Origin of the sequence: Blautia sp. NSJ-175 (genome assembly GCF_022867815.1) — a bacterium.
Classification (GTDB): domain Bacteria; phylum Bacillota; class Clostridia; order Lachnospirales; family Lachnospiraceae; genus Blautia; species Blautia celeris.
Window position 1 is genome coordinate 1 of sequence record NZ_JALIFQ010000030.1, and the last position, 51,794, is coordinate 51,794.

A 51,794-nucleotide genomic window follows, 5' to 3' on the forward strand; every position below is an offset into this window, starting at 1 on the left:
TGTTCCTGCACGCTGAACATATCTACAAAGAGTCCGGCCAGGGAGAAAAGAAACTGAAATGGGTAGTACAGCAGGCAAGAGGATTGCTGCCTAAGTGGTTGCAGGTAATCATGTCCGAAGAGGTGCTGCTGAAAATTATTGACTGGTGGTTCAAGGAAGTTAAGGACCTTTTGGATGATGGAAAGGTAAATGGCTCTCAGAACTGATCGGAGAAGGGAGAGAGGAGCTATGGGCTTAAAAATCCTATTGGTGTACCTTTTGGGGATTTTGCTGTGTCAGCCGGTCTACATCTGGGGCATTCGGACATTGTGCCGGATGGAAGATGAAGACGAAGAGCTGTACTGCCAGGACAATGGCATGTACTATGAGCCGAGCAAGCCGAATTATCCGCTTGTGATAGTGCTGTTGCTGATGGCAGGAATCTTCTGGCCGTTGGTAATTTTGTTTGCGGTGTTCGTTCCGTTGACATTTTTGCTGATGGACAAGATGGGACAGTTGCATCCGAAAGATGATGATGAGATGGACCCAGAAGAGGACACATACTTATGACCGGGTGGGGAGAAATCCCTGCCCCTTTTTTGTGAATGAAGGAGAATTTACAAATGGCAATAGAACGGAATACATACACAGATATTTTGTTTGACGCTTTGATGGCTGCCGGTTGCACGATATATGGTGCATGTGCGGCTATGGGGAATATTTACGCAGAATCCAGAGCGAATCCCCGGAATCTGGAAAATCTCTGTGAGAAGAAATTGAACTATAAATACACGGACGATACCTACACGGAAGCAGTAGACTCCGGAAAGATAACGAGAGCGTTATTCCTGCATCCGTTGGGAGATTCCAGGCAGTACGGTTACGGATTCTGCCAGTGGACATCTGCCGGAAGAAAGGCCGGCCTTTACGATCTGGTTAAGTCCAGAGGAGTGTCTATCGGAGATGCGAAGACGCAGACAGAGTACATGCTGAGTGAATTGAAGACGAGCTATAAGAGTGTCTGGAAGGTATTGCAGACCGCAACCTCAGTGCAGGAAGCGTCCGATATCTTCTTAGTCAAGTTCGAGGCTCCGGCGAATGTAGGTTCGGCAGTGAAGAAAACAAGGGCTTCTTACGGGGAGCAGTATTTAAAGATTTACCAGAATCAGAAGAAGGAGGAAAACAAAGTGAGCAAAATTGAAAATGCAGTAGCAAGAGCAGAGGCAATCGCCCTGGACGATTCACACGGTTACGACCAGGTAGACCGTTGGGGCAAACCGAATTACGATTGTTCCGGGCTGGTAATCAGATGTTTGGAAGAGGCCGGAATCCCGGCAAAGTCAAGCGGAGCAACCTATACAGGCAACATGCCGGAGGTTCTGCCAAAAATCGGATTCAAGGATGTTGTAAAATCCGTGGATCTGGCAACCGGTAGCGGAATGATCCGTGGAGATGTCCTGCTCGGAAATGGACACACAGCATTCTACTGCGGAAATGGTAAACTGGTGCACGCAAGTATCAACGAGAAAGGAACGGTCACAGGAGGAAAGTCTGGAGATCAGACCGGTAGAGAAATCTGCATCCGCAGCTATTACAATAAGCCGTGGATTCATGTGTACCGTTACACCGGAGTGACAGCATCTGCATCCGGAACGGTTAATGTGAGAAATTATCTCCAGAAAGGCGATTCCGGGGACGCAGTAAAAGAAATGCAGAAAATGCTGATCGGTTGCGGATTCTCCTGCGGAAGTTCCGGAGTAGACGGTTCTTTTGGCGGAGACACAGAGAAAGCTCTGCTTGCGTTCCAGGCATTTTACGGTTTGGAGCAGGACGGCAAGTACGGACCGGTATCTAAGAGTAAGCTGGTTTCTGCTTACAACGGAAAGACAGCAGCCAGTGTTCCGGAAAAGAAGAACACTCCGTCTTACACTGCTGGACATGAGTACACTTTGCAGGTAGAACTGAAAGTTCGTACAGGTCCAGGAACAAACTACAGCGCAAAGAAACATTCGCAGTTGACGGCTGACGGCCAGAAACACGATAAGGACAATGATGGCTGCCTGGATGCAGGAACGGTCGTAACGTGCCAGGAAGTTCGGAATGTCGGAAACGATATCTGGATGAAAGCACCGAGCGGTTGGATGGCTGCTTATTACGATGGCAAGGTATACATCAAATAATGCCTTTAAGGCAAGGAACTAAGAAAATTAAGCACACCTCTTTTGGTCAAAAAGGAAAATATGTCACATTGCCCCGGTGTTCTGCCGGGGCTTCTTTTTTATTGCGGAGCAAGTCCGTAGAATAAATCAATATACAAAATTCACAAAAAATCCCCTTCAAATTTGACGAAATGTGCCTGAGTAACGATAGACGTTTTTAGATACTAACTTATGCCTAAGAGCTAAAAGCCGGTATAGAAGCGTGTACGATGTTATAGACCTATATGTTAAAAATGCAATTCTGCGAAGTTCAATCTGAGCTCCAAAGTTATCCACAGGAAGAATGTTGATAATGTGAATAAGTCGAAAAATCGAAGTAAAAACATTTCCTATATATAAAACCTTGTAAGATTTCTTACATGATTTCTACACCATAATTAGAGATAGAGTAAGAGATAGAGATAAAGATAGATAAAGAGATAAAAAAGAATAGCACTTTGCGTTGCAAAGATGCTACACACACTAATTCGACAGCTCGAAAAATAATTGATAAATAGAAGCAAAACACTTGACACGTTCGAGAAATCGAAGTATAATAAAGTTACAAAATAACAAAACAAATATACGATACAAAGTAATGCAGGCGGCAAGGTTGATGGAATAGTACATATGCTTGTCAGACGGTTCCAACCCCGTAGGAATGCAGAGGACAGAACAAATGAGAAAGGAGGAATTGCCCGTTGGGAAAAAGAAAACGCAGGATTGAAGAAAAAGAAGAAGAGCTGCTTTCAGAGCAGTTGAAGAAGACCAAAATTGAAATTTATGAATGCTGGACACATATCGTAATTTCCATAGTAACAATGCTGATAGCAGTTGTTACGGCAGTTTTGACCTGGTTCAAGTAATGTTCTGAAAAACAGCTCGGTAGCCGGGGAGACAAGTTCTCCTCGTGCTACCAAGTTTATCACAGAGGAGGCAGAAAGTAAATGAAGAAAAGCAGAAGAATGTTTTCACTGGCTATGCTGGTGTGTTTGATTGTCGGAGTTTCAACCGGAATCAGAGAATGTATCGGAGCCGCATGTGCGCTGGCATTCGTAAATGCAACACTCGGACTGGAAGATTTAGAGAAGAAAATGGAGGATAAGAAATAATGGATGCAAAGAATCAGCAGGACAGAGCAAAAATGGTAGAAGAAGCGGTTGGTCGTATGTGCCGCTTGGGAATGATGCCGCAGGTAATCACAAAATTCAGAAAGCAGGGAACGGTCCTTAAATCTGAGACGGCAGGTATTCTGTATGATTTGAACGATGAGGAGAAGAAAGCTGTTGCCAACTGGGAAGAAGAAAGTGGCGGTATTGTATACGCTGCAATATTGAGCAATATGGTGTTTGGAAGATGCCTGGCGTTGTTGTATGTTAGTGCAGAGGAAGAAGAGTGGGAACTGGATAGAGAAGACCTGGACGGGAGGATTTCACTTGCGTATGTGGCGAACCTGGATGCACCGGATTGTTCCGAACTGGGAAGTATCGGAATTGCACCTGCAAACGGTGGATTGGTAAGAACAGAGTAGGAGGTGGCGTGATGCTGGAATATAACGAACAGACGGAAAATCTGATGGAGATAGCTATGATGTTGGAACAGCTCAAAGGCGAGAGCGAGTATCTGTTTGAGACACTGACAGACATTGACAGCATAACCTGGAAACAGAAATTTGTTGACTGGGCGAATGAGTTCACAGAAACCTACGAGCCGAACAAGGATGTGTGGCCGGGAAACTACCTGGAAGTGATTGAGGGATTTGCCAGAGAGAAAATCCTGGAGTTTGCCGGAGTGGAGGAAAAGGAGTAATGAGACTGAGAAGAGCAGCGAAAGGCATTGTCAGAAAAGGCAAGAAGCCGAGCGTATACAGAATCGGATTCAACGATGGAGATGAAACAGAGCTGACCGCAAATGGTATAAACGAACTGGAGAAACTGTGGTTGTCTTTATACCCGGAATTTGAATGCGAGCCGGACAGCGTGGACTATGTAGAAAGAGTAGGATGTGAGGAGGAAGACTGATGGGAAAAGAGTATGAGGAAATCAAGGCTGAGATAAGCGTGCGAATCAGCACAGAGGACATTGACGATATTGTTACAACGGCACTGGAGGGCGGCATTTGCTACTGGTGCAAGCGAGCAGAAGTCAAAGGAAAGTATCTCGGAGAATTTGCATCGGAGCAGATCGGCAGAGGAGGAATTCTGGTCCTGCATGATTCAGTGGACGGCAAGAAGAGAGAACTGAACAAGGAAAAGTTGCTCAACGGAGTAAAACAGTATCTGGAGGATGAAGACAAGCCGTACAATATCTTGGTGGATGCGACAGATTCTGTGGGATGCAGCAAAGGCGTTTATGAACTGGATTGTTGCATGGTAGATGCGACAGTGGCAGACATGATTATCCAGTATGCGATATTCGATGATGTTATTTACGGATAGGGAGGATGCCAGGATGGACGGAAAGAAAATTGTGGTGTATGTCCTGCATGGGTTCTGGGAGAACGAATTTACAAATGGGTGTGCAGTGGTGGATGTGTCGATTGACCTGGAGACGGTCATGAAGAAACTGGATGAAATCGTTGAGAATAAGGCACGAGAGTATGTGAAGGTGCAGGAGGATAAAGCCGAGGAAGAACGGGGATTCCAGTATTTTGAAATATGGGATGAGAACGGGCAGAGCGCTAAATTCTATATCGTAGAGCAGTATCTGGAATTATCGCAGAGTATGATGGAGGCGATTGCTGAATCATTAGCGAAAGGAGCAGGAAAATGAGAAAAGTATATCGGTGTGAGCATACAGTACCGCCGGTTTGGTGGTTTACCTTCGCAGACAGAAATGCGTTGGGAGAGGAAATTGTAGTAGAGTTCCGAAAGAACGAAAACACGCATGGAAAGCATTCACTTCCGGCAATGTGGAAGAGAAAGGGATTCATAGATAAAGAACCGGAAACGTGGTGGGGCGTTCAGACCTATGTAACGGACCGGCAGGGCAGATGTTCCGGAAAGTACAATCCGACAACCAAGGATGGGAAACTGAATTTTGAGTGGCTGTTGGAGGCAACCGAGGAAAATCGACAGAAGATAATTGATGAGATTTACCGCAGGGCAAACGCTATCTGGCACAGGGAAGATTGGTATCTGGAAGACCTGGAAGAAGCAATCCGGAGTACAGGCCTGGAAGTAACCCAGGAAAGAGTAGACAAGCTGTTGGAGGAGTGTCACCGGATATTTGATGATAAATCCGGAAGAAATGAGATGCTGGCCCAGAAAGCAAGCAAGCTGTTTGAGGAGGAGTAGGAAATGTTTGGAAGACTGATTCTTGAAACCTATGTACAGGACAGATGCCGGGACGTCAGATTTAAGGATGAACACTTGACCTGGTTCGAGATTAAAAAGAACGATGCGAAGCGGATTGTGAAGAGAATGGGGTGGGAGAGCCTGGCAGATTTTCTGAACAATTACACCTGGGATGATACGGAGATTCTGTATCAGATAGCTGATAACTGTGGAATGATAGTTGCTGATTGGATTGAAAGAGAGGTAGAGGATGGAAGAAATTAGAGGAACTGACTGCAACGAGCTGATAAAAAAGGTTCTGGAAGTTGAGGAGTTGCGACCAGTGGACCTGGCAAAGAAAATCGGGGTGAGCAGACAGTATGCGAACCAGATTATTTCCAGAAGCAAATGCGGTATTCGCTGTGATACGTTGGAGAAAATCGTAAGTGCGTTGGGATATGAAATCGCCCTGGTAAAAATAATTGAAAAATAGAAGTAAAACACTTGACACGTTCGAGTTATCGAAGTATAATAAAGTTACAAAATAACAAAACAAATACACGATACAAACGGAGGTAGTCAAGATGAACGCATTAGTAATATACAGAAGCCTGTTAAGTGAAAGAGATAAAAATGAATTTGGTTATCCGGAATGGGATGCAGCACAGAAGATGCTGCGGGTGTTCATTGAAAAAGCCCTGGAAGCTGGAGAAGAAAGCATTGCTGATGAAATCGTAGATGAGCTGTATTCTTTGAGTGATTGTGGATGCACGCTGGAAGATGAGGCAGTGAAAGTAGATTTGGAGATGCTTGAAAAGTATGGATTTGGTAGCCGAGCAGACAAAGTAAGAGAGCTTTGTTGGAAGTAGGCTTATTTTTTTACCTGCAAGGTTCGCAAAATCGAAGTAATAATTCAAAGGAGCGAAGAATATGGCAAAGAGATCAAGAGCAAACAGAACTGAAAAGGCTACATACCAGAACATCCGGAATGAGCACAAATACATAGACGTTGTTCATCATGGAGATGGTCATTATTACATAATCCAGTACATAAAGCATGAGCTTCCAGAAAGAACGGTTGTCAATTATATGGGAACCAGATGCGGACACAAGCAGAAGTTCAGAATTGGAAAAGGGACGCTGCTGAGCATCCTGGAAGATTACAAGAAAGTTGAGGAGGCGTAGAAGGTATGACAAAACAGGAATTTCAAAAGAGAATTGGGGCTGAGATAAGCCAGAAAGATTATTCCATCGTAGAGCATGTGTATACATGGCATCCGTCCATCAGCGAGGTAGAGGGTAAGGAACAGATAGCAGAGTTGTATAAGTCCTTTGGAATGCCAATCATCAAGAATATGATGGAGGCTGCGAACTATGCAGAGACGCTTGACCGGGCAATGGCACAGGCACAGAGACAGGTGGAGGAGCTGAGAAAGCGAATCATCAGAGTTGCGAAAGGAGACCTGGTAGTGGAACAGTGCATTACAGAGGCTAAGAAATTATTTGAGACGGTCAACGATCCGCATGAGTGGGATGTGGCAGTTTCTTATCTGAAAAAAAGATATGGAGCAGATGCAGTAGACGAAGCCATTAAAATTGAGCATCTGGAAATGTAGGAGAGGAGTGAGAGTATGGCAGACAGAAGCAATGCCCGGCTGAATGAAGAGATTGAAAGCAAAATCAGACAGTGGGATGGCACAATATTTGGAGCATCATTGAAAAATATGTATGAGAACGGCACGAGCTATGAAGGTATCTGTGAGTATGCAGATATTGATTACGAAGATTACGAGGAGGAATAGAGATGGCGGACATGACGCTGAGAGAGTTTTGTGAGAGATACCGCAAGGGAGATTTCCTTGCAAAAGACAGAAATACCCAGATTGAGGCCGGTTGGTATGACTGGTTTTGCAGTGACAAAGCACTGGCAGGCCGGTTGGCGAAAATCTGGAGTATCTTGAAAGGGGTTACGAGCAATTACATCTTGGATAACTACAGAGTATGGTTCAAGAATAACTGCCCGATGGTCGGTCCGCTCTATGATGATGTAAGATTCGAGCCGCTTGACGAAGAGAAGAGGGATGAGTTGTATTTTGGAGTTGCTATTGATGATGAACGCAGAGACAACAAGTACATTATCTTCACTGCCAGAAATGATTACGAGGATGAGTGCGGATTTAATAATGTCCGAGAAGTACGGCAGTTCATCAATGGGTGGGAAGAAGAGCTGAAAAATGAGGAGTTTTACAAAGAAAGGGAGCGGAAGAAAGAAGAGCTGAAAAAGGAGAATGATAGATGTCTTGAGCTGTTAAGAAAAGCAGATGAGGTTCTGGGAAAGCATGAGGAATAATGTATGCAGGATATGAAAGTGGCACTGTTCACGATTGAGGATTTGAAAAAGAATCATCCGGATTATTACAGACGGTTAAACCCGAAATGCCAGGTTTGCCAGAATATTTTAAGCAGCAGTGAATGCGATATGTGCGAGGATTTTGATATGTTCGCCAGAGTAAAGGAGGAAATGAAGTGAGACAGGCAGAGTTTGCGGAACTGAGCAGGGAAGTAATGCCGGTACTGGATAAGCTGACGGAGATTGCAGGCCAGCATGGAACGGCAGAAAAGCTGGTAAGCATTACATTGAGTGCAGAAGGTTATATTCATTTTACGGTACATGACAGTGGAATGTGTCTGAGCAGATTAAAAAGAGAAGATGCACCGGAGTTGGAAATCAGAAAACAGTTATCCCAGGAAATGGGAAGAGAGGAGAACTGATATGGCAAGTTTGAATGTTAAGACAGAGTATTCAGAGTATAAGGACTGTAAGTTAAGAGTCGGTAAGTATGTGGAAGACAATAGCGTTGCTGTTGAAATTTATAACAGATGGGATGGACCTATTGCGAGAGTAACCACCTGCCTGTGCGACCATTCGTTGGCAGAAGATGAGGCGTATGTTGACACCAATAATTGCCCTTGGGCGGTAGCTCTTCTGGAAGAAAACGGATTTGCGGAGAGAACCGGGCGTACTCGGAGAAGCGGTTACTGCGAATATCCGGCAATGAAATTTGACAGAAGCAAGATGGCAGAGTTTGAGGAGGAAAGTTAAGATGGAGAGCTATAGAGAGTTAAGAGACAGACAGCAGAAAGAGTTCAATGAGCTGCCGTTGGGGTTTGCGTTCTCAGATAAGCAGTTTGATGAAATGATGGGAAAATGGGGACTTGACCCGGAGAAAGACCTGGATAAGATTTATCGGATTCCGGGCGGTGGATTCATCCAGAAGAAAGATCACAAGCATTTCCATGAGGTACTGGACCGGCACAACGCTGAGATGGAGGCGGCAAAGGCGGCCGATGAAGATGGAACAGGATTTCTTTACCAGATGTTCAAGTACGAACTGGATAATCACGAGTACGGATACACCGGAGATCTTGAGGATACGCTGGATTGCTTAGGATTGACTTGGGAAGAACTGAAAGCGTCACCGGTAATGCTGAAAGCTCTGGATAAGGCTTCGACAGAAATCAGAGAAAGAGAGGGATGCTAAGTATGGATGAGAATAAACGCATAGTAATATGCAGACGCTGTAAAAAGCCGGAATACTGGGGAGAAATGAGATGGCTTTCCGGATTTTGCGTATGCAGAGATTGCTACAAAGCGCAATGGGAAAGCGAAAATCATAAGCCGTATACCTGGGATGACCTGGATGGAAAAAGACCAACGATGGAAGAATTTGAAAAGGAGAATGAGTAATGGCAAGAGAAGAGCTAAAGACAATCGAAGGATGCACAAGAGCGGCTGCAACAGTTGGGATGAATATTGTAAGCCGGGAGATATGGTAGACCAGGGAGTAGCAGATTACTTCCTGGATATCCTGCCACCACGGACAATGACAAGTGATTACTTCCAGGTAGGAGAGCCGCACAGTCATGCAATCAACCCGAAGACAATGAAGAACTGCGGCACATATGCAACATTCGCCGTAAGAGGAAAAGAGATCTGGGAGTATTGCGGAAACTGTTTTCCTCACATGTGTGTAGATGTTGAGAAATTCAAGAAACGGGATAGCGTGCAGGCTTTTTTTGCATGAGACATACAAGCTGGTGTGCGGGATTGCACAGGCTCCGAGACCTCATATCTTCTGCAAAGACGGTTTTGAAATGAGTGTCCAGGCTGGAGATGGATTGTATTGTGAGCCACGGGCGAATTTGGAAAGCGGAGAATATGCAGCTTGCGAAGTCGGATATCCCAGCCAGAAAGAAGAGTTGTTGATGCCGTATATTGAAGATCCGACAGAACCGACAAAGGCAGTGTACCCGTATGTGCCGGTTGAAGTGATTGAACAAGTGATTGAGAAACACGGCGGCTGGTTTGACGCCAGGATTCCATTTGCATAAAGGAGGCGAAGCAGTATGAAGAAATTTATGAAGAGCATGAAGAAGTTCTTTAAGACTATGAAGAAGCTGGCAAAGTAGAGGAGAAGGAGCATGAACAAAGCAAAAAACATGACAACCGGGGCAGGTTATCTGCTCCGGAGAGAAGATTACAAGAGAGTCAAGAAAATGGATCGACAGCAATTTGAATCGTTCTGTAAGAATCTTTATATGACAGCATATGAAGAGGGCAGAAAGTCGGTTCCTGGGATTGACATTACGGAAGTGCAGAAAGCAATCAGCGAGACACCGGGAATCGGAGCGAAGAGACTGGAGGCAATCATGGAAAGCCTCAACAGCAGATTTGCAAAGGAGGGAGATGTGTGATGAAGAGAACGGAGCGGACGGTAAATGTCAAAGCCTGGGGCTGTCTGGGAGCAAAGAGAGTTGTTTTATACGAAGACAGAGATGAACTTAGATTTACGGATGGGTTCCACGATATGAGAATGACCCAGGCCAGAATGGAAGCCTTTGTTCCTGGCGGCGATGCAGTTCTGGCTGATGTGTACCGGAGAGTGAGAGGAACCAGAAGCTGGCATCCGGTTGTAAAAGAGCTGAAAAAATTATTGGATGAGAGAGGGGGAAAAGCGGTATGAAGATTGAACCGAGGAAAGAATCGGACAGAGGCGGTTGGCTGTGTATGCCGTTGTTAGCCAGTGTGCCGGAAGGAAAGGAAGGATGGGAAAAGGTGCGTTGCCCGGTATGTGGAGCACTTTGCTGGAAAAGACCGGAGGATGCAGGCGCGATTTGCCATAGCAAACTCGACGGAGCGTGTTGTACGTTATGTGCTTTGAAGAAAGGAGCTGGCAGGTTATGAAGAGAAGCGAGCAGATCGTAGAATTGATGGACGATGTAAAGAAGATTATCTCACAGATGGCAGTGGTGGATGTATGTGAGGAAGAGAAGCCGGTAGAGGTTGGAAAAACCATCATGACAAGCCGGGAGGTGGCGGATATGTTCCAGGAATATCACTCGGTTACATATCGCAGAATCGCACAGCTTATCGTGGAGCTGGAACCGATGGAGCAGACAGAGTTCAAAATGGCACAGTTCAAGGCAAGACACCAGGAGTACCCGATGTGGGAACTGACTGAAAAAGCCTGCAAGCTCTATCTGACGAGAATGAAAAGAGATAGATGCTACGGTAAAAAGAAGACCGGCATTGAGAAGATGGAAAAAGAGCTTCGTTGCCGGGTAAGCGGTCAGAAACTGGTGGAGGATGCGGAGAACGGATATAAGGACGTCCGGGAACTGTTCAATCAGTTTATTACTGGTCCGAAGGGCGAAAACCGGGAAATTCCGGAACTGACGCAGGCCTACGAACGGCTGAGAGCGGTTATGGAAGCACAGGTTCCGGGTGCGAAAGCTGATACGGCGATAACGTCTGCGGTATACGATGTGGCGATAGAGTCAGAAATGCAGGGGTTCATTTACGGATTTCAGTTGTTCGGAGCGGTTCTGCAGGGATGTGGCAGCACAAGAAGATGTGCCGGAGAAAATTAAGGGCAGACAGGAGGAGTCATGGAGAATAATTTGGTAAAGCTGGAACCATGCCCGTTCTGCGGTTGCAGAGATAGAAGAGTGGGAATCCGTAGGATGGGTAACAACGGATATAGAGTTTGTTGCTCGAAGTGCGGAAGTCTCGGACCTCATGTATCAGTGAAGGACTGGAACGGACACAAGAAGCTTGCGCAGAAAGAGGCAAGAGAAAAATGGAATGAAAGGGTGTGAGAAAATGGATAGAGAAGAACTTATGAGAGAGTTGGAAGATATGTTCCGGGATGAGCCGGATAACAATAAACTGAATGCGGTTCTGGACCTTGCGGATGCGTATGCAGAACATGAATACGAGAAAAGAAAAAAGTCTGAAAAAGTACAGTGGGGAAAAGATGTGTGTGCTGCGGCAGGAGAGAGTGTAGACGAACTTCCGGAGAAGGTGTTCATTTCTATTTCAGAGAAGTTAGAGGATAGAATGTTGGAGAATAACGGTGATCTGGAATATGCAGTAGTCCAGGAAGTTGTAAATGAGTTCTGGGAGCAGGAGGAAGAGGAAGATGCTGATTGTAAGCCAGAATAAAGAGAAGGTGTTGTGGTTCGGAAGAGCCTTTAACGCCTTGGAATATTCAGAACAGGTAGACCACAAGGGAAAGAAGGAAACCGTCAGACACACAATTTGCATATCTGATGGTTGCCTGGAAGAGATTGCAGAGTATCAGACAAAGGAACGGTGCTTGCAGGTGCTGAAAGATTTCTGCGGAGCATATGAAAATGAATGTTATACGGTTGAGTTCTTCGACACTGCGGCCCAGGCAACAAGACCGGCAATGTACAAGAAGAACATCGTGTATGAGTTCCCGGCGGAGTAATGTGAAGGAGGGCGATGATGGAACACAAGATCACAATCATGAAATATCAGACGATGTTTCCGGGGATGACAAAAAAGCTGTTCGATGAGAAAGAGAGATTCTATCAGATTGCAGTCATCAGCATCAGACTGGATGAACTCCAGACAAAAGGTGCGGTACTGCAGAAAATGGGAAAACCAACAAAGAGCGGCACTAGAATGACGTTTGCACCGGTGCGGAGTGCTGGAGAGTATGAGGCAGAGATGCAGAGGATTCTGGAAGACGGGAAAAAGCTGGGTCTGAAATTTGAAAAGAAAAAGGAGGAAAAGTAATGGAGAGCAGTGAAGTTGTAAAAATCAGAGTGGAGAATATATATCCGCATCCGGATAATCCGAGAAAAGACCTCGGAGATGTGACAGAGTTGGCAGAATCAATGAAGAAGCATGGAGTCATGCAGAACTTGACGGTTATTCCGGCGAGTGCATTGACGGCAGACCCGGAAGATCAGCCGGATGCCGATAAGGTTTCGGTAATCAGTGATTTCCATGCACTGATAGGACATAGAAGACTGGAGGCGGCAAAATTAGCAGGCCTGGTAGAAGTTCCATGCCAGATTAGAAGCAAGATTTCCCGTAAAGAGCAAGTAGGTATCATGCTGTTGGAGAATATTCAACGTGAAGACCTTACCATCCAGGAACAGGCCCAGGGATTCCAGATGATGCTCGATTTGGGAGATACGGAAGACCAGATTGCAGAAAAGACCGGATTCAGTAAATCAACCGTCCGGCATAGGCTGAATATTGCGAAGCTGGACCAGGAGAAATTGAAAGAGAAGCAGCAGGACGATGCTTTTCAGCTCACATTGAAAGACCTGTACGAACTGGAGAAAATCAAGGATGTAGAAATGCGAAATGAGATTCTGGATAAGGCCAGCAGCTCCAGAGATATTGTGAGCCGGGTTCAGAACGAGATTACAAATGCTAAGAAGAAAGAGAACGCAAAGAAGCTCAAAGCGAAGCTGAAAAAGATGGGAGTAGAGAAAGCACCGGAGCAGTATTCCCAGCAGATGTACAATGGAAAGTGGAAAACGGTGATAGAGATTAACTTGACAGACGATGTGCCGGATGAGATTGAACTGCCAGAGCAGAAAGGGCAGATGTACTGGTATGAGACATGGCGAGATTTGAGAATCGTTACGAAAGCTCCGAAGGAAAAGAAGAAGCTGACAAAAGAAGAGCTGGCGAAGAAAGAGCAGGATAGAAAGTCAAAAGAGGTAAAGGAAATTCTGAAAGGAAGTGCTGCCAGAAGAAAAGATTTTATCTCCGGAATTATTTTTGGAAAAATCCCGGCTCTTAAGGACGAAAACGCAGCGAGAGAAAAAATCTGGGAAGCCCTTGTGCTGATTGGTTACGGTCTGTACGGTTCGATTGCGAGAGGCTTTTTCCTGGAGGACGATGAGTGGAAGTACAGCGAAGAAGAGAGAAAGCAGGCAACTGAGACGTTCCAAGGATTGAGCATCACACATCAAATGCTTGTGTTTCTGCATGGGTCGATGAATACGGTAGGAGAAACCTATGATTATAGCGGACGCTACGCCAAAGAAAAGGCGGATAAACTGCTGAAAGGGTATGAAGCCCTCAAATTGTTTGGGTGGTTCTTTGAGATGGATGAGGAGAAGCGAGTTCTGGACGGAACAAGTGAGTTATTTGCACCTGCGGAAGAAAAGTAAACTACTGACTTGCCAACTGGCGTAAAGTCGGTTATTATAATAGGAAGAAGGAGCTACAAAGTAGCGGTACATAAGTAGTGAAATGAAGGCACGCCCTCTACATGGGGGATGCGATGTTTATAGAATGATACCCAAATCGTACATTTGTAACTAGAAAAGATGAAAGAAACCGGAGGTTTTATGCCTCCGGTTTTTCTGTGTCTTTGTAGAAGAAAGTATGTGCAAGTCCATTGCGGAAGACGATTTCCTTTACGTTGCTACCTTCCATGACGATAGAATCAATGATTTCCTGGAAGAAGTCTCTTAGGATTTCGGCATCCATATCCATTGCCAGTTTCTTGAAATAGATATAGTCTTTTCCTGCCAGCTCTTTACTCATGATGAAGTAGCTGGCTCTTTTTATGAAGTTCTCGTCTGAGATTGTCTCGATGCCACGTCCACGGTCTATCATGCCAAGATTCTCATTGATTTCCTTTAAGTAGTCATCGAGAGCCTGTTTGCGGATTACAAAGTCTTTTTCGCTGATCGGGTTATCGGCATACAGGTAAAGATTCATAAGCCGGTCTAAGGCACGCTCAGTCTTTCTCTTCTCAGCACGTAGCCGCTTCAGCTCCGGATCTATGGTAGTAGCTTTCTTTGGCTTCCGGAAGCGTTTGCCATCCAGCGGTGTAGAAGAGAACATATGGAAGCAGCTATCCAGTCCGTCCTTGCCGATGTGGTCCACATTTTGAAATGTTCCACCACTCAATAGAGCGTCTTGCAGCTCCGATGTGTCATGTATTGAAGAGAAAGCGGCTCTGGCATGCATCATGTTCAAGACATAGTTAAGCACGAATTCACCGATCACCGGATCAGAGATGGACTTTGTATTGCATGTCTTTTTCTTCCGAAGGTTCGGGCATGCATACTTGGAAGGTCTGTATCCGGATGCTAGCAGTCTGGAAGGAGTAGAAACGTACTGAGAGCCACACGTTCCGCAGTAGAGCAACCCACCGAAGATGTGAGTTCCCTTTGAGGTATGTTGCTGGCCAGGCAATCTCTTTGACCGGGAGTTTGACTGTAAGATGCGGTTCACGTTGTCAAACTGCTCGTCCGAAATGATTCGTGGGTGGTGATCTGGCACCTCAATCCATTCGGACGGGTCCTTTTCGATTTTAAGCCCCGGTATCTTGTAGTGATTGTATCTGTATATGCCGGTATAGAACGGATTGGTCAAGATGATAAATATGCTGACCGGTGACCAGTCGTTGCCAGCTCTCGAAGCATAGCCATCTTCATTCAAAGTCCTGGATACCATTACCAGTGAACGATGTTCTGAATAGAGGTCGTACATCTTGCGCACAAGAAAAGCCTCCTCCTGGTTGATGGAGAAAGTCTTTGAATCCTTGTCGTAGTCATACCCATAAGGTACACGACCACCATTCCAGAGTCCGTTCTGTGCCCTGGAAAGCATTGTGGCAGTTACACGTTCAGACGTCATGTTACGTTCCAGTTCAGCGAAGACCAGGATGATTTTCAGCATGGCTTCTCCGATAGCTGTACTGGTGTCAAATTGTTCATTTTTGCTGACGAAGGTTACGCCCAGGTCCTTCAGTTCCTGGTACATAGATGCAAAGTCCAGAAGATTTCTGGAGATACGGTCAATCTTCCAGCAGAGAAGATGTGTGAACTCTCCGGCACGGATCCGGCGCATCATGTTCTGAAATTCCGGACGATCAGTATTCTTTCCGCTGTAGCCAGCGTCCTCGAAGACAACATAGTCATTTATCCCAAACATGAGCTGTGCGTAAGTTATAAGCTCTTGCCTCTGCATAGGGAGAGAGTCCCTGTCTATCTGATAGTTTGTGGATACTCTCACGTAAAGAGCAGCCTTTTTGGGAGTCTCACTTGTATTATTTCTGTTTATGCTCATTATTCCACCTCAAAAAAGAAAAAGCCCCTTTATGGGGCAATTTCAGCTTATATAGGCGGCATATTTGTTCAGAACCGCCCAAACTACTTTCCGGTCATCGAAAGAAGCAATCTGATAGCAAGCGAGCAATCGCTCCAGCTCCTTCACGAAGTCCTCTTTTCCATTGCTGTTTTCACAGCGGATGTTTTCAGTTCCCATAAAACGTTACCTCCTGTTCTTGCGGACGTACTCGAAGTAAGCAGTAGAGATTATGCTTGCCTCTTATCTGCATATTTCTCAGGTATAACCATGTGGGTCCGCAGGAAGTCCTTGCACATAGACTGTCTGTCTTCCGGGATTCGATGAATGATGTTGAGCCATTCTTCATCTTCAAGACTGAGAGTCTTTGATTCCGCTTCTTCCCCGGTAAGAAGAAAGTCAGTAGATACATGGAAGAATTTCGCTATAGGCGAGATCAGATCTGCTGAAGGACTGCCCTTGCGGATTTTCCAGCCGTTCACGGTTGCTTTGGAAACATTGATGGCATCCGCCAATTCCTTCTGTTGAAGCCCGTATTTGTCGAGCAAAAAGAATACACGTTCTCCGATAGTCATAAAAAAATACCTCCAAAAGTATGCAAATGATTACTATTTTGCTTGACAAGTAAGCTATTGTTGATTATGATTGGTTTGTACAACACAAAACAACATACAAATCATTGCAATTTACATCACGCTTTGTAATCAAAACGGTAAAAAATCAAGGAGATATGCCAGTATCTCCAGTCAGTGTTTGTCAGTACACTTTTGTTTATTTTACAGCAGATTATCAGTGATGTAAAGCAAATTTCTGAGGAAGGAGGAAGACATGAGCCGTAAGTTATCGCCTTGGTGCAAAAAAGTTAAAAAGAAGCTCATCGACCTCGACATGACAACCACGGAACTTGCAGAAGTCATCGGTTTATCCAGAGGACATGTTTCCGCAGTCGTTAATGGACGGTCGTATTCAGCAAATACTGTAAAACTTATCAGCGATTACTTGAATGTTCCGTATGATTGTGGCTGTACCTTATAGGTTATGAGCTTATTTTAAGCCATAAGGAGGAAAGAAACAATGGATAGCAATTGTAGGAAACTGGGTGAAACCCCATATCGTGAATGTAGAAAGCAGGCTGCAATCTACAATGATGCTCTAGGCAGCATGGAAAGAGCTGCTGAGATGCTCGGTGTTTCAGTTAATACGCTGAGCAACTATGAGCTGGGAGTCACGGTACCTCCGGTAGACATTATCATCGTGATGGCTGACCTGTATCGTGCTCCACAACTGAAGACAATGTATTGCAAGAATGAGTGCTTGATCGGAAGGTGTATGCCAGTAGCTGTTGAAGCCGGAAGCATTGATAATATAGTGATCCGGATTATTAAGCAGTTCAAGGAAAGCCGGATCGAAGGCTTGAAAGATAAGCTCATCGGAATTGCAGAAGACGGGAAAGTCAGTGAAGAGGAAGAAAAAGAACTCAACGAGATATGCCAGGAATTGGATGAAATGGTAAAGACAGTATGGGAATTGAAGTTAGTCCAGGAGAGGGAGTGTAGCTGTGGAATTACCAGAAAGAATTGAAAAGCGAATGAAGCAGTATGGACTCAATACACTGGAAGAAATGGTCCAGGCTATTGACCAGCAGGAACCGATAGACATCGGAATCTTTGTATCACCGGTAAAAGGAAGTGGGATATATGAAAAACAAAGTGCTAAGTTGGCTTAGTTATGCATCAATCGGAATAATCATACAGTGCTTCGTGATTGTGCAGATGTGCAATGCCAGAGAAGCGGTAGAGATTGGAGGAGAGTATCTGATCCTGCCAGCAATGATTATGGTCAGAATTGCGCTTGCAGATGTTTTCGGAGAAGAAAAATGGAAATATGCAAAGAAGTAGTAGATCAGACAGTGAAAGAACTCAGAGCCGGAGGTTTTGATATCAGCGATGAAGAAGTAAGACAGGCAGAGCAACACTGTTTGAGAAAGATTAAGGTCGCAGGAAAGGACGAAGGATATTTCGAGATGCTATTCCCGGATGTTCTGAGAGAGTATCTATTCCGGAAGACATTGAATGCGATCAGTTTACTAAGCATGATGGAGGTAGAAGATGTGCAGCGTATGTTTACAGAATCCATGTGATAGCAGATGCCCAAATGCTCCAGAACCAAAGCCGGTATGTTTATGTTCTGAATGTAACGAAGGGATCTATGAAGGAGATAAGTATTTGGAAGGTGTGAACGGACCTGTTTGCACAACATGCTTATCAGATATGACAACAACAGAAATTATAGAGCTGTGTGGAGAAGAATTATCCACAGCAGAAAGGAGTGATTGGTAATATGGCAGGAACAGAAGTATCAGTGATGAAAGAGTTGAAGGGGATTCTTGCAACCGATAACGTAAAGAACCGGTTCAATGAAGTCCTGGGAAAGAAAGCACCGCAGTTCATGACATCTATTATCAATGTGGTAAGTCAGAATAACCAGCTGAAACAGTGCAGTGCGAATTCTATCATGAGTTCAGCATTGGTAGCGGCGAGCTATGATTTGCCGATCGACAGTAACCTGGGATTCAGTGCGTTGGTTCCATACAAACTGAAAGACGTAGGATACCAGGCACAGTTCCAGATCATGTACAAAGGATTTATTCAGCTTGCGATCAGAAGCGGATATTACAGAAGAATGAATTATGCAGTAGTGTATGCGGACGAGCTGGTTTCTTACAATCCCGTGTATGGAGACATTGAGTTCGCCAAAGATTTCAGCAATCTGAAAGATAGAAAGAGCGGGGACAGAGAAAAGATTGTGGGATATTTTGCATGGTTTGAATTGAATACCGGATACCGGCAGGAGTTGTACATGACGGTGGAGGATGTAGAGAATCATGCTGCGAAATATTCACAGGCATACAGATATGACAAGAACTACCACAAGAAGAACAGTAAGTGGACAACAGACTTTGATGCAATGGCACTGAAGACGGTGATTAAATTGCTGCTCAGCAAGTGGGGAATCTTATCTGTTGAGATGCAGAGAGCCCTGGAAGACGATCAGAAAATTTTTGATGAAAATGGTAATGCAGAGTATACGGACAATCCTTCGGGACCTGCACAGGACATTGACGAACCGATAGATGTCTTCTCAGAAGATGTCCAGGAAGCTCTGGAAGAGCAGGAAACCACGGAAGAAACAAGCGAGGAAGGAAAGTAAGAAAAGATGAATGAAATGAGTACAAAGTTCCAGCTGACAGCGGATAACTACTATTCCGATGAAGCTAACAGAGAATATCTTTCCGTATCTCAGTTCAAAGATTTCGTAGGGACGTATGGAAGAATGGGCTGTGAGGAAATGGCACTTGCTAAGATCAGAGGTGAGTATAAGACGGAACCGTCAAATGCAATGATGATCGGAAGTTACGTGGATTCCTATTATGAGGGCACATTGAATGAATTTAGAACAAAGAATCCTCATATATTCCGGAAAGATGGAAAGCTGTTATCTGGATTCCAGAAAGCAGAAGATATCATTGCCAGGACAGAGCGTGATGAACTTTTCCAGAAGTATATGTCCGGGCAGAAACAGGTAATCATGACAGCGGAGCTGTTTGGAGTTCCTTGGAAGATTAAGATGGACTCTTACCTGGAGGACAAAGCGATCGTAGATCTGAAAGTGATGGCAACGCTCACAAAGTTGAATTGGGTTCCAGATATCGGATATTTGGATTTTGTCAGATACTGGGGCTACGATATACAGGGAGCTGTTTACCAGGAAGTTGTGTATCAGAATACGGGCAAGAGACTCCCATTCTTCATTGCCGGAGCTTCCAAGGAAGAAGATATTGACATTGAAGTGATCCATGTGAATGACCATTACCTCAAAGAAGCACTTTCGATCGTTGAGCATAACATCGAACGCATAAAGCAGTTAAAAGAAGGAACAGTGAAGCCGGACAGATGCAATACATGCGGATGGTGCAGACAGACAAAAGTTCTGAAGAGACCGATAAGCATCATGGACCTTACTGCTTCGATTTAGGAGGTGTATGGTTTGGCGTGGATTAGTGTAGAGCAGACATTGATAGGAAAAAAGTTAAGAGTCTTAGCAAAAGATTTAGGGTGTTCTCAGAATGAGGCAATAGGGATTCTGATAAACCTGTGGCTCTGGGGAATGGACAATGCAAGCATGGACGGGCTTATGGACGGAGCTGAGATTGCGGATATTGCATTGGCAATCAAGCCGTGCCTGTCAGAGAGCCTGGATCCGGAAGAGGTTGTGAGTAAACTCTTGGATAATGGTTGGATAGATTGCAACGAAGAAGAGTTGTTTATCCATGATTGGGAAGAGTACAGATATTATTACAACAAATATGTCAGTGAGAAAAAACAGCACTCGAAGAGGCAGAGAGAGTATGTGGCAAGAAAGAGAGCTGCTGAGAAAGCCGCAACCAAGCTGAAGGAACAGAAAGAGCAAAAGTTGGAGAAGACGGTTCCAGAAGAAAAGCCAGTTAAGAAATCTCCGTATACTACAGCGTTTGAAACACTGTGGAGTGCGTACCCAAGGAAGAAAGATAAAGGAAATGCTTACAAGAAGTACAAAGCAAGACTCAATGACGGCTGGTCTGAAGAAGAACTGCTTGCAGCTGTTACCACATATGCAACGGAATGCAAGAGGAATCGGACAGATGAAAAATACATCAAACATGCAAGCACATTTTTTAGTGAAACCACGCCGTTTGTTGATTATCTGAAAAAGAAAGAAGAGACAGTGAAACCGGAAAGAACAAACGAAAGCAATCCATTCCGATAATGAGGAGGTGGCTATAGATGGATTTGACAGGAGTATTGCCAATATCTGAATCTGGAGCAGAGCGTTTGGCTGAAGGAGATCACATTGGGGAAGACGGACTTGTGTACTGTGGAAAGTGCGGAAGCAGAAAGCAGTTACGGGTTAAGTTCGGGGATAAAACCCATGTGGTCAGATGCGTGTGCAAGTGCGAATCGAAAGAGCTGGAAGAGAAGAAAAGGCAAGAAGAATATGAGGAGCAGATGCGCAGGATCAACCGGCTGAAAGAAGCGTCCATGATGGATAAAAAGTACCGTGAGGTCACGTTTGATAAGTACGAAGTCAGAGAAGAAAACAAGAAAGTGTTTGAGATGGCGAAGAAATATGCCGACAGATTCCAGAACATGTACAAGAAGAACCAGGGACTGTTACTGTACGGACCAGTAGGGACAGGGAAGAGCTTCACGGCAGCTTGCATAGGGAATTACCTTCTCGACAATGCGAAGCCTGTAATCATGACATCGTTCGTGAAAATTCTTCAGGACATCTGGGAGAATGACAGAGAGGCTGAGTACATAACTATTCTCAACAGCGCATCGTTGCTTATCGTTGATGACCTGGGAACAGAGAGAGAAACGGATTATGCACTGGAGAAAGTTTATAACATCATTGACAGCAGAGTAAGAGCCAATAAACCGATGATTATCACTTCCAACCTGGAATTAAATGACATGATGGAATGTGAGGACATCCGGAAGAAGAGGATATATGATCGGATCCTGGAGTGCTGCTATCCAATGTATGTAGGTGGTAAGTCTTTCCGGATGATGAAAGCTGCTCAGAGATTTGATGAAATGAAAGATTTTTTGGAGGAGTAGTGCATGGATAAGATGAAAGTGTCACAGAAGATTGCAGAACTGAGAGCTAGAAATGGTCTTACTGCAAAAGAGCTTGGTGACAAGATAGAAAAGAGTGAGACAACGATTCTGAACTATGAAGCTGGCAAGATTGATATTCCGTTATCTTCATTACTCGGTATTGCGGAAGCCCTTGAAGTAGAACCATCTGTCCTAGTCGGGGGCGAAGAAGACGAATTTGGAGCCGAGATCACGATCCGGGCATACAGAGAAGAAGACAGAAGGACACTTATTTCAATCCTGGGAATGAACGGGTACACAACCCGTCAGATCAAAGTTGCCAGGGAAGGAAAGAAGAGTAGCTGGTATTGTATCCAGGCGAAGATTGAAGATGGAAACTTAATGAGTCAGTAGGAGGCAGACATGCAAGTGAAGTTTACGATACTGGGAGAACCGAAGGGAAAAGGCAGACCGAGATTCAGCAGAAAGACCGGTACTGCAATTACTCCGAAGGACACAGTGAATTATGAAACGCTGGTGCATATGGAATATCTGGAGCAATGCAATGGATTCCGATTCGAGGATGATGCAATGCTGGATTTGAGAATAAAAGCATATTATTCCATTCCAAAGTCCGCAAGTAAGAAGAAAAAGGCTGCTATGCTGGCTGGAGAGATCAGACCGACCAAGAAGCCGGATATGGACAATGTTGTTAAAATTATAGCCGATTCACTGAACCAGGTAGCATACCGGGATGATACGCAGATTGTAGATCAGCAGTGCCGGAAGTTTTATTCCGAGAACCCAAGAGTGGAAGTGAGCATTAAGAATGTTTAAACGAATAGGCAGGAAGGAGCAGAGAAATGAACAATTACGAAGAAATGAAGATTGAAAGTGATGTATTTACCACGGCCAGAGAGAATTTTAATTTGCTGATGCAGAGATTGTTCGCGAGCATGGAGAAGAACAACTCGGATGAAGGTAGCATCACTTTGAAAGTAGATTTGCAGATGAAGCAGGACTGGGTGCCAAATGGAGAGGGAGGTTCCGTAGAAGTTAATAAGCCAGCGATTAAGCACAAAGTAACGATTTCTGTTCCGGTTAGTGATTCTATGAGCAGTAAGAAGGATACGGGTATGAATCTGGTATGGGATGAAGAACTGAACAGGTACGTGCTCAGATATATCAACGAAGGTGGTCAGCGAAGCGTGTTTGATCCGGACTACGAACAGAATCTGAAAGGCGAAGAGACAGAGCAGGATGAAAGCACAATGCTTCCTGGACCATCTAATGAGCTTCCAGATAATGGTGGAGTGATTGATGCTGACTACAAGGAAGTAGAAGAAGCTGAAGAGGACGAAAATCAGCTAGATACAGCTACAGACGAAGAAATTACCACTGAAGAGGATGGAGAAGCTCCTGGAGGCAATCCAGAGTTCGCAGATAGCGTAGAAGATGATGATTATGAGTACGATGATCCAGAGGAGGAAGAGTAATGAGATTGAAAGATTTAGTAGGAAAGATGGCAATTAGAACAGCGGAACCGTTTAGCACGGAACCGCCATCAGGAATAGTGACGGGCTTTGGTCTCTTTGGAAAACCGACGGTGTTTAGATTCAATCAAAAATATATGGACGAGCCGGTGAAGATTGTCAATGTAAAAGAAGACCAGGTTGTTATAGAGGACAATGGAGAGAGAAAGCTCTTGGAAAGGAAGTTCATTGATGAACACTGGACGGACTATGACAAGTTTCTGCATCCAGAGAAAGAAGAGCAGGAAAAGTTGGAGAATATGGTGAAAGAGATTAAAGCGGCGGCAGAACCACTGAGAAGGTTCCTGGAAAAGTATTATGATCCGATGGTTAAGGTGACTGTAGAGGCTGACCGGGTTATAGTGGAAAGAGGAGAGTTCCAGACACTCTTCCAGGAAGGAGAGCCGGATGAAACAGAAGACGCAGAATAATTTCTCACAGTGCTCAAAGTGTGGCGCAAGAATCCTGTGGGTACAGATGAAATCCGGAAAGAAAATGCCTGTGAATCCTCAGTTTGTGAATTTTGTAGCCGATGGTGGTAAGGACAGAATTGTCCTTGCCAACGGAGAAGTGATATCCGGTACAATTACAACGGATCCTGGGAAAGCCAGTGGATTCGGTTATATGTCGCATTTTGCTACCTGTGAATACGCTCAGAGATTTAGGAGGAAAAAGAAGTGATTTGGAAGATAACAATTATATTGTGGGTGTTGGCTTTAGTTGCAAGGCATATTGTGAAGATTACGGCATCACGAGAAGATAGGATTGCAGCTACGCTGTTTGGAAAAGCAAGAATCACTCCGTTTAGAGTTCTGACAGTTATGCTGATGTTTGCATCACTGATCATGACGGTAGTAACAGCAATCTGGTTCCTGTTCTTTTATTTGAAATAAGCATAAAAATAGCCTCCCGATAACAATGAAGTCCGAGAAGCCAAAAACCTATAAAGATTGTACGAAAGGATTTTGAATTTGTCAATATCGGGAGGAGGAAATACATATGCAGGAAGAATCCGGGAAAATGACTGCACAAGAGTATTTAGGACAGGTAGAGCAGAAGATAATAGCTGTCAAAAATATGAATTCTGGCATAAACAATTTGAGAGAGGTTCTGGTCTCTATCGGTGGGATGGATTCCGGAGAGAGAGTTCAGACATCAAGAAATAACGACAAGTTCGGGAGTATCTTTGCCAGGATTGATGAAAAAGAAAGGATTATGGATGAAAAGAGCAAGGAGCTGATTGAATTTACAGCAAAGGTTGAGAATGAGATATGTAGCATGGAGAATCCTCAGTATATGACATTATTGCATAAGAAATATGTGTTGCTGGAGCCTTTGAAGCAGATAGCATCGGAGATGAACTTCACATACAGGTATGTTGCTAAGATGCATGGATATGCCTTGCAAGAGTTTGAAAAACAGTTTTTAATGAGCGAAAGTTCATGCTGAGTTCCTAAAAGTTCCTATCGAGGTGTACAAAGTTCCTATCCGGGTGCACAGAGTTCTCTTGCAGTTCCTACCTCTATGCATTAAAGTGTAGGCTGTGAGAAGTCGAGAGACAGATCACTCAGTCTTACCGGAGGCTGGAACGTACTCAATTTTCATCTTGGTGGCAGTCCGGGAAACTGGACTGCCGAATGAAATAGGGTGCGGAGCATATGAAGTAAATTGTATATTTGCAAAATCCTCTCTTTATGGGAGCTGGCGTTGAGCTGGCTCCTTTTTTAATGCAGAGAAAGAAGGTGGAAGAATGAGTATGTTGGATGAAAAAAGAATTGAAACACTCACGATGAAAGTCAAGGACATCAAGACCGGATTCGGGAATCCGAGGAAGATCGGAAAGAAAGAAGCAGAGGAGCTGGAAGAATCGCTGGAGAAGTATGGCGATTTCGGATTGTTCCTCATTGACGAGCATGATAATGTGATTGCCGGAAACCAGAGGTTATCTATCTTGCAGAGAAAAGATGGCGATATCGAAGTTTTGTGCAAGAGACTAATCGGCTACACAAAGTCAGAGCTGAGAGCGATAAACATCAAGGACAATACCCACTCCGGTGAATGGGATTTGGAAGAGCTGGCAAAATGGACAGCAGATCTGAACATAGACCTTGGTGTGAAACTGGATAATAAAGACCAGATGCAAAAGAAGATTAAAGAAATGGAACTGATCCGGTTTGAGAAGTACGATTATGTTCTACTGGTATGCAGAAATGAGCTGGACTACAACGAACTGCAAAGAAAGCTCGGCATCCAGGGGGCGAAAGTCAGCATGGGAAGAAACCGGACGATTAAAGGTAGAGCGATATGGTATGACCAGATCAAAGCACAGATTGTGGAAGGAGGTGCCGAGGATGGAGAGAGCAGCACAGAAGATATGGCTCGCGAGACCGGAAATACTGGGGAATGAGATGCAATACGTCCAGGACTCGTTTGAGAGTGGTTGGATTACGACAGCGTTTAAGGAAGATTCCTACATCGGTAGATTCGAGCAGTCAGTGAGAAAGTATCTTGGTGGAGGCTATCCGGTAGCACTTCAGTCCGGAACGGCTGCAATTCACCTGGCACTGAGATTGTGTGGAGTTGGAAAAGGAGATTATGTATTCTGTTCAGACCTCACGTTTACAGCATCCGCAAACCCGATCAGATACCTGGGAGCAGAACCGGTATTTATTGATTCTGATCCGGTAACGTTCAATATGAACCCGAATGATCTGGAGATGGCTTTTGAATCCGGGCTGCATCCGAAAGCAGTGGTGGTCGTGCATGTGTACGGTATGCCGGCTGATATGAAGAGAATCCTAGATATTTGTAACAGGTATGGAGTTCCAGTCATCGAAGACAGCACTGAGTCGTTTGGCTCGGCAGTTTGGGGAAAGAAGACAGGAACGCTTGGAAGATTCGGCTGTATGAGCTTCAATGGAAACAAAATGATTACAGCCGGAGGGACAGGCGGCATGTTGATCTGCCAGAATGAAGAGGATGCAGAGAGAGCTTCCTTCCTGGCATCACAAGCAAAAGAGCCTGTTCCGTGGTATGAGCATAAAGAGATCGGGTACAATTACCGGTTGGCAAATTCAAACGCTGCATTCGGTGTAGGACAGATGGAGCACATCGAAGAAAGAATTTCAAAGAAAATGTCTATTTATGACATCTACCAGAAGAGATTTGCAGAGTATGCGGACTGGTTCAAACTGTACCGTAATGTTTGGAATGGCAACGTTGGCAATTCCTGGCTGTCATGTATAGAAATCAATCCGGAGCTGAAGAAGAAACCGGAATATCTCATGGAGAAGCTGAAGGAGTGCAATATAGAATCCAGAAGAATCTGGAAGCCGCTACACAGTCAGCCGCTGTATGAGAACTGTCTGATGTTCTCCAGATGGTTCATCGATTGTTGCATGTATATGTCAGACTACTGTTTCCTTACAGGCTTGTGCTTGCCGAGTGATACACGCATGACGCCGGAAGAAGTGAATTTCGTAGCTGATAGAGTAATAGAGATACTGGAGGTATAGCATGAAAGAAGAATTGAAAGGAAAGAAGTTTCTGATCACCGGAGGAACCGGGAGCTTTGGACATGCAGTTACAGATCGCCTGCTGAAAGAAGGAGCAGGCGAGATTGTTATATTCTCCAGGGATGAAAAGAAACAGTTTGATATGGCGAAAGAGCATGGGGAAGACGGCAGGATCCGCTTTGTGATCGGAGATGTGAGGGAATACCGAAGCATCCGAAAGGCAATGACCGGAATGGACTATGTTTTCCATGCGGCGGCTTTGAAGCAGGTTCCGACTTGTGAGTTTTATCCGGAAGAAGCGGTGAAGACGAATATTCTGGGAGGAACAAACGTTATTGATGCAGCGATTGAAGCCGGAGTCAAGAAAGTAATCGTTCTGAGTACAGATAAAGCAGCATACCCGATTAATGCAATGGGAATCACAAAAGCAATGATCGAAAGAATCTCTGTTGCGAAAGCAAAGGAGCAGAATGGGACGGTGATCTGCAGAACTAGATACGGTAACGTGATGGCTTCCAGGGGTTCTGTTATCCCACTTTTTGTAAAGCAGTTGGGGATGGGACAGAAGATTACGGTCACAGTGCCGGAAATGACCAGATTCATGATGACGCTGGAAGATGCAGTTGACCTGGTACTGTTTGCGTTTGAGAATGGAGAGTCTGGTGATCTGCTGGTTCAGAAAGCGCCGGCAGCCACGATTGATACGCTTGCGAAAGCTATCTGTGAGATGAAAGGGTTTGACCCGGAAAAGCAGATTGAGATCATCGGGGAAAGGCCAGGGGAAAAGATGAATGAAGTGCTTATCACAAAAGAAGAGATGGCAAATGCAGAGGAATATGAGCATTTCTACAGAATTTTGCCAGATAAGCACACATTACATTACCATGAATCGCCACAAAGCCATATAAAGAATATTACGGAGTCCTATTCGTCAGATAATACAGAACGATTGGATGTAGACGGAATGAAACGGTTGCTGAAGAAGCTGCCAATGTTCCAGTAGGAGGCGTACATGAAAGAGAAAACAGTGGGCGTATACTGTCCGAGCTATAGAAGATCAGATTGTATCATGACTCAGAATATCCTTAATGATGTAACGTATGTGGTAAGAGCTTCGGAAGAGGAAGCGTACAGGAACGCTGGAGTCAGGAAGCTGATTTCAGCACCGGATGAGGAAATCAACACCATGTCGAAGGTGAGACAGTGGATTCTGGACAATTCGCCGGAAGATATCATCATCCAGGTTGACGATGATATTAAGCAGATCCTTTACCGGACGGATATCGTTATGGAGATTAAGGACCCGGATGTGATTGACATGGAATTTCTCCGGATAGCCCAGCTACTCAGTGATTTGAAGTTGGGATATGCCACAATCACAGTTACGCCGAGACCATATCTGTACCAGGAAGAGTTCAAATTCAACAGCATGGGTGGAGGAATCTACTGGTACAACAAAGAATGTTACAAAGCAAAGAATGATGATAAGGCAGACTGCAAGGAAGATGTAGATAAAATCTTGCAGGAGCTTATGTATAACCGAATCATCCTCATGCCAAAGTATCTTGCCATGTATGTGAAGACAGATACGAATGAGGGTGGAGACAATATCAACAAGAACAGTAAAGTCATCCGGGAATGTAATGAGTACATGAAGCTGAAATGGGGCAAGTATTATACGTTCGATGACAAGAAGAATACTGTAACAATTAAAGTGCCGAGGTGAGAAGAGATGAAAGCAGTTGAAAGTTTGAACAAAAAAATGCACGATGTAATCAAGAAGTGTAGCGGAAAGCAGGTTATCCTGTACGGATACGGAAAGAGTGGTCTGTTCATGGAGTGGTTATGCAGCCATGTATATGGGAAGCAGTTTGCGCTTGTGATTGATGATAAGAAAGTGATTCCAGGAGCGAACATACACAGAAAGATTATTCTGGATTACGTAGACCCGGAAGAGACAGTGATTCTGGTTTCCTTCCGAAAAGAGCGAATGACGGAAAATGATATGTCACAAATGACGGCATACGGTTACGAAGAGGGTAAGAACCTGTTCTATCTGAAAGATATGATTATTCCGGACACCCTTGGACTCTACAGTTTCCTGGAGCATGAGTGCGGAACAGATTTCTTAAAGCGTGTGGATCAATCAGAGTTCGACTATGAAAGCCCGGACGCAACAGCATGTGGCGCAAGCAGAGAAAGAAGTCTATTGGATATGTGCCAGATGCCGGGAATTTTCAATGGTAAGGTCCTGGATTTTGGGTGTGGCAAGGGAGCCGCAATCGCTATTATGAAAATGGCAGGAATTAAAGAGGTGGACGGAGTAGAGCAGAGCCATATGCTGGCAGAGATCGCCAGGGACAATATGAAGAAGCTGGGAGAGGACATGGTAGCAATCTTCAATGAGGATGCTACAGAGTTCACAGATCTGCTGGACATGTATGACACGTTCTACCTGTACGATCCGTTCAGAGGAGAAACCTTCAAGAAGGTTATTAAGAATATCGAGGAGAGCGTCCGTAGGAAAGACAGGAAGGTAACGATTGTCTATGCAAACCCGTGGCTGCACCGGGAGGTGGAAGCCGGAGGCGTGTTCAAGCTGGTGAAGCAGATCAGCACGGAATTCTTCTTAAATATCGTGAATGTCTACGAAAATGAATAAAAAATGAAAATATCTGTTTGACTGCCTGCGAACATGCTTGCTACGATGACGATACGAAAAATATTCATACGAAAGGAAGTATCAAAAAATGGGAAGACCACAGTTATACACCAAGAACGGGCATAGCATGTACGATATGGTAAGCTTGCTCCAGAAAGCAATCAGAAGAGGGGATGTAGAAGTTGCCGGGTACGCAGCGAATGAGCTGAGAGGTCGGTACAACGCATACCTCTGGAGAAGATTGCTGGCAATATCAGCAGAAGACTGTTACGGAATCATGACAAAAGAAATTGAAGCCTTGCGACAAGCAGACGATGTTTACAACCAGAAGAGAAAAGGTTATGAACGGGAGCCGCTGTTTATTAGCAAGGCTATTACTTTGCTCTTATATGCAAGAAAGAACAGAGATGCTGATTACTTCAGCTGTAACTGTATGCAGAGTGAAAGAGTAAAGAATTTTGATGAATACCTCAGAATTGAAGATTGTGAATTCTCCGGGATGCCCGGATACGCATATGATTGTCATACGCTGGAAGGGAAAAGAAGGGGAAAGACAGTAGCAGACTTCATCGTAGAAGAGCAGAAAGATCTGAAACCGTACCAGCCGGGAATGTTTGATGAAGAATCCTGGGATAGATTCCTGGGAGCCAACAGCAGAGGCGGTTGGGATAATACGGATAAGAAATATCCGCAGCCAACGGAAGCGCAGCTGAAGGAGCTGGAAAACGAAGATTTTCAAGATGGAGCACCGGTGAGGTATGAACAGATGGATCTGTTTGGAGGAAGCAAGTGGTAACGAAAACGGATATTGTAAAAGGACTGGTAAAACAGAAGAGTTACCGGAAAGCGTTAGCGATTGCGAAGAAGTTCGTCATTGGAATAGACAAGGAAGAGCATGACGCAATGGTAAGGGCGCACGAATGCATGACCAACCCTAGATTTTATGAGCAGTTGGGTATTGATACCGGACAGGCGATAGCTGATGGAGTGGAAGTGCTGGAGAGATTATACGGGTGAAACCCGGAGGGTAACAGAATAAACATGAGAGAGCAGTGATTTCGTCAAGAGATACACTGCTTTTTTCATGCAGAAGAGAGGTGGTTTGGTGGCAAATGAGCAGAACCTCATTCCTCTTGGGTCAGGGAAGCGAAGTGAGAAGGAAGAAAGAGAAATGCGTTCCCGTGGTGGTAAGAAGTCCGGAGAGACGAGGCGTAAGAAAACAGCCATGAAAAAGGTGGCAAATTTACTGCTCAACATGCCTGTATCTGAAGAGGCTTATCCGACAATTATCAATACATTGCAGAAGATGGGCTTTGAAGATGACATGATAACCAACCAGACAGCAATGCTTGTAAGTATGTGGAGAGAAGCTATGGATGGAAATGTCAGAGCTGCTGAGTTCATGCGAGACACCGCCGGACAGAAGCAAGAAAACATCCAGGCTCAGAAAGAGTTCGAGTATAAGAAAGAACGAGATGCAGGTATCAGCCAGGAGATTGAGGATTTGGATGATATAGAGGAAGAGATTTATGGCAAAGCAAAAGACGGTCAAGAAAGTAAAGAAAAAGGATCTGAAGCGAAAGAAAACGATAATGTTTAATTTCGGGGAAGGGCATAAGGAATATATCAGAAGGTGCCGGTTCTGTACGTTCAACATCCTGGAAGGAGCAGTACGTTCCGGAAAGACTGTTGATAATGTCTTTGCATTCGCACAGGAGCTGAAGACAACGCCGGATAAAATACATCTGGCAACCGGCTCTACGATGGGTAATGCTAAGCTGAATATCGGAGATGCTAACGGATTCGGTCTGGAATGGATTTTCAGAGGTCAGTGCCACTGGGGCAAGTACAAGGACATGGAAGCGTTGATTATCAATGGACCATATACGAACTTTAAACAGAAAGTAGTGATCTTTGCCGGGGCTTCATCATCGGACAGCTTCAAGAAGATACGTGGTAACTCTTATGGCATGTGGATTGCGACTGAGATCAATCTGCATCACGACACAGCAATCAAAGAGGCGTTCAACAGACAGCTTGCAGCTAAGAACCGTAAGATATTCTGGGACATGAACCCGGAGCATCCGAAAGCACCGATCTATGAAAACTATCTTGATGTGTACGACCAGAAAGCGAAGGACGGGACTTTGAAGGGTGGATACAACTATGCACACTTCACGATCTTTGAGAATGTGAATATCACGAAGGAACGTCTGGAAGAGATTGTCAGTCAGTATGACGAAAACAGCATCTGGTACGTCCGGGATATCCTGGGGAAGAGAAGTATTGCAGAAGGTCTGGTGTATACTCAGTTCGCTTCACTGGCGGCTATGGCTAACAATCCGATGAAGATTACGGTAGCACAGGCGCAGGAAATGATTAAGAGGAACGAGCTGCAAGGAATTACGATTGGAGTTGACTTTGGCGGCAATGGATCCGGTCATTCGTTTGTTGCATCAGCACCGACTGTTGGATATGGAAAACTGGTAGCGCTGGTGTCGGAACTGCACAAAGAAGAGCTTGATCCGGATTCTCTTGGTAAAGTCTTCCTTGCCTTTGTAAAGAAGGTTATCAAGTTGTTTGGTGGTGTAAGTAAGGTCTACTGTGATTCAGCTGAGCAGGTGCTTATCAGAGGACTCAGAACGGCTATGGCAAGAGCAGCAATGGGGGATATCAAGGTTGGCAATGCCAGAAAAGACAGGATTAACGACCGGATATTCTGCTTCACATCCCTGGTTGCACAGGGGAGATTCGCATATACAGAGCTGTGCGATACTCTGGAAGACGCACTCAGCATGGCAGTGTGGAGACCGAATACAGTTGAGCTGGAACGATTGGATGACGGCACATCTGACATAGACACTCTGGATGGCTTTGAATACAGCTATGAAAGAGATATCAGAAACTACATAAAGACACAGGCAGGGTAGGTGAATACATTGAAATTCAGCATTAAAAATTTTATCAGAAAGTGGGTGGGAAAGTTGTTTCCTAGAAACAGTATAGAGAAAGAAATGAAAGTCCAAATAGCTGTATCTGGTTCGATGGATAACGCTATACAGCTGTGGAAGGACATGTATGAGAATCATCCACCCTGGACAGGTGAAGAAGGGACTCTATGCACGAATATACCAGCAACCATTGCAGAAGAAATGGCACGGCTTGTGCTTACGGAGTTTGAACTGAGTGTAACTGGTAGTCCGATGGCGGACTTCATTAACGATCAGCTGAAGAGAGAACTGTCTGATCTGGATATCCAGGTTGAGAGGTACTGTGCCGAAGGAGGTATTGTGCTGAAACCCTACGTCTCAGTAGGCATGGACGGGCAGCCAAACAAGATAGAAATAGATTTCGTAGAAGCAGACAAGTTTTACCCGACTGCATTCACCAGCAAGGGCGAGATCATGTCTGCTATTTTCTTACAGCATAAGAGGATGGGCGAATATCTGTATACCAGGCTTGAATACCATGAGTTCTCAGGAAACAGTGTAACGATTGTCAACAAGGCTTACAGATCGGAGAAGATAGCATCGTACACTGATGACGAAGAACCGACCATCAACCAACCATTTGATGAAGAAGTATCACTCTCTGAGGTCGATGAATGGGCTGGACTCTCAGAAGAGCCGGTAACGATCAATAACATAGAAAAGCCTCTGTTTGTTTATATCAAGGTTGCCAAGAGCAACAACATAGATAGAAGCTCACCTCTGGGAGTATCCATTTACTCTAAAGCTATTGAGCTGATACATGAAGCTGACCGGATGATGGGGCAGATTGTGTGGGAATACGATGCCAAGGAAGCGGCGGTGCATGTCTCGGAAGAATATCTGAAAGCGGATAAGCGCGGCAAGCCAGTTCTCCCAGAAGGAAAGGAAAAGCTCTACCGGGCATTTGATGAAGGATCTGGTGGAAACAAACTGTTTGATGTGTACAGCCCAGATATCAGAGATACGCCGATGTTCAACGGACTCAACAAGATTCTAAAGAGGATTGAGTGGACTGTTGGATTTGCTTATGGTACGATCTCCGACCCAGATGAACTGGAGAAAACAGCAGAGGAAATCAAATCTTCCAAGCAACGATCATACAGAACCGCAAGCAGATTACAGGGCGCATGGCAGAAAGGGCTTGAGCATCTGGTAGATTCCATGATCGTGCTTATCAACCTGTACAGAATGACTCCTTATGGTTCGGTCAATGTGAACTGTTCCTGGGGAGATAGTGTGCTGGAGGATACTGACAAAGAGTATCAGCGGAGATGGGCTATGGTTGTTGCCGGGAAACTGAAGCTGGAGAAGTTCATTGCCTGGTACTTTGGATGTACAGAGGAAGAGGCTGCGGATTATATACCAGATATGCAGGAAGATGACTTTCCAGAAGAAGAGTAGGAGGTATGGAGCATGTTGACACCAGAATATCTTGCATCGTTCTCCAGTGGATATCTGGGCATGGTTGACAATCTCAATGAGCAGATAGTCCGAGACATAGCCAGGAGAATGATAAAGACGGGCAAGGTTACGGATACTGCTAAGTGGCAGATAAAACAGGCACAGGAATCCGGGAAGCTCCTGGATGATATTGTAGCAGAAGTTGGGAGATTCACTGGATACTCAGACAAGCATGTCAAAGAGCTGTTCAAAGAAGCCGGAGTAACTGGGATAAGGAATGATGCAAAACCACTGATAGACGCTGGCATAATAAACGATGCCAAGCTATCAAAGAATATGTCTGATTTGCTTCTGGCAAACGCAAAGAAGACGTCCGGGGACATCAACAACCTTACGATGACAACGGCAGTGAAGAGCCAACAGCTATATATGCAGTCATTGAATGAGGCATTGCTCAAGATCCAGAGTGGTGCTTTTTCTTATCAAGAAGCTCTTAGGTATGCAATCAGAAAAGCTGCACAAGCCGGAGGAATGGTGTTGTACGACTCCGGAGCACAGATGTCACTTGATGCGGCGTTGCGAATGGCTCTACTGACAGGACTCAACCAGACGGTTGCCACGCTTACGGAGATGTATGCGGACGATATGGGCGTTGAGTATTATGAGACAACCGCACACCCTGGGGCAAGAATTGAGCATACTTACTGGCAAGGACAGGTCTTCAAGATTCATGGAGAAGGTGACGGATACCGGAATTTCTATGATGCGACAGGCTATGGAACAGTTACCGGGCTATGTGGAGCAAACTGTAGGCACAGTTTCTATCCTTACTGGCCAGGGATATCCAAACCGGCATATACGAAAGAAATGCTGGATGATTATTCTGTAGCAAAGTACAGCTATGACGGCAATATGCTTACGGAGTATGAATGTAGCCAAATCCAGAGAAGATTTGAACGAGCTATCCGGGAGAGTAAGAGAATCCTTTGTGGATATGATTCTGCCATACAATATGCTGAGGACTCAGAAACGGAACAATACTTGAAGAGTGAGTTTCAGAAAGAGTCGGTCAAGCTGAAAAAAAGAGAGAAGAAATTGAAGAATTTCTGCTCTGATACCGGAAGATCTGTTGATACTGCACGGACACAGGTTTATGCAGTGAAAGATCAGAATGGAAACATAGTGAATTATGGACGTTCCACCAGTATGAAAGCTGTGTGGGCTAATAGAAAAGCAAAGAAGTAGGAGGAAAAGGCATGTTATTTAGAGAAGCGTTTGAACTGATGAAACAGGGAAAGAAGTTGAAACTGCCATCATGGGCTGGATATTGGTATTGGTCTAAAGATAAGCAGACAATCATCATGCACACGAAAGATGGAGTTGACATGGATATCCGTGAGACACAGATTCCAGATTATACATTTTCCAATATTGCAAGTGATGAATGGGTATTGGCAGACGATCAGAATTGTCCGGAATTAGGTGGCGAGGCTACATTTGGATTTGGTGATGCATACAAGTTTCTGGAAAGAGGGCTCAGAGTTACAAAGAAGAGCTGGCATAAAGCCGGAATGTTTCTGACGATGCAACGCCCGGACGAACACAGCAAAATGACAGCTCCGTATGTCTACATCACGATTGACGGAGATTACCGTGTGCCGTGGCATCCGAGCCAGGCAGATATGTCTGAGAAGGATTGGGTTTTGTACGAAGAAGAGTAGGAAGGAGGTGATCCTGCTATCTCCCTTCCTTGAGGGTTAGAAAGGAACGCTTTATTTGGCTTTTATGCCAGTAAGCACATATTTCTCCACATAAGCATCTACAAGCTCTCCAAAGAGCTGTCAGAAGCTCACAATGTGGTAATTACGAATTAACAGACTGTATCGAAGAGGTCTGTTTTTATTTTGCCCTGTGATATGGCATATAAACTGTCTCCTTCTCTTGCGTGCGGAGATATAAATGCACGATAGCAGTGCCGGAGTGAACCGGAATCTAAACGAAATCAGCGAAAAGAAGAAAGGAAGGTAAGTAAAAATGGCTTACGAATTTTTAAAGAAACTTTTTGGCACACAGAAAGACGGAGAAGAGCCTAAGGCTATGACCTATGCAGAGCTGGAGGCTGCGATTGATGCAGATAAGAAGATCCAGGTGGTAGATGTGAAAGCTGGGGGCTATGTCTCAAAGGAAAAACTGGATGCCAAGATCACAGAGCTGGACGGTGTAAGACAGCAGCTCACAGATGCCAATGCAGAAATCAAATCCTACAAAGAGATGGATATTGATGGCATCAAAAAGTCTGCAAAAGACTGGGAAGACAAGTACAACCATGATACCCAGGAGCTTAATGACAAGCTGGCGAAACAGGAAAGAGATCACCAGATGGACAGATATCTGGATACTGTCGGACTGAAGCCAGGGGCTATGTACCGTGATTATGTCAGAAGAGCTTTCGAGGCGAAAGAACTGAAGCTTGAAAACGGAAAGTTTATCGGTGCGGATGACGTGATGAAAGAACTGAAGGAGAGTCCGGATTACAAAGAAGCATTCGTTGTGGATACACCGGATGACGAACCGGATACACCGGATGTTCCGGATGTACCAGGAAATCCACCGGCACCGAATATGCCGTACTTCTCAACAGGAACCAATTCACAGACACAGGAACCGAAGGGCAACATGTTTAACTTCGGATTTTCTGGAGTAAGAAAAAGAGATTAACAGGAGGTAACTTAACATGGCGAAAGCAATCAATTACGCAACAGAATATCAGAGAGCACTGGAGCAGGCGTTTCCGTATGCGTTATACTTCGGAGCGCTCTATAATACTCCGAACAATGGAAGATTCAGATGGCTTAACGGAAAGACCATCGAGATTCCAAGCATTTCCGTAACAGGTCGTGTGGACTCTACAAGAGATACCATTGCCACGGCCGCAAGAAACTATGACAACAGCTGGACTCCACTGACATTGGAGAATGAAAGAAAGTGGTCTACACTGGTCCATCCGAGAGATGTACAGCAGACAAACCAGGTAACAACGATCTCGAATATCACCAGAGTGTTCAATGAAGAGCAGAAGTTCCCGGAGATGGATGCATATACCGTTTCCAAGATTTATGCAGACTGGACAGCATCTGGAGAGAAGGCTAATACAGAACCTCTTACAGAAGAGAATATTCTGACTGTCTATGACAAGATGCTGGAAGAGATGTCGGAAGGTAGAGTTCCGAAGATGGGACTGATCCTGTATGTGAATCCGGCAACGAATACTCTGATTAAGAACGCCCAGGGAATCTACAGAACACTGGACGTTGGTAAGCAGAATAAGCTGTCCAGAGCTATCAAGTCCCTGGATGAAGTTCAGATCGAGGAAGTTCCATCTGAACTGATGAAGACTCTGTACGATTTCACACAGGGCTGGAAAGTAGCTGCTTCAGCTAAACAGATCAATATGATGCTGATTAACCCTCTTGCAGTAATCACACCGGTTTCTTATGAGTTCTCTAAGCTGGACGAGCCGTCTGCTCTTTCAGAAGGCAAGTATGTTTACTACGAAGAGTCCCATGAGGATGTATTTGTTCTGGCAAACAAGAAGAAAGCTATCCAGATGTCAGTAGAGGCGTAAGAGGATCAGATATGCCCTGCCGGGTTCTTCCTGGTGGGGCGATGAAAGGAGAATAGATATGAGTTATATCGTCAAGAAGAAAAACCGTGTACTCAGAATCCCGGAAGAGAAAGCTGAAGAGTATGCGAAGATGGGCTATGAAGTGACTGACGAAGACGGAGAAGTAGTTATGAAGGCGGTAGTTACTTCTGTTGCTGAAGCCCAGGAAACGGTCAATAAGCTCCAGAAAGAGAATGAGGATCTGAAAGCAGATCTGACAAGAGCGTCTGAAACAGTAGTCAATCACGAAGAGAAAATCTCTGAGCTGGAAGCTAAGCTGACGGAGGCTACTCTGTATGCGGAGAATGCCGATAAAAAGATTGCAGATCTCCAGAAAGAGAACGAAGAGCTGAAAGCAGCAATCCAGGCACAGGCTACAATGGGATCAGCTGCACCGGCTTCCGAAGATTCCGGAAAGAAAAAGACAACCAAGACTTCAAAGCAGTCAGAGTAGGAGGTAGCCTATGTATTTAGCAACGAAAGGTGGGAGTTCCTGCCGGATTCCCAAAAGAAAGGCAGGATACTACAAAAGAATGGGCTACTCCCTGGAGAACCTGGATGAAGAAGTCGGAGCGAGCACAAGTCCTGCAAAAGAAAAGAAGACCGGTAAAAAAGAATCAGCTTCGCAAGAGGACGTAAATCCGGCAAATAACTGATTTATCTTTCGATAGCTTACCATTTTACCAGAAGGGAGTGTTTGGATGAACCAGGAGGCTATAACGAGTCCATATGTGGACTTTACGTACTACAAGGAAGAGTATGGCGGTGTTCACATCAAAACTGAGAAAGATTTCAGGCGAGCCGAGAAGTTTGCTGAAGCTTTTGTGAATCAGATCACATTTGGACGGATACCGAAACTGCCAATGCTCACGGATTCGATTAGAGATGCAATCTGTAGTGCTGCTGATTCCATTGCGATACAGAGAGAGAAGAACGAAGCTGTTGTAAAGTCAGAATCTAACGATGGATATTCTGTCAGCTATGCAGATGCCGGAAGTTATTCGGCTGTACGCAGTGAGATGTACAGAACGGTTAGGACATACCTGGCAAACACCGGACTGCTGTATAGAGGGTGGGTGAAAGAGTATGACGACAAACAGTGATGTGACGATCTTCAATCTCAGAATCGGAGCTGATCGGAGAGAAAAGTTCTATGCAACAAGAATCTTGGGAGTTTCCTGGTACGGAAGCAAAGGACAGGTAGTGTCGGATACAGTCCGGAAGGGCACAGCACAGTGCGTGATCCGGATTCCATACACAGCAATCGTAGAAGGTGGAAAGCAATATATAAGTGAAGAAGAGTATAAGAAGCTGTCGGATGAAGATGCAGAAAGGTACTGGACTATCCAGAAGAACGCTTATATTGTGCGTGGACAGCTTGAAGTTGCTGACCAATGGGTATTCGACACGTTCAGTTTTCAGCACGGAGTTATCTTGAAGGAAGCAATAGAAGACCTTGCAAAGCTGAGACAGCATGATGAAGATTTTGTGACGATCACAGAATATGCAGACAACACGCTCAGAGGAACTGACCGGACAAAGCACTGGAGGGTAGGAGGAGCATAATGTCACTGAAGATGATTACAACACCAAGAGGCTCAATCGTTACTACCAAGAATGGAAAAGCAGAGCTGACATGGAACTCAGACTTTGCGGCAAGAAGAAATGCTCAATTTACCAAGAAGCAAATGTTCATAGACTCAGAGGTACTGAGACGATGTAGTCCGAGAGTCCCGATCAAAACAGGTATGCTGGAGAAATCTGGTAAGCTGGGAACGAGCATCGGCAGTGGCGAAGTGAATTATATAGCCAAGTATGCTGCTGTACAGTATTATGCAACGTCTGACACCAGACCGTATGATGCGAACCGTGGAGCGCATTGGTTTGAGAGAATGAAAGTGGCTGAAAAAGAAGATATTTTGCGTGGAGCGGATAAAATCTAGGAGGTCGCATGGCAACGAAAAGTATTATACAGGGCGTATCAGATTATTTTCTGAACTGCCCGTTACTGAAAGATGGTGTATTCCGGGTAGATGCCCTGGGAACAGAGCCGGTGGAATATACCATAGAAACGGGGATATCTGACCCGATTATTGAAAGATATGTGGACGGCAGTTCTGAGCGGCAGTTTCAGTTTCAGTTCGGATCCAGAGAATTTTACAGCATGGATCGGCTTCAGAATATTGACAACAGCACATTTTATGAAGAGCTTGCCGAGTGGGTGGAAGAGCAGAGCCTTATCGGTAACCTTCCGGAGCTTCCAGAAGGAATGAGTGCTGAGGAGATAGAAGTACTTTCGCCGGGACATATCTATGATGGAGCTATGAAGAATGCAAGGTATCAGATTTCCTTGCGATTATTGTATTTTAAGGAGGCATGAAACAATGGCAGAGAATACCAACAGCAAAAGAGATGTGGTGCAGAGACACCAGTTTGCGGACTTTCTGAATATTGGAACGTCTGAGAAAGCAAAGTGGGTGCTGATGGGAGTTGGATTCACAACTCTGGATGAAACATTCGGTGCAGAGAGTGAATCTGAGAAGTATGTAAGCGAAGCATCTTCGTCTTCATCTGTCGTGTCTTACACATCGGTATTTCCGTTTGAGGCACGACTTATCAAGGACCAGGATGCAGTCAACGCACTGTACCATGTCGGCAGAAACCATTTGACAGGAAGCGATGCAGAGTTTGAATACTGCCGTGTAGAACTCTGGGATCAGAAGATGAGTGCTTCTGCACCAGTTGAAAACACATTTGCGGCCAGAAAGTTCCTGGTATCCGCAGAGCTGAGCGGAGTATCCGGAGAAAAGAAACAGAGCATGAGTGGAAACCTCAATGCAATAGGAGATCCGGTTGACGGATATTTCAACACAAAGACACAGACATTTGAAGAAGCTACGGCTTAGAATTTGGAGGTAAAGTAATATGAGCATGTTAAAGATTCGTGGACAGGAATTAGAATTAGATCTGTTCGATGCAGACACGATGGAAGTATACGAGAAGTCTCTTGACAAGGTAGTGGAAAGATCAAAGGAAGCTAAGAAACATACGGAGTTGTCAAATGCAGAAGGCATCCGGGAAACGTGCGGAATCGTGAAAGACTTCTTCGATGAAATATTTGGAGAAGGAACATCCGAAAAGCTGTTCAAGGGCAAGGATAATCTGTTGGTTTGCATGGATGCATTTGGAATTGTTTCTTCTGAGGCTAACAAGATGAAAGGCCAGGCTACTGCACTCACTAACAAGTACAATATGAACCGGGCCCAGAGAAGACAGGACGATAAGAAAAATAAGCATGGCAAGAACAGAGCAACAGTGACACAGATCGGCAATGCGGATGGTCGTGATAATTCATGAACCACGACTGCAACATGCTTATAGACTATCTTCCGGAAACAGTAGAAATTGAAGGTGTGGAGTATGAGATAGAATCAAATTTCCGCACCTTTATTTTGTTTGAAATGCTGATGCAGGATTCGGAGCTTTCGGATTCGGAAAAAGCAATGCAAGGACTGAAACTGGCTTATCCAGTTATTCCGGATAATCTGGAAGCGGCGGTAGATGAACTGCTGTGGTTCTACGCCTGTGGCAAGAGGTGGAGAGAGAAGAGAGCTGGTTCAGTAGAAGGAGCTTCAGAAGTTCAGAGGATCTATTCTTTTGAGCATGATGATGACTATATCTACTCAGCATTTCTGACTCAGTATCACATTGATCTGCAGGATATTAAGTATCTGCATTGGTGGAAGTTCAAGGCCTTGCTGAGAACACTATCCTCTGACTTGGAGTTCTGTAAAATTATGGAATACCGGAGTGTGGATATCAATGCGAATATGACAAAAGAGCAGAGAGATTTCTACCGCAAGAAGAAAGAGCTGTATGCTCTTCCGTTACCTGCTGACGAGGAAGAAAAAGTAGATGCAATAGCAGAAGCCCTTATGAATGGTGGGGACCTTACGGGACTGCTGTAGGAGGTGACTGGCTATTGAAGATGTAAAGAAGAAAATGATACGGGTGGAGTGCCCGTTGTGTAAATATAAAATGCCGCTGTTTTTTGAAGAGACAGCGGAGTGTTCGGGTGTGATGGTATCCTGCAAAGGAAGAAACTGCCATGCTCGTTTTGAATTAAAGATTAAAGACGGAAAACAGATCAAGTAGTGCCATTACGAGCCGATGATTGAGCCGAAGAATTGAGGTGAGAGCATGGGCTATGATGGTACGCTGAAGTTTGATACCAGCATAGATAGTTCCGGATTCCAAGCCGGACTGAGTAAATTATCTGGACTTGCAAGTAGCGCAATCAAAGCTACTACAGCAGTCATCGGAGGTGCTGCATCAGCAGTTGCTGGTATTGGTGCGGCTGCAATCAAGGTCGGTTCTGACTTTGAAGCTGGAATGAGTAAGGTTCAATCCATCTCTGGGGCTTCTGCTACAGAAATTCAGCAACTAGCAGAAAAAGCAAAAGAGATGGGAGCCAAGACGAAGTTCTCAGCTACCGAAAGTGCTGAAGCGTTCCAGTATATGGCAATGGCTGGCTGGAAGACCGGAGATATGCTGAACAGTATCGAAGGTATCATGAACCTGGCTGCGGCATCTGGAGAAGACCTGGCATCTACCAGTGATATTGTCACCGATGCTATGACCGCCTTTGGATTGGCGGCTGACGGAACAACAACGATCATCAAGGACGGATACACGAAAGAGGTGTCCAACGCCACACACTTTGCAGACGTACTTGCAAAGGCAGCATCCAATTCCAACACGAACGTAGGAATGATGGGTGAGACGTTTAAGTATGTGGCACCTGTGGCTGGGGCTTTGGGATTCAGTGTTGAAGACTGTGCTACAGCAATCGGCTTGATGGCAAACTCCGGTATCAAAGCAAGCCAGGCTGGTACGTCTCTGAGGTCTATCTTTAGCCGAATGGCTAAGCCGACCGATGAAGTAAAGGCAGCTATGGATCAGCTTGGAGTATCTCTGACGAACAGTGATGGCTCCATGAAGTCTCTGAAAGAGGTTATGAAAGACCTTCGTTCCGGTTTTGCCGGACTGACAGAGGCGCAGAAAGCACAAATGGCATCAGCTCTTGGTGGACAAGAAGCCATGAGTGGATTGCTTGCCATTGTAAATGCATCAGATGAAGATTACCAGAAGCTGGAGGATTCTATCTACGATGCGGACGGTGCAGCTAAAGAAATGGCTGACACCATGAACGATAACCTGCAGGGAGCTATCACGCTCTGCAAGAGTGCATTAGAGTCTGTAGGTATCGCCCTGTATGAAGAAGTACAGGAACCAATGAAAGAGACGGTCAAAGCCATAACTAGCATGGTTGAGGATATGAACGAAGCCATGGCTGAAAAGGGATTTGACGGTCTGATTGAAGCGTTCGGAAATTCTATCGCTGAGTTGGCAAAGATGGCTGTAGATGCCGCACCGACACTGATCGGAGTAGCGGAAGATCTGGTAGGCACATTTATAAATGCCATCATGGAGCATCAGGAAGAATTTGCCGAAGCAGGAGCAACTTTAGTTGCTGAACTTGTAAAAGCAATCATGAATGTAGCTGGTGACATGTGGTCTGCCGGCATTTATTTATTTACGGAATTTCTACAGGCTCTGAGTGACCACTCTGAGGAAATCGGTCAGTCATTTGGAGAAATGCTTGGCAAAATTGGCGAGGCGGCGCAGGAAAATACACCGCTTATCATCCAGGCTGCAAAAGATTTCGTAGCTGGATTTTGTGAAGGACTGAGCGAAGAGTTTCCTGGCGTGTCTTCACTGATCGAAGGATTCCTTAACGGATTCATAGATTCGGCAAGCACTATAATCCAGGGAATTGTAGATGTGGTTTCTGACCTGTTCAGCGTGATTGACGGAGCTGATCCTGGAGCACTGGAGGCTGTTGGCTATGCAATCGGTGTGATTGCTGGCTCTATCGCAGCTTTAAACGTTGCTCAAAGTGTTATTCAGCCTTTAAGCACACTATTCTCCATACTGAAGACATTAAAGGGTGGAATTAGCGGAATTTCCGGAGTCATCGGAAAAGTCGTAGAAGGATTCGCACTCTGGAGTGGTGGAGCCGGTTCGCTCATGGAAGTCCTGGAGCTGGAGTTTCCTAAGATTGCTGGTATCTTCAGTTCTATTGGTGGAGCGGTACAGAAAGTAATCGGATTCTTTGCAGAGTTCGGTTCTACCATAGCCGGAATTGGTTCTATTATTGCCGGAGCGATTCTTGCAGTTACCAATTTCGTAGATATGTTCGTGAACGGCTTCAGTGCTGTAAAAGAAGCTCTTATGGTGGTCGGCATTGCGCTGGCGGCCGTTGGAGCGGTTATCCTGGGTGCACCTGCATTGGTGGCTGCTGCGATTGCCGGAATTGTAGCTGCGGTTGCAACGGCGGTTGTGGTCATCAAGGAACACTGGGATCAGATTGTAGAATTTTTCCAGAGCATACCGGATAAGCTAAGCGAACTTGGTTCGGCTATCGCTGAATGGGGCTCTGGTGTCCTGGATAACACAGGGGAATTTATTGACTCTGTGATTGAGTGGTTCTGCGAATTGCCAGGAAAAATCATAGATGCGATTAGCTCACTGGCAGAGAGTTTTGCTGAGTGGGGAGCTTCAATGCTGGAAACGGCATCGGAAGTTGTAACACAGATTATTGATTCAATCGTACAGTTTTTCTCCGAATTGCCTTATAAAATCGGGTATGCGATTGGATTTGTGATCGGTACGCTGATTGAATGGGGAGCAAATGTGATCAACTGGATCGCAACGAATGTTCCTCAGATGATTGACAATATCACCACGTTTTTCTCTGAATTGCCAGGAAAAATATGGGATTGGCTGGTAAATACCTACAACAAATTTGTTGAGTGGGGAAGCCAGATGCTCCAGAAAGCCGGAGAGGTGGCAAGCAACTGCATAGACAGTATTGTTACATTCTTCTCTGAGCTACCTGGCAAAATTTGGAACTGGCTGACGGACGCATTCAATAGATTTGTGACCTGGGGCTCTAATACCCTACAGAAAGCAAGAGAAGTTGGAGCTAATACGATAGACACAATCGTTAATTTCTTCTCACAGTTACCGGGAAAAATCTGGACGTGGTTGAGTAACACCATCCAGAAAGTGATCCAGTGGGGCTCCGACATGGTGGCGAGAGGAAGACAAGCAGCATCTGATCTGTGTAGTGCTGTTATAAATGGAGTGGCTTCCTTACCTTCACAGATGGCAAGCGTAGGCTACAACATCGTAATGGGTGTATGGAACGGAATTTGTAATGCCGCCGGTTGGTTCAGAAGACAGGTGTCATCGTTCTTCTCTGGAATCGTTGATGGTGTGAAGAGCGCACTGGGTATTCATTCTCCGTCAAAAGTATTTGCTGATGAAATCGGTAAGTGGATTCCACCTGGTATCGGAGTAGGTATTGAAGCTGAAATGCCAGATCTGTATAAGCAGATGGACGATGAAATGTCAGCTCTTGGAAAGCGGATGCAGACTGCTGTTAATGTGGAAACTGGAAAGATTGCGGTGGATAAAAAAGTCAGCACAGCATACAAAGTGGAAAAAGAAAAACAAGAAGTTTTTGAAAGCGGAGACACAACGGTAGAGATCAACGGAGAGACACATGTGCATGTAGACCTGGATAGCCGGGAAATTGGAGAAGCTACGACACCGATTGTGGATGAAAACATGGCAAGAATTGATACACACAAGAAGAGAGGAGGCTAATCATGTCGGGAGTGGGAATCACGTTTGATGAAACGCATTCGTTCCGGGACTGGGGCTTAAAGCTCAAGAAGATAGAAATCGGAATACCGAAAGCAAAAACTGAATATGTGAGCGTACCGGGCATGAATGGCGATCTCGACCTTACGGAAGCTCAGAACGGCGGTATCAAGTATGAAATGCGTGAATTGAAATTCACATTTGGAGTAAGGAACTGTAGTTATGAAAAATGGAGCGGTCTGATTAGCCAGATTGCTTCTGACATCCAGGGAGTAGAAAAGAGGATTATCCTGGATACGGATAAGGGATTCTATTATGTCGGAAGATGTGAGGTTGATACCAGCAAGTCAAATGATGTTACAGCTGAGATAGCGGTCACATGCACATGCGAGCCATATAAGATAAGCGTTGCATCGTCAGACGAACCGTGGAAGTGGGATACATTCAACTTCCTCAATGGAGTGATCCGGAATACGTCAGACATCACGATCAATGCTTCATCCAGCTGGCAGAAAGTCACTTTGGACGGCTGGGTTCACAATGAAACGCTCAGAATTGTATCAAATGCAGAAATGAAAGTGAGATACCGTAACTCGATATACTCAATATCTGTTGGTGAAAATATCATGTACGACCTAATTCTGTATAAGGGGTCGAATGACCTATATTTCCAGGGGAAAGGCAAAGTTACGCTGATTCACAGAGGAGGGATGCTGTAGATGTATACGATTAAAGCCTATGTGGACGGCACGGAATACACGCTGCATGATTCCAGGGTAAAGGCACTGACGGTTGGAGGGAAGCCATACTTTGAAGTGGGTGATAACATCAACGGTTCTGCATCTTTCAGCGTATACTCGAATCATCCGTATTACGATAAGGTTAAGAAGTTGACAACGGATATTATTTTTTACCGGGATGATGAGCCGGAGTTTTACGGAAGAGTGCTTTATGACGATGAAAACTTTTCCGGAACAAAGAAAGTGTTCGTAGAGGGGGAACTTGCCTTTTTATGTGACAGCATCCAGAGACCGAAGGTATACCACAACATCTCAGTGAAAGCATACGTGCAGGATCTGATAGATATTCACAATTCACAGGTAGAGGAAAGAAAACAGTTTACTGTCGGACGGGTTACTGTTAAGGATTCCAATGATTCGCTGTATCGATATTCCAATTACGAAGACACCAGGACAGCTTTTAAAGAGAAACTGATAAGCAGACTTGGAGGACATCTGGTTATCCGGCATGTAGATGGTCTAAGAGTCTTGGACTACTTAGCAGACGAAGATTATTACACAAAGAATACTCAGGGCATCCGTTTTGGAAAGAATCTGTTGGACTTCTCGAAGAACATGGATGCATCTGATTTGGTCACATGCGTAATTCCGCTGGGAGCGAAGCTGGACGAAGAAGACCAGGATCCGTCATTGGAAGCCATCTCAGATCAGCGAATAACAATCGCAAGCATCAATGGAGGCGTTGACTATGTAACAGATGATAATGCTGTAAGAGAATATGGAAAGATTTATAAGACAGTTACGTGGGATGATGTATCTCTTCCGGAAAATCTGTTGAAGAAAGGCGAAGAATATCTGAAGTCTGCTCAGTTTGAGAAGATGATTTTGGAATTGAAAGCAGTAGATCTGAATCTGAAAGATGATTCCTTCCAAAGATTTGAGGTAGGAAACAAGATTCAATGTACGTCAACGCCGAACGGTCTGGATAAAGAGTTTCCTCTGACGAAAAAGAAGACCTATATTACCAGCTTCAAAGATAATACGGTAACGCTTGGAGATGAAACAAGCTCTGTTTCCTACACATCGTCAAACCGCCAGAATACGGCTGAAATGGAAGAGACGATAAAATCCTTGCCGAGTAAGTCAGAAATCTTGCAGGAGGCTCTCAGAAGCGCACAAGACCTCATAAACAAACAGGTAGCCAGTGGATACGCAATACACACACCGAATGAGTTTGTTGTTGCTGATGATACAGAGTATAAGGAGAAAGCTAAGAACCTGTGGAGATGGGGGCTTGGTGGTCTGGCACATTACAGCCAGGGTTATGACGGACCAATAGACGGAGTAGCACTTACCATGGACGGGAAGATCAATGGTGAAATGCTTCTGGTAAATTCCGTCAAGACAGAATCGCTGGATGCCGGATACCGGACATCGGTAGAAACGAAGATAACAGAGAGTGAGACAGCGGCGAAGAATCATGCTGATAAAAAAGTCAGAGTAGCCAGAGAGGAGATTGAGAATTCCATTTCCAACCTGGAGAATAAGATTTCGCTATCTGTACGAAGTGTAAAGGAAACGGTTGCCCGGAAGAACTATATAGTTGGTGGTGAGCAAGAGACACTTGATAAAAGCAAGTTCACTGCATCCGGCATAACTGGTAGTTGCACGATTGAGCAAGCGGAGTTCCTAAATATGAATGCGATCAAGCTGACGTTCTCTGCAAATGGTTCTGTAACATTGTCGCAGAGCCTGGGAAGCTTGGAAGCTGGCAATTATAAGATTGCTGTTGAGGCTGCATATCCGGAAGGCTCAAAGTACCGCCCGTCTTATGTACGGTACGGATTCTCGGAGAACCAGTCTACAGAATATTTCAGTGGATATAGTGCGGATGAATTTCACACCTACAGTAAGCAAGTGAAGATTACCAAAGCGGCTAAGTCTGTAGCAATCACGGTTTACGGATATACCGGTTCAGTGGTGTATCTCACGAACATCCGATGTCTGAGAGACATGCAGGAACTACTGGATGATCTGAATGCCAGGATAGATGTAGAAGTTGGCAAAGTGTCGGCTTCGGTGTCAGATCTCTATGAAAATTCGCTGCATAACTATTGTAGCAATGGAAAGTTCTCAAATAACGATGATAAGTTTACTGGCTGGAAAAGAAGCGATACAACGCAGATAACACAGACGACTTTTGACAGTAAGAGTTGCGCAAAGATAGAAAATACCGCTTCGACATATAATATTTCGTGGTATCAAAAACCATGGGAGAAGCGAGGAGATATCACAGTTAGATTCAAAGCTGCGTGCGATACTGAAGATTCAGCTACTGCCAGAATACGGCTAAGCATAGATGGAAAGTCATTTTATACCAAAGCAGGTGAGTTGAGTGACGAGTGGACGCAATTTGAGTTCACTTCATATGCAACGCCATCGTATTTCAACACGTATTTTTACAATTATGTAGCAAATACCACGGTGTATATTACGGACGTGGAAATCCTGGGATATATGTCTGCATACTCAGAATCGCAGTTGACGATTTTGAAAGATTCTATTGAGTCAGAGGTGAAGAGGGCAACATCACAAGAAGGGACATTATCTTCTTCCATCAAGCAAAATGCTGAGAGTATCACTTCAAAAGTGAGCAAGGGTGAAATGGGCTCTTACATCACGCAGTATTACAACAACGTGATTATAGCTTTTAACAAAAACTCAAAATACGTGCAGATAAACCCAGGAGAGATCGCTATTTACAATTACGGAGTAGAGAACTCTAAGAAACGTGCTGTATTCGATGAAACGGGTAATCACTTTTACAGAGATGGATATTATGTCGGAGCGATTGGCACAAACCAGTGGTCAGGGAACAATGCTCATAAGGGATTAGTGTTTGATTTGGAACCGCAAGGAAAGTATATGGCATTTGCTCAAAAAGCAAGTTCCTCAGCAACTTCCTACACTACTATGTTGTGTTTTAGCCGAGCAAACAGTATTTACGATGAATACGGAGTGAATCTGGGGTGCAATTTGATTGGAAACTGGTATACGTTAAAAAATTTCAAAATTGGAAGCATATCGGCAGGAGGATATACGGCTTTTAGCGGAGCGATACCGATTGTGTGCGAGATAACAAACAATGGTAATAGTTGGACGTATTCTCATTTGAGAGTATACAACGGAATTATTGTCGGTTACTGGAATTAGGAGGTGAGAGCATGGAACTTATATTTCCGAAAGGCGAAGAACCTAAAAAAGCAGCAAAAAACAGTGTAGCTATAGGAACTATCAAAAGAGAGCAGGAGGTAGAAGATGGAAGAGAGAAAGAAACCAACCAGACCGTTTAGCGTGATTTATGCAGATGCAAAACAAGCTCTGACAAGGCAGGTTGGAAATACGATGGCGGCTTACGGGCTGCCTATTTTTATGGCAGAGGGAATTTTGAGTGGAATCCTGGCTGAGATCCGAACCAATGCCGGAAATGAGCTGGCAGACGATACTGCAAGGTACGAGGAAGAACTGAAGGAGTATTACGAAGCCCAGATCAAAGAAAAAGAGGAGACTTTTGAGAAAGAGAAAGCAGAACTGATCCGGACGTTCGAGGAGCCAGCTGTTCTGGAGGAAACAGAAGAACCGGAAATGACAGGAACAGAAGAGGCTCCATCTGAAGCCCCGGTGATTATTGAAACGAAGGAGATTGTCGAGGAAACGGAGGTGGACTAAATGGCAGATATTTCCCAGGAGATAGATCAGCTCAGAAATGCGGTCTATGGTGAAGAAGTAAGAGGTGCTTTTATCTCCTGCATGCAGAAAATCCATGAGGAGAACGAAAGCTACAATAGTATCAAAGAAAGTGTAGATGCTTCGGCGGCGGCAGTAAAGAAACAGGTCGATACGATTGATGCAAAATCTGTGGAAGTCCAGAAAGCGTTGCAGGATCTGGCTACTTCCATTTCCGATGGCAAGAAACAGCAGACAGCACTTGAAGATGCTACCAAGAATGGAAAAACACAGCAGACAGCCACAGAGAAAGCTACAGGGGATTCTAAAATTCAGCAAGCCGCTACCGAAAAAGCTACGTCAAATAGTAAAACTCAGCAGGCGGCATTACAGAAGGTAGTAGATTCTGCAAAACAGATTGACTCAGCGATCCAGCAATCTATAACGGCAGCGAATACAGCAGCCAACAATGCATCAGCAGCTACGAAATCTGCAACAGAAGCAACGTCTTTAGCAAATCAGTCGGCAGAAGCGGCTAAGACTGCGACAACAAATGCAAATGATGCTATAGAGAAAACAAATGCGGCAGTAAAAAATGCATCGGATGCTACAGAACAGGCTGCGCAGGCGACATCAGCAGCAAATACGGCGACTGAAAATGCAAATCAGGCAACAGTAGCCGCCAAAGCAGCAACGCAGGAAGCACTGACGCAGGCGGAAGAGGCGAAACAGGCGGCGGCATCCGTAAGGGATGATTGCTATCCAATGATGTTCCGTAATTACGATGGAAGAACGTATTCTGTGTTTTTTGAGGATGCAGATGAAACAATGGTCTGCACTGGCACAAAGGAAGACGACAATGCAGATGTTGCAACACCGGTTCCGTCCACAAATGCTGTAAGAAATGAGAATCCGTATGATGATATCCCGTTGTTTAAGCCGATTGAGTGCAATGGTTATGCCGATGAAGACGGAGAGCTTCATATTACGGCAGTCAAAGGAGAACCGGAGTTCCGGTCAGACGGAACAAAGGGAGATGTATGTATTGCCCTCAAAACCGGGTATATCCGGACGATTATTGATACGGTGGGAATTATGGGACCACTTGGAAAGAAAGGAACAAAAATCTCGGTTACGGATTCGTGGAGAGAATCTGAGTATCCGGGATTTCCTTTTATCCCGTACACGGCAGCGATTAGACCAGATGGATCGGTAAGACCATATGTGTTGATCCCGAAGCACCAGGCTGTCAATTTTAACGGTTCGTATTATTCGCTTCCTGGATTCGCCCCGGCATACAATGTGTCACATAATGGACAGATTGCAACCTTCCGGAAGCGTGGTGACCAGTATTGCGGAGAGACTTGCTCAGATGCAGAAATCTGGGAAACACTGTTCATGATTGTGTTCGCAAATATGAACTCACAGGCTGTCATGGTAGGATGTACAGGATTTTCCGATCAGTATATGGCGGCAGTTGCAGAAGAGAATGTTGAAAGAATCATCTTGACCAAAAAACAGGCGGAATATTTTCCAATCGGATGTTGTGTATCCATCGGAGAGATGGGAAGCAGTACGAATAAAGACCGAGGTCAGTCTCATATGCATAATCTAGCAAATCGTGTCAAAGTAACGAAGATTGAGCCGCTGGATGATGATTCCGGAAATTACGCATTATATGTTGATAATGGAGGAGTGACGTTTAACACGTCTGCAACTACATGTATTTCGACTATGCCGTGGCATACCGGTTCAACGGATAAGGTCAAGGGAACTTGCGGATCGCCATACAGCAATACGAATGGAAAAGAGCCGTTCAAGTTCCTTGGTATCGAGTTTGCACTTGGACAGTATGTGGTGCGTTCTGACGTGATACTGAACGGTGTTTATGATGCAGAGGCAGACACGTACCAGCAGGAAATTTACACCTGCTACGATTGCAAGTATTTTGCTACCGCAATCAATGAGCATTACAAGAAACTGGGGTATGTGATTCCGGATTCCGGAAATGCATGGAAGTATATCAAAAACCTTGGTTTTGATGTCAACTTCCCACACATTAGGATGGCTTCGGAGTACGGTGGAGACAGTAATAAGCGATTTGGGGATGCGGTACATACAGGAACTCGTGCCAACGGCACAAGGGAGTTCCTGTCGCTCGGCTCCCTGGGGTCCTGGTCGTTTGCCGGGGTGCGGGTTGCCTATCTGGGCGGTTGGCTCGGTGGCGGCCTCTGGTCCTTCTCGGCTCGTCCTTCTCTCACTGGAAGACGAGGATCAGTCGTAGACTGGGCATCGTCTATGGGGGTGAATT

The 51,794-nt window shown here is 44.9% G+C and carries 81 protein-coding genes and 1 pseudogene (1 of these 82 running past the window's edge); 79 read left to right on the top strand and 3 right to left on the bottom strand.

Going from position 1 to position 51,794, the window contains the following annotated elements:
- From MUB35_RS27215 to MUB35_RS27375, 33 genes and pseudogenes are all read left to right on the top strand, one after another.
- Positions 1-206: pseudogene (locus MUB35_RS27215) on the top strand (hypothetical protein); the annotation flags it as partial.
- Between the two features lie 22 nt (positions 207-228).
- Positions 229-549: a hypothetical protein gene (locus tag MUB35_RS27220; protein ID WP_117687952.1), complete on the top strand. Its 321-nt coding sequence runs from the start codon at positions 229-231 to the stop codon at positions 547-549.
- Positions 550-602: 53 nt separating this feature from the next.
- Positions 603-2,159 carry a phage tail tip lysozyme gene (locus tag MUB35_RS27225; protein ID WP_118005697.1) on the top strand — a complete coding sequence of 519 codons (1,557 nt, stop codon included), beginning with the start codon at positions 603-605 and terminating at the stop codon, positions 2,157-2,159.
- Between the two features lie 719 nt (positions 2,160-2,878).
- Positions 2,879-3,043, top strand: a complete 165-nt coding sequence (locus tag MUB35_RS27230; protein ID WP_158563047.1) for a hypothetical protein — start codon at positions 2,879-2,881, stop codon at positions 3,041-3,043.
- 81 nt (positions 3,044-3,124) lie between these two features.
- Positions 3,125-3,289: a hypothetical protein gene (locus MUB35_RS27235; protein ID WP_158563048.1), complete on the top strand. Its 165-nt coding sequence runs from the start codon at positions 3,125-3,127 to the stop codon at positions 3,287-3,289.
- Positions 3,289-3,708 (top strand): hypothetical protein, encoded by a 420-nt coding sequence (locus MUB35_RS27240; protein WP_244807158.1) that lies wholly within the window; start codon positions 3,289-3,291, stop codon positions 3,706-3,708. Before MUB35_RS27235 ends, MUB35_RS27240 begins: the two co-directional genes overlap by 1 nt.
- An 11-nt stretch (positions 3,709-3,719) precedes the next feature.
- The gene (locus MUB35_RS27245) at positions 3,720-3,986 is read left to right on the top strand and encodes a hypothetical protein (RefSeq protein ID WP_118111185.1); all 267 of its coding nucleotides are present in this window, start codon (positions 3,720-3,722) and stop codon (positions 3,984-3,986) included.
- Positions 3,986-4,198 (top strand): hypothetical protein, encoded by a 213-nt coding sequence (locus MUB35_RS27250; RefSeq protein ID WP_118111188.1) that lies wholly within the window; start codon positions 3,986-3,988, stop codon positions 4,196-4,198. Before MUB35_RS27245 ends, MUB35_RS27250 begins: the two co-directional genes overlap by 1 nt.
- The gene (locus tag MUB35_RS27255; protein WP_118005703.1) at positions 4,198-4,614 is read left to right on the top strand and encodes a hypothetical protein; all 417 of its coding nucleotides are present in this window, start codon (positions 4,198-4,200) and stop codon (positions 4,612-4,614) included. The genes MUB35_RS27250 and MUB35_RS27255 overlap by 1 nt, the downstream gene beginning before the upstream one ends.
- 13 nt (positions 4,615-4,627) lie before the next feature.
- Complete coding sequence (locus tag MUB35_RS27260; protein WP_118005705.1) at positions 4,628-4,948, top strand: hypothetical protein; 321 nt, start codon at positions 4,628-4,630, stop codon at positions 4,946-4,948.
- Positions 4,945-5,472, top strand: coding sequence for a hypothetical protein (locus MUB35_RS27265; protein WP_117963899.1), 528 nt, complete (start codon positions 4,945-4,947; stop codon positions 5,470-5,472). Before MUB35_RS27260 ends, MUB35_RS27265 begins: the two co-directional genes overlap by 4 nt.
- 3 nt (positions 5,473-5,475) lie before the next feature.
- Positions 5,476-5,736, top strand: coding sequence for a hypothetical protein (locus MUB35_RS27270; protein ID WP_117687957.1), 261 nt, complete (start codon positions 5,476-5,478; stop codon positions 5,734-5,736).
- Complete coding sequence (locus MUB35_RS27275; RefSeq protein WP_064786078.1) at positions 5,723-5,944, top strand: helix-turn-helix domain-containing protein; 222 nt, start codon at positions 5,723-5,725, stop codon at positions 5,942-5,944. Before MUB35_RS27270 ends, MUB35_RS27275 begins: the two co-directional genes overlap by 14 nt.
- Before the next feature lie 91 nt (positions 5,945-6,035).
- On the top strand, positions 6,036-6,320 hold the full coding sequence (locus tag MUB35_RS27280; protein WP_244807159.1) for a hypothetical protein: 285 nt from the start codon (positions 6,036-6,038) through the stop codon (positions 6,318-6,320).
- Between the two features lie 61 nt (positions 6,321-6,381).
- Positions 6,382-6,636, top strand: coding sequence for a hypothetical protein (locus MUB35_RS27285; protein ID WP_117687959.1), 255 nt, complete (start codon positions 6,382-6,384; stop codon positions 6,634-6,636).
- 5 nt (positions 6,637-6,641) lie between these two features.
- Positions 6,642-7,067, top strand: coding sequence for a hypothetical protein (locus MUB35_RS27290; RefSeq protein WP_117687960.1), 426 nt, complete (start codon positions 6,642-6,644; stop codon positions 7,065-7,067).
- A gap of 15 nt (positions 7,068-7,082) precedes the next feature.
- On the top strand, positions 7,083-7,253 hold the full coding sequence (locus MUB35_RS27295) for a hypothetical protein (protein WP_172725678.1): 171 nt from the start codon (positions 7,083-7,085) through the stop codon (positions 7,251-7,253).
- A 2-nt stretch (positions 7,254-7,255) separates the two neighbouring features.
- A complete protein-coding gene (locus MUB35_RS27300; RefSeq protein ID WP_118617142.1) occupies positions 7,256-7,801 on the top strand; it encodes a hypothetical protein in 546 nt (181 codons plus the stop codon).
- Positions 7,802-7,804: 3 nt separating this feature from the next.
- Positions 7,805-7,981, top strand: coding sequence for a hypothetical protein (locus tag MUB35_RS27305; protein ID WP_172725679.1), 177 nt, complete (start codon positions 7,805-7,807; stop codon positions 7,979-7,981).
- Positions 7,978-8,223: a hypothetical protein gene (locus MUB35_RS27310; RefSeq protein WP_118005710.1), complete on the top strand. Its 246-nt coding sequence runs from the start codon at positions 7,978-7,980 to the stop codon at positions 8,221-8,223. Before MUB35_RS27305 ends, MUB35_RS27310 begins: the two co-directional genes overlap by 4 nt.
- Before the next feature lies 1 nt (position 8,224).
- Entirely contained in the window at positions 8,225-8,554 is a 330-nt protein-coding gene (locus tag MUB35_RS27315; protein WP_064786069.1) for a DUF4313 domain-containing protein, read from the top strand.
- A gap of 1 nt (position 8,555) precedes the next feature.
- Positions 8,556-8,993, top strand: coding sequence for a DUF7659 family protein (locus tag MUB35_RS27320; RefSeq protein ID WP_118315544.1), 438 nt, complete (start codon positions 8,556-8,558; stop codon positions 8,991-8,993).
- Positions 8,994-8,995: 2 nt separating this feature from the next.
- On the top strand, positions 8,996-9,199 hold the full coding sequence (locus MUB35_RS27325; protein ID WP_227081137.1) for a hypothetical protein: 204 nt from the start codon (positions 8,996-8,998) through the stop codon (positions 9,197-9,199).
- Complete coding sequence (locus MUB35_RS27330) at positions 9,153-9,536, top strand: hypothetical protein (protein ID WP_244807160.1); 384 nt, start codon at positions 9,153-9,155, stop codon at positions 9,534-9,536. Before MUB35_RS27325 ends, MUB35_RS27330 begins: the two co-directional genes overlap by 47 nt.
- Positions 9,529-9,843, top strand: a complete 315-nt coding sequence (locus MUB35_RS27335; protein WP_244807161.1) for a hypothetical protein — start codon at positions 9,529-9,531, stop codon at positions 9,841-9,843. Before MUB35_RS27330 ends, MUB35_RS27335 begins: the two co-directional genes overlap by 8 nt.
- 90 nt (positions 9,844-9,933) lie before the next feature.
- The gene (locus MUB35_RS27340; protein WP_118315547.1) at positions 9,934-10,206 is read left to right on the top strand and encodes a glutathione peroxidase; all 273 of its coding nucleotides are present in this window, start codon (positions 9,934-9,936) and stop codon (positions 10,204-10,206) included.
- A complete protein-coding gene (locus MUB35_RS27345) occupies positions 10,203-10,475 on the top strand; it encodes a hypothetical protein (protein ID WP_147419260.1) in 273 nt (90 codons plus the stop codon). The genes MUB35_RS27340 and MUB35_RS27345 overlap by 4 nt, the downstream gene beginning before the upstream one ends.
- A gap of 217 nt (positions 10,476-10,692) precedes the next feature.
- A complete protein-coding gene (locus tag MUB35_RS27350; protein WP_117687966.1) occupies positions 10,693-11,382 on the top strand; it encodes a hypothetical protein in 690 nt (229 codons plus the stop codon).
- An 18-nt stretch (positions 11,383-11,400) separates the two neighbouring features.
- The gene (locus MUB35_RS27355) at positions 11,401-11,610 is read left to right on the top strand and encodes a Lar family restriction alleviation protein (protein WP_244807162.1); all 210 of its coding nucleotides are present in this window, start codon (positions 11,401-11,403) and stop codon (positions 11,608-11,610) included.
- Between the two features lie 4 nt (positions 11,611-11,614).
- Positions 11,615-11,956 (top strand): hypothetical protein, encoded by a 342-nt coding sequence (locus MUB35_RS27360; protein ID WP_147335023.1) that lies wholly within the window; start codon positions 11,615-11,617, stop codon positions 11,954-11,956.
- Entirely contained in the window at positions 11,934-12,245 is a 312-nt protein-coding gene (locus MUB35_RS27365) for a hypothetical protein (protein ID WP_117963901.1), read from the top strand. Before MUB35_RS27360 ends, MUB35_RS27365 begins: the two co-directional genes overlap by 23 nt.
- A gap of 17 nt (positions 12,246-12,262) precedes the next feature.
- Positions 12,263-12,556: a hypothetical protein gene (locus MUB35_RS27370; RefSeq protein ID WP_117687970.1), complete on the top strand. Its 294-nt coding sequence runs from the start codon at positions 12,263-12,265 to the stop codon at positions 12,554-12,556.
- Positions 12,556-13,953 carry a ParB/RepB/Spo0J family partition protein gene (locus MUB35_RS27375; protein WP_244807163.1) on the top strand — a complete coding sequence of 466 codons (1,398 nt, stop codon included), beginning with the start codon at positions 12,556-12,558 and terminating at the stop codon, positions 13,951-13,953. The genes MUB35_RS27370 and MUB35_RS27375 overlap by 1 nt, the downstream gene beginning before the upstream one ends.
- 178 nt (positions 13,954-14,131) lie before the next feature.
- Here the strand turns inward: MUB35_RS27375 and MUB35_RS27380 are convergent, their stop codons facing one another.
- Genes MUB35_RS27380 through MUB35_RS27390 form a run of 3 tightly spaced genes read right to left on the bottom strand, consistent with a single transcriptional unit; the run spans position 14,132 to position 16,458 of the window.
- The gene (locus tag MUB35_RS27380) at positions 14,132-15,865 is read right to left on the bottom strand and encodes a recombinase family protein (protein ID WP_244807164.1); all 1,734 of its coding nucleotides are present in this window, start codon (positions 15,863-15,865) and stop codon (positions 14,132-14,134) included.
- A gap of 42 nt (positions 15,866-15,907) precedes the next feature.
- Positions 15,908-16,063, bottom strand: a complete 156-nt coding sequence (locus MUB35_RS27385) for a hypothetical protein (RefSeq protein ID WP_195949187.1) — start codon at positions 16,061-16,063, stop codon at positions 15,908-15,910.
- Between the two features lie 50 nt (positions 16,064-16,113).
- On the bottom strand, positions 16,114-16,458 hold the full coding sequence (locus MUB35_RS27390; RefSeq protein ID WP_195949189.1) for a helix-turn-helix domain-containing protein: 345 nt from the start codon (positions 16,456-16,458) through the stop codon (positions 16,114-16,116).
- Positions 16,459-16,711: 253 nt separating this feature from the next.
- Here MUB35_RS27390 and MUB35_RS27395 point away from each other — a divergent pair, with 253 nt between their 5' ends.
- The 46 genes from MUB35_RS27395 to MUB35_RS27610 form a co-directional block, all read left to right on the top strand.
- Entirely contained in the window at positions 16,712-16,918 is a 207-nt protein-coding gene (locus tag MUB35_RS27395; protein ID WP_195949191.1) for a helix-turn-helix transcriptional regulator, read from the top strand.
- 39 nt (positions 16,919-16,957) lie between these two features.
- Positions 16,958-17,464 (top strand): helix-turn-helix domain-containing protein, encoded by a 507-nt coding sequence (locus tag MUB35_RS27400; RefSeq protein ID WP_215640054.1) that lies wholly within the window; start codon positions 16,958-16,960, stop codon positions 17,462-17,464.
- On the top strand, positions 17,442-17,609 hold the full coding sequence (locus MUB35_RS27405; RefSeq protein ID WP_195949195.1) for a hypothetical protein: 168 nt from the start codon (positions 17,442-17,444) through the stop codon (positions 17,607-17,609). Before MUB35_RS27400 ends, MUB35_RS27405 begins: the two co-directional genes overlap by 23 nt.
- Complete coding sequence (locus MUB35_RS27410; RefSeq protein ID WP_244807165.1) at positions 17,581-17,781, top strand: hypothetical protein; 201 nt, start codon at positions 17,581-17,583, stop codon at positions 17,779-17,781. Before MUB35_RS27405 ends, MUB35_RS27410 begins: the two co-directional genes overlap by 29 nt.
- Positions 17,760-18,023: a hypothetical protein gene (locus MUB35_RS27415; RefSeq protein WP_244807166.1), complete on the top strand. Its 264-nt coding sequence runs from the start codon at positions 17,760-17,762 to the stop codon at positions 18,021-18,023. Before MUB35_RS27410 ends, MUB35_RS27415 begins: the two co-directional genes overlap by 22 nt.
- Positions 18,024-18,223: 200 nt before the next feature.
- Entirely contained in the window at positions 18,224-19,093 is an 870-nt protein-coding gene (locus tag MUB35_RS27420; protein WP_244807167.1) for a recombinase RecT, read from the top strand.
- Between the two features lie 6 nt (positions 19,094-19,099).
- Positions 19,100-19,918: a PD-(D/E)XK nuclease-like domain-containing protein gene (locus MUB35_RS27425; RefSeq protein ID WP_244807168.1), complete on the top strand. Its 819-nt coding sequence runs from the start codon at positions 19,100-19,102 to the stop codon at positions 19,916-19,918.
- 12 nt (positions 19,919-19,930) lie between these two features.
- Positions 19,931-20,689: a hypothetical protein gene (locus MUB35_RS27430; protein ID WP_244807169.1), complete on the top strand. Its 759-nt coding sequence runs from the start codon at positions 19,931-19,933 to the stop codon at positions 20,687-20,689.
- Between the two features lie 17 nt (positions 20,690-20,706).
- Positions 20,707-21,543 (top strand): ATP-binding protein, encoded by an 837-nt coding sequence (locus tag MUB35_RS27435; protein WP_244807170.1) that lies wholly within the window; start codon positions 20,707-20,709, stop codon positions 21,541-21,543.
- 3 nt (positions 21,544-21,546) lie between these two features.
- The gene (locus MUB35_RS27440) at positions 21,547-21,936 is read left to right on the top strand and encodes a helix-turn-helix domain-containing protein (RefSeq protein ID WP_215640068.1); all 390 of its coding nucleotides are present in this window, start codon (positions 21,547-21,549) and stop codon (positions 21,934-21,936) included.
- A 9-nt stretch (positions 21,937-21,945) separates the two neighbouring features.
- Positions 21,946-22,359: a RusA family crossover junction endodeoxyribonuclease gene (locus MUB35_RS27445; RefSeq protein ID WP_244807171.1), complete on the top strand. Its 414-nt coding sequence runs from the start codon at positions 21,946-21,948 to the stop codon at positions 22,357-22,359.
- A gap of 26 nt (positions 22,360-22,385) precedes the next feature.
- The gene (locus tag MUB35_RS27450; protein ID WP_244807172.1) at positions 22,386-23,018 is read left to right on the top strand and encodes a hypothetical protein; all 633 of its coding nucleotides are present in this window, start codon (positions 22,386-22,388) and stop codon (positions 23,016-23,018) included.
- Positions 23,018-23,485, top strand: a complete 468-nt coding sequence (locus MUB35_RS27455) for a hypothetical protein (protein WP_244807173.1) — start codon at positions 23,018-23,020, stop codon at positions 23,483-23,485. The genes MUB35_RS27450 and MUB35_RS27455 overlap by 1 nt, the downstream gene beginning before the upstream one ends.
- Positions 23,463-23,735 carry a hypothetical protein gene (locus MUB35_RS27460; RefSeq protein ID WP_244807174.1) on the top strand — a complete coding sequence of 91 codons (273 nt, stop codon included), beginning with the start codon at positions 23,463-23,465 and terminating at the stop codon, positions 23,733-23,735. The genes MUB35_RS27455 and MUB35_RS27460 overlap by 23 nt, the downstream gene beginning before the upstream one ends.
- Entirely contained in the window at positions 23,732-23,947 is a 216-nt protein-coding gene (locus MUB35_RS27465) for a hypothetical protein (protein WP_244807175.1), read from the top strand. The genes MUB35_RS27460 and MUB35_RS27465 overlap by 4 nt, the downstream gene beginning before the upstream one ends.
- A gap of 106 nt (positions 23,948-24,053) precedes the next feature.
- On the top strand, positions 24,054-24,503 hold the full coding sequence (locus tag MUB35_RS27470) for a hypothetical protein (protein WP_244807176.1): 450 nt from the start codon (positions 24,054-24,056) through the stop codon (positions 24,501-24,503).
- 307 nt (positions 24,504-24,810) lie between these two features.
- Positions 24,811-25,461 carry a hypothetical protein gene (locus MUB35_RS27475; protein ID WP_244807177.1) on the top strand — a complete coding sequence of 217 codons (651 nt, stop codon included), beginning with the start codon at positions 24,811-24,813 and terminating at the stop codon, positions 25,459-25,461.
- A complete protein-coding gene (locus MUB35_RS27480; RefSeq protein WP_244807178.1) occupies positions 25,406-26,569 on the top strand; it encodes an aminotransferase class I/II-fold pyridoxal phosphate-dependent enzyme in 1,164 nt (387 codons plus the stop codon). Before MUB35_RS27475 ends, MUB35_RS27480 begins: the two co-directional genes overlap by 56 nt.
- A gap of 1 nt (position 26,570) precedes the next feature.
- Positions 26,571-27,572 (top strand): SDR family NAD(P)-dependent oxidoreductase, encoded by a 1,002-nt coding sequence (locus tag MUB35_RS27485; protein WP_244807179.1) that lies wholly within the window; start codon positions 26,571-26,573, stop codon positions 27,570-27,572.
- 9 nt (positions 27,573-27,581) lie between these two features.
- The gene (locus MUB35_RS27490; protein WP_215640079.1) at positions 27,582-28,295 is read left to right on the top strand and encodes a hypothetical protein; all 714 of its coding nucleotides are present in this window, start codon (positions 27,582-27,584) and stop codon (positions 28,293-28,295) included.
- Positions 28,296-28,301: 6 nt separating this feature from the next.
- Positions 28,302-29,231, top strand: coding sequence for a methyltransferase domain-containing protein (locus MUB35_RS27495; protein WP_244807180.1), 930 nt, complete (start codon positions 28,302-28,304; stop codon positions 29,229-29,231).
- Between the two features lie 88 nt (positions 29,232-29,319).
- Positions 29,320-30,027 (top strand): hypothetical protein, encoded by a 708-nt coding sequence (locus tag MUB35_RS27500; protein ID WP_244807181.1) that lies wholly within the window; start codon positions 29,320-29,322, stop codon positions 30,025-30,027.
- Positions 30,021-30,248, top strand: a complete 228-nt coding sequence (locus MUB35_RS27505) for a hypothetical protein (RefSeq protein WP_215640082.1) — start codon at positions 30,021-30,023, stop codon at positions 30,246-30,248. The genes MUB35_RS27500 and MUB35_RS27505 overlap by 7 nt, the downstream gene beginning before the upstream one ends.
- A 208-nt stretch (positions 30,249-30,456) precedes the next feature.
- Positions 30,457-30,831: a hypothetical protein gene (locus tag MUB35_RS27510; protein ID WP_244807182.1), complete on the top strand. Its 375-nt coding sequence runs from the start codon at positions 30,457-30,459 to the stop codon at positions 30,829-30,831.
- Positions 30,761-32,161 (top strand): PBSX family phage terminase large subunit, encoded by a 1,401-nt coding sequence (locus tag MUB35_RS27515; protein ID WP_244807183.1) that lies wholly within the window; start codon positions 30,761-30,763, stop codon positions 32,159-32,161. The genes MUB35_RS27510 and MUB35_RS27515 overlap by 71 nt, the downstream gene beginning before the upstream one ends.
- Positions 32,162-33,622 (top strand): phage portal protein, encoded by a 1,461-nt coding sequence (locus MUB35_RS27520; RefSeq protein ID WP_244807184.1) that lies wholly within the window; start codon positions 32,162-32,164, stop codon positions 33,620-33,622.
- A 12-nt stretch (positions 33,623-33,634) separates the two neighbouring features.
- Positions 33,635-34,867 (top strand): phage minor capsid protein, encoded by a 1,233-nt coding sequence (locus MUB35_RS27525; RefSeq protein ID WP_244807185.1) that lies wholly within the window; start codon positions 33,635-33,637, stop codon positions 34,865-34,867.
- 11 nt (positions 34,868-34,878) lie between these two features.
- Complete coding sequence (locus MUB35_RS27530; protein ID WP_195949242.1) at positions 34,879-35,343, top strand: Thoeris anti-defense Tad2 family protein; 465 nt, start codon at positions 34,879-34,881, stop codon at positions 35,341-35,343.
- A gap of 313 nt (positions 35,344-35,656) precedes the next feature.
- On the top strand, positions 35,657-36,340 hold the full coding sequence (locus MUB35_RS27535) for a phage scaffolding protein (protein WP_244807186.1): 684 nt from the start codon (positions 35,657-35,659) through the stop codon (positions 36,338-36,340).
- Between the two features lie 16 nt (positions 36,341-36,356).
- A complete protein-coding gene (locus MUB35_RS27540) occupies positions 36,357-37,247 on the top strand; it encodes a capsid protein (protein WP_244807187.1) in 891 nt (296 codons plus the stop codon).
- Between the two features lie 58 nt (positions 37,248-37,305).
- Positions 37,306-37,740: a hypothetical protein gene (locus MUB35_RS27545; protein WP_244807188.1), complete on the top strand. Its 435-nt coding sequence runs from the start codon at positions 37,306-37,308 to the stop codon at positions 37,738-37,740.
- A 10-nt stretch (positions 37,741-37,750) separates the two neighbouring features.
- Positions 37,751-37,942: a hypothetical protein gene (locus tag MUB35_RS27550; RefSeq protein ID WP_244807189.1), complete on the top strand. Its 192-nt coding sequence runs from the start codon at positions 37,751-37,753 to the stop codon at positions 37,940-37,942.
- 45 nt (positions 37,943-37,987) lie between these two features.
- Positions 37,988-38,389: a hypothetical protein gene (locus MUB35_RS27555; protein ID WP_215640087.1), complete on the top strand. Its 402-nt coding sequence runs from the start codon at positions 37,988-37,990 to the stop codon at positions 38,387-38,389.
- Positions 38,373-38,852 carry a DUF6751 family protein gene (locus MUB35_RS27560; RefSeq protein ID WP_244807190.1) on the top strand — a complete coding sequence of 160 codons (480 nt, stop codon included), beginning with the start codon at positions 38,373-38,375 and terminating at the stop codon, positions 38,850-38,852. Before MUB35_RS27555 ends, MUB35_RS27560 begins: the two co-directional genes overlap by 17 nt.
- Positions 38,852-39,229 carry a hypothetical protein gene (locus MUB35_RS27565; protein WP_215640089.1) on the top strand — a complete coding sequence of 126 codons (378 nt, stop codon included), beginning with the start codon at positions 38,852-38,854 and terminating at the stop codon, positions 39,227-39,229. Before MUB35_RS27560 ends, MUB35_RS27565 begins: the two co-directional genes overlap by 1 nt.
- An 8-nt stretch (positions 39,230-39,237) precedes the next feature.
- Positions 39,238-39,666 carry a hypothetical protein gene (locus MUB35_RS27570; RefSeq protein ID WP_244807191.1) on the top strand — a complete coding sequence of 143 codons (429 nt, stop codon included), beginning with the start codon at positions 39,238-39,240 and terminating at the stop codon, positions 39,664-39,666.
- Positions 39,667-39,670: 4 nt separating this feature from the next.
- Positions 39,671-40,192, top strand: a complete 522-nt coding sequence (locus MUB35_RS27575; RefSeq protein ID WP_244807192.1) for a hypothetical protein — start codon at positions 39,671-39,673, stop codon at positions 40,190-40,192.
- Positions 40,193-40,211: 19 nt separating this feature from the next.
- The gene (locus tag MUB35_RS27580) at positions 40,212-40,643 is read left to right on the top strand and encodes a DUF6673 family protein (RefSeq protein WP_244807193.1); all 432 of its coding nucleotides are present in this window, start codon (positions 40,212-40,214) and stop codon (positions 40,641-40,643) included.
- A complete protein-coding gene (locus MUB35_RS27585) occupies positions 40,640-41,254 on the top strand; it encodes a bacteriophage Gp15 family protein (protein ID WP_244807194.1) in 615 nt (204 codons plus the stop codon). The genes MUB35_RS27580 and MUB35_RS27585 overlap by 4 nt, the downstream gene beginning before the upstream one ends.
- 55 nt (positions 41,255-41,309) lie before the next feature.
- Positions 41,310-41,441, top strand: a complete 132-nt coding sequence (locus MUB35_RS30565; RefSeq protein ID WP_255786336.1) for a hypothetical protein — start codon at positions 41,310-41,312, stop codon at positions 41,439-41,441.
- Positions 41,442-41,486: 45 nt separating this feature from the next.
- A complete protein-coding gene (locus tag MUB35_RS27590; protein ID WP_244807195.1) occupies positions 41,487-45,020 on the top strand; it encodes a phage tail tape measure protein in 3,534 nt (1,177 codons plus the stop codon).
- A gap of 2 nt (positions 45,021-45,022) precedes the next feature.
- Positions 45,023-45,736, top strand: coding sequence for a phage tail family protein (locus MUB35_RS27595; RefSeq protein WP_244807196.1), 714 nt, complete (start codon positions 45,023-45,025; stop codon positions 45,734-45,736).
- A complete protein-coding gene (locus MUB35_RS27600; RefSeq protein WP_244807197.1) occupies positions 45,737-48,970 on the top strand; it encodes a phage tail protein in 3,234 nt (1,077 codons plus the stop codon).
- 11 nt (positions 48,971-48,981) lie between these two features.
- Positions 48,982-49,110, top strand: coding sequence for a hypothetical protein (locus MUB35_RS30570; RefSeq protein ID WP_255786337.1), 129 nt, complete (start codon positions 48,982-48,984; stop codon positions 49,108-49,110).
- Complete coding sequence (locus MUB35_RS27605; protein WP_244807198.1) at positions 49,076-49,486, top strand: hypothetical protein; 411 nt, start codon at positions 49,076-49,078, stop codon at positions 49,484-49,486. The genes MUB35_RS30570 and MUB35_RS27605 overlap by 35 nt, the downstream gene beginning before the upstream one ends.
- Positions 49,487-51,794: the 5' portion of a hypothetical protein gene (locus tag MUB35_RS27610; protein ID WP_244807199.1), read on the top strand. 11 nt of this gene lie beyond the right edge of the window; only the first 2,308 of its 2,319 coding nucleotides appear in the window; the start codon lies at positions 49,487-49,489; the stop codon falls past the right edge of the window.

Excerpts from the sequence above, each read along its gene's own strand:
- MUB35_RS27220 (WP_117687952.1), top strand. The coding sequence starts at position 229 with ATGGGCTTAAAAATCCTATTGGTGTACCTTTTGGGGATTTTGCTGTGT.
- MUB35_RS27225 (WP_118005697.1), top strand. The coding sequence starts at position 603 with ATGGCAATAGAACGGAATACATACACAGATATTTTGTTTGACGCTTTG.
- MUB35_RS27235 (WP_158563048.1), top strand. The coding sequence starts at position 3,125 with ATGAAGAAAAGCAGAAGAATGTTTTCACTGGCTATGCTGGTGTGTTTG.
- MUB35_RS27240 (WP_244807158.1), top strand. The coding sequence starts at position 3,289 with ATGGATGCAAAGAATCAGCAGGACAGAGCAAAAATGGTAGAAGAAGCG.
- MUB35_RS27245 (WP_118111185.1), top strand. The coding sequence starts at position 3,720 with ATGCTGGAATATAACGAACAGACGGAAAATCTGATGGAGATAGCTATG.
- MUB35_RS27250 (WP_118111188.1), top strand. The coding sequence starts at position 3,986 with ATGAGACTGAGAAGAGCAGCGAAAGGCATTGTCAGAAAAGGCAAGAAG.
- MUB35_RS27255 (WP_118005703.1), top strand. The coding sequence starts at position 4,198 with ATGGGAAAAGAGTATGAGGAAATCAAGGCTGAGATAAGCGTGCGAATC.
- MUB35_RS27260 (WP_118005705.1), top strand. The coding sequence starts at position 4,628 with ATGGACGGAAAGAAAATTGTGGTGTATGTCCTGCATGGGTTCTGGGAG.
- MUB35_RS27265 (WP_117963899.1), top strand. The coding sequence starts at position 4,945 with ATGAGAAAAGTATATCGGTGTGAGCATACAGTACCGCCGGTTTGGTGG.
- MUB35_RS27270 (WP_117687957.1), top strand. The coding sequence starts at position 5,476 with ATGTTTGGAAGACTGATTCTTGAAACCTATGTACAGGACAGATGCCGG.
- MUB35_RS27275 (WP_064786078.1), top strand. The coding sequence starts at position 5,723 with ATGGAAGAAATTAGAGGAACTGACTGCAACGAGCTGATAAAAAAGGTT.
- MUB35_RS27280 (WP_244807159.1), top strand. The coding sequence starts at position 6,036 with ATGAACGCATTAGTAATATACAGAAGCCTGTTAAGTGAAAGAGATAAA.
- MUB35_RS27285 (WP_117687959.1), top strand. The coding sequence starts at position 6,382 with ATGGCAAAGAGATCAAGAGCAAACAGAACTGAAAAGGCTACATACCAG.
- MUB35_RS27290 (WP_117687960.1), top strand. The coding sequence starts at position 6,642 with ATGACAAAACAGGAATTTCAAAAGAGAATTGGGGCTGAGATAAGCCAG.
- MUB35_RS27295 (WP_172725678.1), top strand. The coding sequence starts at position 7,083 with ATGGCAGACAGAAGCAATGCCCGGCTGAATGAAGAGATTGAAAGCAAA.
- MUB35_RS27300 (WP_118617142.1), top strand. The coding sequence starts at position 7,256 with ATGGCGGACATGACGCTGAGAGAGTTTTGTGAGAGATACCGCAAGGGA.
- MUB35_RS27305 (WP_172725679.1), top strand. The coding sequence starts at position 7,805 with ATGCAGGATATGAAAGTGGCACTGTTCACGATTGAGGATTTGAAAAAG.
- MUB35_RS27315 (WP_064786069.1), top strand. The coding sequence starts at position 8,225 with ATGGCAAGTTTGAATGTTAAGACAGAGTATTCAGAGTATAAGGACTGT.
- MUB35_RS27320 (WP_118315544.1), top strand. The coding sequence starts at position 8,556 with ATGGAGAGCTATAGAGAGTTAAGAGACAGACAGCAGAAAGAGTTCAAT.
- MUB35_RS27325 (WP_227081137.1), top strand. The coding sequence starts at position 8,996 with ATGGATGAGAATAAACGCATAGTAATATGCAGACGCTGTAAAAAGCCG.
- MUB35_RS27330 (WP_244807160.1), top strand. The coding sequence starts at position 9,153 with ATGGAAAAAGACCAACGATGGAAGAATTTGAAAAGGAGAATGAGTAAT.
- MUB35_RS27340 (WP_118315547.1), top strand. The coding sequence starts at position 9,934 with ATGAACAAAGCAAAAAACATGACAACCGGGGCAGGTTATCTGCTCCGG.
- MUB35_RS27350 (WP_117687966.1), top strand. The coding sequence starts at position 10,693 with ATGAAGAGAAGCGAGCAGATCGTAGAATTGATGGACGATGTAAAGAAG.
- MUB35_RS27355 (WP_244807162.1), top strand. The coding sequence starts at position 11,401 with ATGGAGAATAATTTGGTAAAGCTGGAACCATGCCCGTTCTGCGGTTGC.
- MUB35_RS27360 (WP_147335023.1), top strand. The coding sequence starts at position 11,615 with ATGGATAGAGAAGAACTTATGAGAGAGTTGGAAGATATGTTCCGGGAT.
- MUB35_RS27365 (WP_117963901.1), top strand. The coding sequence starts at position 11,934 with ATGCTGATTGTAAGCCAGAATAAAGAGAAGGTGTTGTGGTTCGGAAGA.
- MUB35_RS27370 (WP_117687970.1), top strand. The coding sequence starts at position 12,263 with ATGGAACACAAGATCACAATCATGAAATATCAGACGATGTTTCCGGGG.
- MUB35_RS27375 (WP_244807163.1), top strand. The coding sequence starts at position 12,556 with ATGGAGAGCAGTGAAGTTGTAAAAATCAGAGTGGAGAATATATATCCG.
- MUB35_RS27380 (WP_244807164.1), bottom strand. The coding sequence starts at position 15,865 with ATGAGCATAAACAGAAATAATACAAGTGAGACTCCCAAAAAGGCTGCT.
- MUB35_RS27385 (WP_195949187.1), bottom strand. The coding sequence starts at position 16,063 with ATGGGAACTGAAAACATCCGCTGTGAAAACAGCAATGGAAAAGAGGAC.
- MUB35_RS27390 (WP_195949189.1), bottom strand. The coding sequence starts at position 16,458 with ATGACTATCGGAGAACGTGTATTCTTTTTGCTCGACAAATACGGGCTT.
- MUB35_RS27395 (WP_195949191.1), top strand. The coding sequence starts at position 16,712 with ATGAGCCGTAAGTTATCGCCTTGGTGCAAAAAAGTTAAAAAGAAGCTC.
- MUB35_RS27400 (WP_215640054.1), top strand. The coding sequence starts at position 16,958 with ATGGATAGCAATTGTAGGAAACTGGGTGAAACCCCATATCGTGAATGT.
- MUB35_RS27410 (WP_244807165.1), top strand. The coding sequence starts at position 17,581 with ATGAAAAACAAAGTGCTAAGTTGGCTTAGTTATGCATCAATCGGAATA.
- MUB35_RS27415 (WP_244807166.1), top strand. The coding sequence starts at position 17,760 with ATGGAAATATGCAAAGAAGTAGTAGATCAGACAGTGAAAGAACTCAGA.
- MUB35_RS27420 (WP_244807167.1), top strand. The coding sequence starts at position 18,224 with ATGGCAGGAACAGAAGTATCAGTGATGAAAGAGTTGAAGGGGATTCTT.
- MUB35_RS27425 (WP_244807168.1), top strand. The coding sequence starts at position 19,100 with ATGAATGAAATGAGTACAAAGTTCCAGCTGACAGCGGATAACTACTAT.
- MUB35_RS27435 (WP_244807170.1), top strand. The coding sequence starts at position 20,707 with ATGGATTTGACAGGAGTATTGCCAATATCTGAATCTGGAGCAGAGCGT.
- MUB35_RS27440 (WP_215640068.1), top strand. The coding sequence starts at position 21,547 with ATGGATAAGATGAAAGTGTCACAGAAGATTGCAGAACTGAGAGCTAGA.
- MUB35_RS27445 (WP_244807171.1), top strand. The coding sequence starts at position 21,946 with ATGCAAGTGAAGTTTACGATACTGGGAGAACCGAAGGGAAAAGGCAGA.
- MUB35_RS27450 (WP_244807172.1), top strand. The coding sequence starts at position 22,386 with ATGAACAATTACGAAGAAATGAAGATTGAAAGTGATGTATTTACCACG.
- MUB35_RS27455 (WP_244807173.1), top strand. The coding sequence starts at position 23,018 with ATGAGATTGAAAGATTTAGTAGGAAAGATGGCAATTAGAACAGCGGAA.
- MUB35_RS27460 (WP_244807174.1), top strand. The coding sequence starts at position 23,463 with ATGAAACAGAAGACGCAGAATAATTTCTCACAGTGCTCAAAGTGTGGC.
- MUB35_RS27470 (WP_244807176.1), top strand. The coding sequence starts at position 24,054 with ATGCAGGAAGAATCCGGGAAAATGACTGCACAAGAGTATTTAGGACAG.
- MUB35_RS27475 (WP_244807177.1), top strand. The coding sequence starts at position 24,811 with ATGTTGGATGAAAAAAGAATTGAAACACTCACGATGAAAGTCAAGGAC.
- MUB35_RS27480 (WP_244807178.1), top strand. The coding sequence starts at position 25,406 with ATGGAGAGAGCAGCACAGAAGATATGGCTCGCGAGACCGGAAATACTG.
- MUB35_RS27485 (WP_244807179.1), top strand. The coding sequence starts at position 26,571 with ATGAAAGAAGAATTGAAAGGAAAGAAGTTTCTGATCACCGGAGGAACC.
- MUB35_RS27490 (WP_215640079.1), top strand. The coding sequence starts at position 27,582 with ATGAAAGAGAAAACAGTGGGCGTATACTGTCCGAGCTATAGAAGATCA.
- MUB35_RS27495 (WP_244807180.1), top strand. The coding sequence starts at position 28,302 with ATGAAAGCAGTTGAAAGTTTGAACAAAAAAATGCACGATGTAATCAAG.
- MUB35_RS27500 (WP_244807181.1), top strand. The coding sequence starts at position 29,320 with ATGGGAAGACCACAGTTATACACCAAGAACGGGCATAGCATGTACGAT.
- MUB35_RS27510 (WP_244807182.1), top strand. The coding sequence starts at position 30,457 with ATGAAAAAGGTGGCAAATTTACTGCTCAACATGCCTGTATCTGAAGAG.
- MUB35_RS27515 (WP_244807183.1), top strand. The coding sequence starts at position 30,761 with ATGGCAAAGCAAAAGACGGTCAAGAAAGTAAAGAAAAAGGATCTGAAG.
- MUB35_RS27525 (WP_244807185.1), top strand. The coding sequence starts at position 33,635 with ATGTTGACACCAGAATATCTTGCATCGTTCTCCAGTGGATATCTGGGC.
- MUB35_RS27530 (WP_195949242.1), top strand. The coding sequence starts at position 34,879 with ATGTTATTTAGAGAAGCGTTTGAACTGATGAAACAGGGAAAGAAGTTG.
- MUB35_RS27535 (WP_244807186.1), top strand. The coding sequence starts at position 35,657 with ATGGCTTACGAATTTTTAAAGAAACTTTTTGGCACACAGAAAGACGGA.
- MUB35_RS27540 (WP_244807187.1), top strand. The coding sequence starts at position 36,357 with ATGGCGAAAGCAATCAATTACGCAACAGAATATCAGAGAGCACTGGAG.
- MUB35_RS27545 (WP_244807188.1), top strand. The coding sequence starts at position 37,306 with ATGAGTTATATCGTCAAGAAGAAAAACCGTGTACTCAGAATCCCGGAA.
- MUB35_RS27550 (WP_244807189.1), top strand. The coding sequence starts at position 37,751 with ATGTATTTAGCAACGAAAGGTGGGAGTTCCTGCCGGATTCCCAAAAGA.
- MUB35_RS27555 (WP_215640087.1), top strand. The coding sequence starts at position 37,988 with ATGAACCAGGAGGCTATAACGAGTCCATATGTGGACTTTACGTACTAC.
- MUB35_RS27560 (WP_244807190.1), top strand. The coding sequence starts at position 38,373 with ATGACGACAAACAGTGATGTGACGATCTTCAATCTCAGAATCGGAGCT.
- MUB35_RS27565 (WP_215640089.1), top strand. The coding sequence starts at position 38,852 with ATGTCACTGAAGATGATTACAACACCAAGAGGCTCAATCGTTACTACC.
- MUB35_RS27570 (WP_244807191.1), top strand. The coding sequence starts at position 39,238 with ATGGCAACGAAAAGTATTATACAGGGCGTATCAGATTATTTTCTGAAC.
- MUB35_RS27575 (WP_244807192.1), top strand. The coding sequence starts at position 39,671 with ATGGCAGAGAATACCAACAGCAAAAGAGATGTGGTGCAGAGACACCAG.
- MUB35_RS27580 (WP_244807193.1), top strand. The coding sequence starts at position 40,212 with ATGAGCATGTTAAAGATTCGTGGACAGGAATTAGAATTAGATCTGTTC.
- MUB35_RS27585 (WP_244807194.1), top strand. The coding sequence starts at position 40,640 with ATGAACCACGACTGCAACATGCTTATAGACTATCTTCCGGAAACAGTA.
- MUB35_RS27590 (WP_244807195.1), top strand. The coding sequence starts at position 41,487 with ATGGGCTATGATGGTACGCTGAAGTTTGATACCAGCATAGATAGTTCC.
- MUB35_RS27595 (WP_244807196.1), top strand. The coding sequence starts at position 45,023 with ATGTCGGGAGTGGGAATCACGTTTGATGAAACGCATTCGTTCCGGGAC.
- MUB35_RS27600 (WP_244807197.1), top strand. The coding sequence starts at position 45,737 with ATGTATACGATTAAAGCCTATGTGGACGGCACGGAATACACGCTGCAT.
- MUB35_RS30570 (WP_255786337.1), top strand. The coding sequence starts at position 48,982 with ATGGAACTTATATTTCCGAAAGGCGAAGAACCTAAAAAAGCAGCAAAA.
- MUB35_RS27605 (WP_244807198.1), top strand. The coding sequence starts at position 49,076 with ATGGAAGAGAGAAAGAAACCAACCAGACCGTTTAGCGTGATTTATGCA.